This window comes from Nocardioides sp. NPDC101246 (assembly GCF_044767415.1).
Lineage (GTDB): Bacteria > Actinomycetota > Actinomycetes > Propionibacteriales > Nocardioidaceae > Nocardioides.
In genome coordinates this window covers 54,830-110,204 of sequence record NZ_JBIWNX010000012.1, presented here as the reverse complement: position 1 = coordinate 110,204, position 55,375 = coordinate 54,830, and the positions used below count along the sequence as shown (strand labels likewise).

55 protein-coding genes (1 of these 55 only partly in view) are annotated in these 55,375 nt (G+C 69.1%); 22 read left to right on the top strand and 33 right to left on the bottom strand.

All coding sequences use genetic code 11. The features are described from left to right. Window positions 1-36 precede the first annotated feature (36 nt). Complete coding sequence (gene moaA / locus ACIRON_RS21640) at window positions 37-1,056, bottom strand: GTP 3',8-cyclase MoaA (protein WP_402995345.1); 1,020 nt, start codon at window positions 1,054-1,056, stop codon at window positions 37-39. A gap of 66 nt (window positions 1,057-1,122) precedes the next feature. Between moaA and ACIRON_RS21635 the strand changes: the two genes are divergently transcribed. Further along, a complete protein-coding gene (locus ACIRON_RS21635; protein WP_402995343.1) occupies window positions 1,123-2,010 on the top strand; it encodes an SURF1 family protein in 888 nt (295 codons plus the stop codon). Window positions 2,011-2,018: 8 nt separating this feature from the next. Here the strand turns inward: ACIRON_RS21635 and ACIRON_RS21630 are convergent, their stop codons facing one another. Continuing rightward, window positions 2,019-3,902 carry an ABC transporter ATP-binding protein gene (locus ACIRON_RS21630; protein WP_402995341.1) on the bottom strand — a complete coding sequence of 628 codons (1,884 nt, stop codon included), beginning with the start codon at window positions 3,900-3,902 and terminating at the stop codon, window positions 2,019-2,021. A 230-nt stretch (window positions 3,903-4,132) separates the two neighbouring features. Here ACIRON_RS21630 and ACIRON_RS21625 point away from each other — a divergent pair, with 230 nt between their 5' ends. The 5 genes from ACIRON_RS21625 to ACIRON_RS21605 all read left to right on the top strand — a co-directional run bounded on the left by ACIRON_RS21625 (window position 4,133) and on the right by ACIRON_RS21605 (window position 8,297). Beyond that, window positions 4,133-5,689 (top strand): ATP-binding protein, encoded by a 1,557-nt coding sequence (locus tag ACIRON_RS21625; protein WP_402995339.1) that lies wholly within the window; start codon window positions 4,133-4,135, stop codon window positions 5,687-5,689. Further along, window positions 5,679-6,065, top strand: coding sequence for a roadblock/LC7 domain-containing protein (locus tag ACIRON_RS21620; protein ID WP_091041067.1), 387 nt, complete (start codon window positions 5,679-5,681; stop codon window positions 6,063-6,065). Before ACIRON_RS21625 ends, ACIRON_RS21620 begins: the two co-directional genes overlap by 11 nt. Before the next feature lie 14 nt (window positions 6,066-6,079). After that, window positions 6,080-6,439, top strand: a complete 360-nt coding sequence (locus ACIRON_RS21615; RefSeq protein WP_402995337.1) for a DUF742 domain-containing protein — start codon at window positions 6,080-6,082, stop codon at window positions 6,437-6,439. Between the two features lie 73 nt (window positions 6,440-6,512). Next, window positions 6,513-7,034 carry a GTP-binding protein gene (locus ACIRON_RS21610; RefSeq protein ID WP_402995554.1) on the top strand — a complete coding sequence of 174 codons (522 nt, stop codon included), beginning with the start codon at window positions 6,513-6,515 and terminating at the stop codon, window positions 7,032-7,034. A 30-nt stretch (window positions 7,035-7,064) separates the two neighbouring features. Then, entirely contained in the window at window positions 7,065-8,297 is a 1,233-nt protein-coding gene (locus ACIRON_RS21605; protein ID WP_402995335.1) for a hypothetical protein, read from the top strand. A gap of 3 nt (window positions 8,298-8,300) precedes the next feature. Here ACIRON_RS21605 and ACIRON_RS21600 read toward each other — a convergent pair whose 3' ends face one another. Beyond that, the gene (locus tag ACIRON_RS21600; RefSeq protein ID WP_402995333.1) at window positions 8,301-9,899 is read right to left on the bottom strand and encodes an ABC-F family ATP-binding cassette domain-containing protein; all 1,599 of its coding nucleotides are present in this window, start codon (window positions 9,897-9,899) and stop codon (window positions 8,301-8,303) included. Between the two features lie 63 nt (window positions 9,900-9,962). Between ACIRON_RS21600 and ACIRON_RS21595 the strand changes: the two genes are divergently transcribed. After that, complete coding sequence (locus ACIRON_RS21595) at window positions 9,963-10,907, top strand: neutral zinc metallopeptidase (RefSeq protein ID WP_402995331.1); 945 nt, start codon at window positions 9,963-9,965, stop codon at window positions 10,905-10,907. 6 nt (window positions 10,908-10,913) lie between these two features. Here the strand turns inward: ACIRON_RS21595 and ACIRON_RS21590 are convergent, their stop codons facing one another. Next, window positions 10,914-11,831 (bottom strand): phosphotransferase, encoded by a 918-nt coding sequence (locus ACIRON_RS21590; protein WP_402995329.1) that lies wholly within the window; start codon window positions 11,829-11,831, stop codon window positions 10,914-10,916. 114 nt (window positions 11,832-11,945) lie between these two features. Here ACIRON_RS21590 and ACIRON_RS21585 point away from each other — a divergent pair, with 114 nt between their 5' ends. After that, the gene (locus ACIRON_RS21585; protein ID WP_091041060.1) at window positions 11,946-12,386 is read left to right on the top strand and encodes a hypothetical protein; all 441 of its coding nucleotides are present in this window, start codon (window positions 11,946-11,948) and stop codon (window positions 12,384-12,386) included. A gap of 4 nt (window positions 12,387-12,390) precedes the next feature. Here ACIRON_RS21585 and ACIRON_RS21580 read toward each other — a convergent pair whose 3' ends face one another. From ACIRON_RS21580 to ACIRON_RS21560, 5 genes are read right to left on the bottom strand one after another with little or no spacing between them, the layout of a single operon-like run. Then, window positions 12,391-13,005 carry an acVLRF1 family peptidyl-tRNA hydrolase gene (locus ACIRON_RS21580; protein WP_402995326.1) on the bottom strand — a complete coding sequence of 205 codons (615 nt, stop codon included), beginning with the start codon at window positions 13,003-13,005 and terminating at the stop codon, window positions 12,391-12,393. A 9-nt stretch (window positions 13,006-13,014) separates the two neighbouring features. Beyond that, window positions 13,015-13,377 (bottom strand): MmcQ/YjbR family DNA-binding protein, encoded by a 363-nt coding sequence (locus tag ACIRON_RS21575; RefSeq protein WP_402995324.1) that lies wholly within the window; start codon window positions 13,375-13,377, stop codon window positions 13,015-13,017. Window positions 13,378-13,400: 23 nt separating this feature from the next. Next, entirely contained in the window at window positions 13,401-13,949 is a 549-nt protein-coding gene (locus tag ACIRON_RS21570; RefSeq protein ID WP_402995322.1) for an ASCH domain-containing protein, read from the bottom strand. 25 nt (window positions 13,950-13,974) lie between these two features. Next, window positions 13,975-14,820, bottom strand: a complete 846-nt coding sequence (locus tag ACIRON_RS21565; RefSeq protein WP_402995320.1) for a GNAT family N-acetyltransferase — start codon at window positions 14,818-14,820, stop codon at window positions 13,975-13,977. 20 nt (window positions 14,821-14,840) lie between these two features. Further along, window positions 14,841-15,482 carry a maleylpyruvate isomerase family mycothiol-dependent enzyme gene (locus ACIRON_RS21560; RefSeq protein ID WP_402995318.1) on the bottom strand — a complete coding sequence of 214 codons (642 nt, stop codon included), beginning with the start codon at window positions 15,480-15,482 and terminating at the stop codon, window positions 14,841-14,843. Window positions 15,483-15,716: 234 nt separating this feature from the next. On the opposite strand from ACIRON_RS21560, the gene ACIRON_RS21555 reads away from it, so the two are divergent. After that, window positions 15,717-16,058 (top strand): WhiB family transcriptional regulator, encoded by a 342-nt coding sequence (locus tag ACIRON_RS21555; protein WP_402995316.1) that lies wholly within the window; start codon window positions 15,717-15,719, stop codon window positions 16,056-16,058. Window positions 16,059-16,123: 65 nt separating this feature from the next. On the opposite strand, the gene ACIRON_RS21550 is transcribed toward ACIRON_RS21555, so the two are convergent. The 10 genes from ACIRON_RS21550 to ACIRON_RS21505 form a co-directional block, all read right to left on the bottom strand. After that, window positions 16,124-16,855, bottom strand: a complete 732-nt coding sequence (locus ACIRON_RS21550; RefSeq protein WP_402995314.1) for a helix-turn-helix transcriptional regulator — start codon at window positions 16,853-16,855, stop codon at window positions 16,124-16,126. 43 nt (window positions 16,856-16,898) lie between these two features. Next, window positions 16,899-17,303: a nuclear transport factor 2 family protein gene (locus tag ACIRON_RS21545; RefSeq protein ID WP_402995312.1), complete on the bottom strand. Its 405-nt coding sequence runs from the start codon at window positions 17,301-17,303 to the stop codon at window positions 16,899-16,901. Window positions 17,304-17,414: 111 nt separating this feature from the next. Continuing rightward, the gene (locus tag ACIRON_RS21540; protein WP_160028798.1) at window positions 17,415-17,750 is read right to left on the bottom strand and encodes a metal-sulfur cluster assembly factor; all 336 of its coding nucleotides are present in this window, start codon (window positions 17,748-17,750) and stop codon (window positions 17,415-17,417) included. A 125-nt stretch (window positions 17,751-17,875) separates the two neighbouring features. After that, on the bottom strand, window positions 17,876-18,328 hold the full coding sequence (sufU, locus tag ACIRON_RS21535; protein ID WP_402995310.1) for a Fe-S cluster assembly sulfur transfer protein SufU: 453 nt from the start codon (window positions 18,326-18,328) through the stop codon (window positions 17,876-17,878). After that, window positions 18,328-19,581, bottom strand: coding sequence for a cysteine desulfurase (locus ACIRON_RS21530; RefSeq protein WP_402995308.1), 1,254 nt, complete (start codon window positions 19,579-19,581; stop codon window positions 18,328-18,330). The genes sufU and ACIRON_RS21530 overlap by 1 nt, the downstream gene beginning before the upstream one ends. Before the next feature lies 1 nt (window position 19,582). Continuing rightward, entirely contained in the window at window positions 19,583-20,341 is a 759-nt protein-coding gene (sufC, locus tag ACIRON_RS21525; RefSeq protein WP_402995306.1) for a Fe-S cluster assembly ATPase SufC, read from the bottom strand. Further along, window positions 20,338-21,519 (bottom strand): Fe-S cluster assembly protein SufD, encoded by a 1,182-nt coding sequence (gene sufD / locus ACIRON_RS21520; RefSeq protein ID WP_402995304.1) that lies wholly within the window; start codon window positions 21,517-21,519, stop codon window positions 20,338-20,340. The genes sufC and sufD overlap by 4 nt, the downstream gene beginning before the upstream one ends. Further along, window positions 21,519-22,937 carry a Fe-S cluster assembly protein SufB gene (gene sufB, locus ACIRON_RS21515; RefSeq protein WP_091041037.1) on the bottom strand — a complete coding sequence of 473 codons (1,419 nt, stop codon included), beginning with the start codon at window positions 22,935-22,937 and terminating at the stop codon, window positions 21,519-21,521. The genes sufD and sufB overlap by 1 nt, the downstream gene beginning before the upstream one ends. Continuing rightward, window positions 22,934-23,677, bottom strand: a complete 744-nt coding sequence (locus tag ACIRON_RS21510) for a metalloregulator ArsR/SmtB family transcription factor (protein ID WP_091041035.1) — start codon at window positions 23,675-23,677, stop codon at window positions 22,934-22,936. Before ACIRON_RS21510 ends, sufB begins: the two co-directional genes overlap by 4 nt. 119 nt (window positions 23,678-23,796) lie before the next feature. Next, window positions 23,797-24,180: a hypothetical protein gene (locus ACIRON_RS21505; protein WP_402995301.1), complete on the bottom strand. Its 384-nt coding sequence runs from the start codon at window positions 24,178-24,180 to the stop codon at window positions 23,797-23,799. Between the two features lie 109 nt (window positions 24,181-24,289). On the opposite strand from ACIRON_RS21505, the gene ACIRON_RS21500 reads away from it, so the two are divergent. Beyond that, entirely contained in the window at window positions 24,290-24,886 is a 597-nt protein-coding gene (locus tag ACIRON_RS21500) for a methyltransferase domain-containing protein (protein ID WP_402995299.1), read from the top strand. A 58-nt stretch (window positions 24,887-24,944) separates the two neighbouring features. On the opposite strand, the gene ACIRON_RS21495 is transcribed toward ACIRON_RS21500, so the two are convergent. The 3 genes from ACIRON_RS21495 to ACIRON_RS21485 form a co-directional block, all read right to left on the bottom strand. After that, window positions 24,945-26,141, bottom strand: a complete 1,197-nt coding sequence (locus tag ACIRON_RS21495) for an RtcB family protein (protein WP_402995552.1) — start codon at window positions 26,139-26,141, stop codon at window positions 24,945-24,947. A gap of 283 nt (window positions 26,142-26,424) precedes the next feature. After that, window positions 26,425-26,895 (bottom strand): PPOX class F420-dependent oxidoreductase, encoded by a 471-nt coding sequence (locus ACIRON_RS21490; protein WP_402995297.1) that lies wholly within the window; start codon window positions 26,893-26,895, stop codon window positions 26,425-26,427. Continuing rightward, entirely contained in the window at window positions 26,861-27,502 is a 642-nt protein-coding gene (locus tag ACIRON_RS21485) for a glyoxalase (protein WP_402995295.1), read from the bottom strand. The genes ACIRON_RS21490 and ACIRON_RS21485 overlap by 35 nt, the downstream gene beginning before the upstream one ends. Before the next feature lie 247 nt (window positions 27,503-27,749). Here ACIRON_RS21485 and ACIRON_RS21480 point away from each other — a divergent pair, with 247 nt between their 5' ends. Genes ACIRON_RS21480 through ACIRON_RS21470 form a run of 3 tightly spaced genes read left to right on the top strand, consistent with a single transcriptional unit; the run spans window position 27,750 to window position 30,395 of the window. Beyond that, complete coding sequence (locus tag ACIRON_RS21480) at window positions 27,750-28,712, top strand: ABC transporter ATP-binding protein (protein ID WP_402995293.1); 963 nt, start codon at window positions 27,750-27,752, stop codon at window positions 28,710-28,712. Next, entirely contained in the window at window positions 28,705-29,496 is a 792-nt protein-coding gene (locus ACIRON_RS21475) for an ABC transporter permease (RefSeq protein ID WP_402995291.1), read from the top strand. Before ACIRON_RS21480 ends, ACIRON_RS21475 begins: the two co-directional genes overlap by 8 nt. Next, entirely contained in the window at window positions 29,493-30,395 is a 903-nt protein-coding gene (locus tag ACIRON_RS21470; RefSeq protein ID WP_402995289.1) for a heme A synthase, read from the top strand. The genes ACIRON_RS21475 and ACIRON_RS21470 overlap by 4 nt, the downstream gene beginning before the upstream one ends. Window positions 30,396-30,554: 159 nt before the next feature. Here the strand turns inward: ACIRON_RS21470 and ACIRON_RS21465 are convergent, their stop codons facing one another. Next, complete coding sequence (locus ACIRON_RS21465; protein ID WP_402995287.1) at window positions 30,555-31,493, bottom strand: heme o synthase; 939 nt, start codon at window positions 31,491-31,493, stop codon at window positions 30,555-30,557. Window positions 31,494-31,665: 172 nt separating this feature from the next. On the opposite strand from ACIRON_RS21465, the gene tkt reads away from it, so the two are divergent. The 6 genes from tkt (at window position 31,666) to ACIRON_RS21435 (ending at window position 39,753) form a co-directional block, all read left to right on the top strand. Next, window positions 31,666-33,777, top strand: coding sequence for a transketolase (tkt, locus tag ACIRON_RS21460; RefSeq protein ID WP_402995285.1), 2,112 nt, complete (start codon window positions 31,666-31,668; stop codon window positions 33,775-33,777). 3 nt (window positions 33,778-33,780) lie between these two features. Further along, entirely contained in the window at window positions 33,781-34,887 is a 1,107-nt protein-coding gene (tal, locus tag ACIRON_RS21455) for a transaldolase (protein ID WP_402995283.1), read from the top strand. After that, window positions 34,884-36,539, top strand: a complete 1,656-nt coding sequence (gene pgi, locus ACIRON_RS21450) for a glucose-6-phosphate isomerase (protein WP_402995281.1) — start codon at window positions 34,884-34,886, stop codon at window positions 36,537-36,539. Before tal ends, pgi begins: the two co-directional genes overlap by 4 nt. After that, window positions 36,536-37,276 carry a 6-phosphogluconolactonase gene (gene pgl / locus ACIRON_RS21445; protein ID WP_402995279.1) on the top strand — a complete coding sequence of 247 codons (741 nt, stop codon included), beginning with the start codon at window positions 36,536-36,538 and terminating at the stop codon, window positions 37,274-37,276. The genes pgi and pgl overlap by 4 nt, the downstream gene beginning before the upstream one ends. 148 nt (window positions 37,277-37,424) lie before the next feature. Next, entirely contained in the window at window positions 37,425-38,609 is a 1,185-nt protein-coding gene (locus ACIRON_RS21440; protein WP_402995277.1) for an endonuclease, read from the top strand. A 175-nt stretch (window positions 38,610-38,784) separates the two neighbouring features. Then, the gene (locus tag ACIRON_RS21435) at window positions 38,785-39,753 is read left to right on the top strand and encodes a hypothetical protein (protein WP_402995275.1); all 969 of its coding nucleotides are present in this window, start codon (window positions 38,785-38,787) and stop codon (window positions 39,751-39,753) included. Between the two features lie 237 nt (window positions 39,754-39,990). On the opposite strand, the gene ACIRON_RS21430 is transcribed toward ACIRON_RS21435, so the two are convergent. The 6 genes from ACIRON_RS21430 to whiA all read right to left on the bottom strand — a co-directional run bounded on the left by ACIRON_RS21430 (window position 39,991) and on the right by whiA (window position 44,999). Continuing rightward, window positions 39,991-40,350 (bottom strand): RNA polymerase-binding protein RbpA, encoded by a 360-nt coding sequence (locus tag ACIRON_RS21430; RefSeq protein WP_008357153.1) that lies wholly within the window; start codon window positions 40,348-40,350, stop codon window positions 39,991-39,993. A 132-nt stretch (window positions 40,351-40,482) separates the two neighbouring features. After that, window positions 40,483-40,713: a preprotein translocase subunit SecG gene (secG, locus tag ACIRON_RS21425; RefSeq protein WP_008357155.1), complete on the bottom strand. Its 231-nt coding sequence runs from the start codon at window positions 40,711-40,713 to the stop codon at window positions 40,483-40,485. A gap of 43 nt (window positions 40,714-40,756) precedes the next feature. Beyond that, window positions 40,757-41,566: a triose-phosphate isomerase gene (gene tpiA / locus ACIRON_RS21420; protein WP_402995272.1), complete on the bottom strand. Its 810-nt coding sequence runs from the start codon at window positions 41,564-41,566 to the stop codon at window positions 40,757-40,759. Further along, window positions 41,566-42,789 (bottom strand): phosphoglycerate kinase, encoded by a 1,224-nt coding sequence (locus ACIRON_RS21415; RefSeq protein WP_402995270.1) that lies wholly within the window; start codon window positions 42,787-42,789, stop codon window positions 41,566-41,568. The genes tpiA and ACIRON_RS21415 overlap by 1 nt, the downstream gene beginning before the upstream one ends. A 38-nt stretch (window positions 42,790-42,827) precedes the next feature. Continuing rightward, window positions 42,828-43,826, bottom strand: coding sequence for a type I glyceraldehyde-3-phosphate dehydrogenase (gene gap / locus ACIRON_RS21410; RefSeq protein WP_402995268.1), 999 nt, complete (start codon window positions 43,824-43,826; stop codon window positions 42,828-42,830). 186 nt (window positions 43,827-44,012) lie between these two features. Next, window positions 44,013-44,999 (bottom strand): DNA-binding protein WhiA, encoded by a 987-nt coding sequence (whiA, locus tag ACIRON_RS21405; protein ID WP_045547796.1) that lies wholly within the window; start codon window positions 44,997-44,999, stop codon window positions 44,013-44,015. A gap of 104 nt (window positions 45,000-45,103) precedes the next feature. On the opposite strand from whiA, the gene ACIRON_RS21400 reads away from it, so the two are divergent. Then, the gene (locus ACIRON_RS21400; protein ID WP_402995266.1) at window positions 45,104-45,553 is read left to right on the top strand and encodes a hypothetical protein; all 450 of its coding nucleotides are present in this window, start codon (window positions 45,104-45,106) and stop codon (window positions 45,551-45,553) included. Here ACIRON_RS21400 and yvcK read toward each other — a convergent pair. From yvcK to ACIRON_RS21380, 4 genes are all read right to left on the bottom strand, one after another. Next, on the bottom strand, window positions 45,550-46,533 hold the full coding sequence (gene yvcK, locus ACIRON_RS21395; protein WP_402995264.1) for a uridine diphosphate-N-acetylglucosamine-binding protein YvcK: 984 nt from the start codon (window positions 46,531-46,533) through the stop codon (window positions 45,550-45,552). The genes ACIRON_RS21400 and yvcK overlap by 4 nt on opposite strands. A gap of 2 nt (window positions 46,534-46,535) precedes the next feature. Next, a complete protein-coding gene (gene rapZ, locus ACIRON_RS21390) occupies window positions 46,536-47,402 on the bottom strand; it encodes an RNase adapter RapZ (protein WP_091041005.1) in 867 nt (288 codons plus the stop codon). A 3-nt stretch (window positions 47,403-47,405) separates the two neighbouring features. After that, on the bottom strand, window positions 47,406-49,382 hold the full coding sequence (gene uvrC / locus ACIRON_RS21385) for an excinuclease ABC subunit UvrC (protein WP_402995262.1): 1,977 nt from the start codon (window positions 49,380-49,382) through the stop codon (window positions 47,406-47,408). Window positions 49,383-49,486: 104 nt separating this feature from the next. Beyond that, window positions 49,487-53,407 (bottom strand): GH92 family glycosyl hydrolase, encoded by a 3,921-nt coding sequence (locus tag ACIRON_RS21380; RefSeq protein WP_402995260.1) that lies wholly within the window; start codon window positions 53,405-53,407, stop codon window positions 49,487-49,489. A 233-nt stretch (window positions 53,408-53,640) separates the two neighbouring features. Between ACIRON_RS21380 and ACIRON_RS21375 the strand changes: the two genes are divergently transcribed. Both ACIRON_RS21375 and ACIRON_RS21370 read left to right on the top strand, forming a co-directional pair. Continuing rightward, window positions 53,641-54,675: a LacI family DNA-binding transcriptional regulator gene (locus ACIRON_RS21375; protein WP_402995258.1), complete on the top strand. Its 1,035-nt coding sequence runs from the start codon at window positions 53,641-53,643 to the stop codon at window positions 54,673-54,675. A 60-nt stretch (window positions 54,676-54,735) separates the two neighbouring features. Continuing rightward, window positions 54,736-55,375 carry the beginning of a pyridine nucleotide-disulfide oxidoreductase gene (locus ACIRON_RS21370; RefSeq protein WP_402995256.1) on the top strand. The gene runs 644 nt beyond the window's last position, so 640 of the gene's 1,284 nt are visible here — the first part of the coding sequence; the start codon lies at window positions 54,736-54,738; its stop codon lies off the right edge, out of view.

The following is a 55,375-nucleotide window of genomic DNA, read 5'->3' as shown; positions in this document are numbered from 1 at the left end:
CAGCTCGGCCGACGCGGGTGACGTCTCGGCTGGCGGTCAGCCGCCGATGGCGGACATCGGACGGTCGGGCTGGAGGAAGCCGAGGTCGTCGATGCCGTGGCCGGCGCGCTTGCCAGCCATGGCGGTGACCCAGCGGGCGGCGAGATCGGCGTCGGAGGCGCCGGCACGAAGTGGCGTACGCAGGTCCGACTCGGAGCGCGCGAACAGGCAGTCGCGCACCTGCCCGTCGGCGGTGAGGCGCACCCGGTCGCAGTCGCCGCAGAAGGGGCGGGTGACCGAGGCGATGATGCCGACCTTGGCCGGGCCACCGTCGACGTAGAAGAGCTCGGCGGGAGCGCTGCCGCGGGGCTCCTCCGCGGGTGTCAGCTCGAAGGCCGCCGACAGCGCCGCCAGGGTCTCGTCGGCGGTCACCATCTTGTCGCGCGACCAGCCGTGCTGGGCGTCGAGAGGCATCTGCTCGATGAACCGCAGCTCGTAGCCGCGCTCGACCGACCAGCCGAGCAGCTCGGCGGCATGGTCGTCGTTGACTCCTCGCAGCAGCACCGCGTTGATCTTGATCGGACCCAGACCGGCGGCGGCCGCGGCCTCCAGCCCGGCGACCACGTCGGCCAGCCGGTCGCGGCGGGTGATCTGGGCGAAGGTCTCGGGCCGGATCGAGTCCAGCGACACGTTGACCCGGTCGAGTCCGGCTTCGGCGAGCGACCCGGCCATCTTGGCCAGCCCCAGCGCGTTCGTGGTGATCGAGAGCTCCGCGTCGGGAGCGACCTCGCGGGTGCGCGCGACGATCGAGACGAGCCCGCGCCGCACCAGCGGCTCGCCACCGGTGAACCGCACCTCGCGGACACCGAGCTGACCGGTGGCGACGCCGATCAGCCGGACCACCTCGTCGTCGGTGAGCACCTCGTCGCCGGGCAGCCAGTCGAGCCCTTCGGCCGGCATGCAGTAGGTGCACCGCAGGTTGCAGCGGTCAGTCAGAGAGACCCGCAGATCCGTCGCGACCCGGCCGAACCGGTCGACGAGCCTCTGCTGGGTCTGATCTGTCGGGGAGGTCGTCATCACACCAGTCTAGGCAGGCTCGACCCGGATCGTGAGTGAGGACCGCATGCCAGTTAGTCTCATCGGGTGAGTTCGTTCCGTTTCCTGCTCAGCCGACGCTGGGCCGGTTTCACGGTGTTCGTGCTGATCCTGGCCTACGGAACCTGGTGGCTGGGCCAGTGGCAGTTCGACCGTCTCGAGGACCGCAAGACCAGCAACCAGATCGTCCGCGTCAACGAGCACGCCGAGGCGGCGCCCGTCTCCGACGTGCTGGCCCCGGGCCGGCAGGTCTCGGAGAAGGACGAGTGGCGGCGGGTGACCGCGACCGGGACGTACGCCGTCGACGACACGATCATCTGGCGCTACCGCACCCCCGACGACGCGAAGGGTGTCGACATCGTCGTCCCGTTGGTGCTCGCCGACGGCAGCGCGGTGCTCGTCGACCGCGGCTGGCTCCAGACCGAGTCGCAGGACGAGTTCGACGACCTCCCGGCGCCGCCCTCGGGTGAGGTCACGATCGCCGGCTGGGTGCGCGCCGACGGCACCGGCGACTCCACCGACGTCGCCCAGGTCGACGGCTACCACGCCACCCGTGCGCTCTCCTCGAGCCAGGTAGCGAAGGTGGTCGACGAGCCGCTCATGACCGGCTGGCTCCACCTCGACACCGAGTCCCCCGAGCCCGCCACGCAGCTGCGTCAGGCCGACCTGCCCGAGCTCGACAACGGCCCCCACTTCTTCTACGGACTGCAGTGGTGGTTCTTCGGTGTGCTCGCCATCGCCGGCTTCTTCTACCTGATGTACGACGAACGGCGCACGCAGCACCAGGACACCCCTGCACCAGACGATGACACCGCCGACGGCGGCGAGCCGGCCGATGAGCGCGCCCGCAAGAAGGCCGCCAAGCTGGCCCAGAAGCAGGCCGTGAAGGCGGCCTACCAGGCTGCGTACGAGAGGGAGCGCAGCGGGAAGGGCTGAGGCCCCGCCTAGCGGCGGAACTGCGTCTCGTAGAGCTCCGCGTAGAGCCCGCCCGCGGCGAGCAGCGACTCGTGGGAGCCCGACTCCACGACCCGTCCGTCCTCGACCACCAGGATGCGGTCGGCGGCGCGGATGGTGGAGAGCCGGTGGGCGATGACGATGGACGTACGTCCCTCCAGCGCGGCGTCCAGAGCGGTCTGCACCGCGGCCTCGGACTCTGAGTCGAGGTGGGCGGTGGCCTCGTCGAGCACCACGATGTGGGGTGCCTTCAGCAGCAGCCGGGCGATCGCGAGCCGCTGGCGCTCGCCACCGGAGAGGCGGTAGCCGCGGTCGCCGACGACGGTGTCGAGGCCGTCCGGGAGACCCTTGATGACGGCGGCGACCTGGGCGGCCTCGAGGGCGGCCCAGACCTCGTCGTCGGAGGCGCCAGGGCGGGCGTAGAGCAGGTTGCCACGCACCGTGTCGTGGAACATGTGGGCGTCCTGGGTGACGTAGCCGACCGCGGCCTCGAGCGACTCCAGGGTCACCTCGCGCACGTCGAGCCCGCCGACCTCGACGGATCCGGAGCGTACGTCGTAGAGCCGCGCGATCAGGTGGGTGATCGTCGACTTGCCGGCACCTGAGGGGCCGACCAGGGCGACCATCTCCCCCGGTTCGGCCGCGAAGTCGATGTCGGAGAGTACCTCGCGCACCTCCCGGCTCTCCGGGCGCGCGATCGACTCCAGAGAGGCGAGCGAGACCTCCTCGGAGTGCGGGTAGGTGAAGGCCACATGGCGGAACCGCACCGACGCGGCGTCAGCCGGCACCTCGACCGCGTCGGGCTTCTCCTTGATCAGCGAAGGCAGGTCGAGGACCTCGAAGACGCGGTCGAAGCTGACCAGCGCGGTCATCACGTCGATACGTACGTTGGAGAGCGCCTGCAACGGTCCCAGCAGCCTCACCAGCAACAGACCGAGCGCAGTCAGGGTGCCGAGCGTGACGTCGCCCTGGATCACCATCCAGCCGCCGACGCCGTAGACCAGCGCGGTCGCCAGCGCCGGGACCACCTGCATGGTCGCCCCGAACAGGCGGGTCAGCAGCGCGATCCGGATGCCCAGGCGGCGTACGACATCGGCGCGCTGGGCGAAGGCGGCATCCTCCTCCTCGCGGCGGCCGAAGAGCTTGAGCAGCAGGGCGCCGCCCACGTTGAACCGCTCGGTCATCGTGGTGGCGAGGGCCGCGTTGCCGTCCATCTGCTCGCGGGTCAAGCCGGCCAGCCGGCGCCCGACCCAGCGCGAGGTCAGGAACAGGATCGGGAAGAGCGCCAGACACATCAGCGTCACCTGCCACGACAGCACCAGCATCGCCGCGCCGACCACGACGAGGGAGATCAGGTTGGAGACGCTGTTGGACAGGGTCGAGGTGAAGGCCCGCTGCGCGCCCAGCACGTCGGTGTTCAGGCGGCTCACCAGCGCGCCGGTCTGGGCCCGGGTGAAGAAGGCCAGCGACTGGCGTTGCACGTGACCGAAGACCTGGGTGCGCAGGTCGAAGATGAGACCCTCGCCGATGCGGGTCGAGAGCCAGCCCGAGACGATCCCGAATCCCATGTCGACCACGGCCACCAACGCCATCGCAAGGGCCAGCCAGACCACCAGCGAGACGTTCTGCTGGAGCACGCCGTCGTCGATGAGGCGCTGGGTCAGCAGCGGCGTCACCACGACGAGCGCGGCGTCGAAGACCGTGAACACCAGGAATGCGCTGATCAGGGCCCGGTGAGGCCTGGCGTAGGTGACGACGCGCTTCAGCGTGCCCTTCGGCAGCCCGCGCTGGAGAACCGTCCGGTCGGCACGCAGGTTGCGCATGATTCCGCCGCCGCCCATCGCCCCGCCGCTCGCACCGAAGCCTGGACCCATTTGTGACACTCCGTCACCTTAGTCGCCCGGTCGGATTCGGCCGCGTCGAGGATGCACCGTCGAATTATGGTCAAAATCACGTGTGGTGGGTGACCAAGCGCTCTGTTGGTGATATGAAGTGGAGCGCGTGTGTGCGCCGGTCTCCGGGGACTGGATCAGGATTCGTCCAGACCGCCCTGAACCCGCGGGTTCATGCCCTGACTGTTCACCCCCACACCAGGTGCCCTGACATGACCCGACCACTCCCGGCCCGACTCCACCGAGCCGGTCCATGGTTCTGCAGTACGGCGATCCTCCTCTTCGTCGCACTCTCCCCCGTCATCTTCGTCACCACCTCCGGTGATCAGTGGTTCTGGCCCTGGATCATCGCCGGCGTACCCGTCGTCGCCCTCACCCTCTGGCTCACCGCGATGGCCTACGACACCAGCCCCGCCGAGGCGTCAGCCCCGTCGGCCGAGGCGTCAGCCCCGTCGGCCGAAGCGTCGCTTACGTCGGCCGAGGCGGCACCCGATGACACCTCGACCGACGCAAGCGACGTCTCGGCCGACGTACCTGACCTTTCGGCCGACGTACCTGACGTCTCGGCCGACGTACCTGACGTCTCGGCTGGAACGGCTGGACGGGGCGGGGATGCCGGGATGCGGGTGGCGGTGCTGTCGCTGTCTCGCAAGGTGCAGGCGTCGGCGCACCGGATCCAGGAGGAGTCGACGCGAATGGTGGCGAAGTTCCCGGCCGAGCCGGATGTGCTCGAGGCGGGGATGCGGGTCGACCATGCGGCGGCGCAGCAGGCGCGGCTGGCGCAGAGCATCGCCACGCTGTGCGGGGAGCAGCCCGGGCAGCACTGGCGCGACCCGCTCGCGATCGCCGACGTCGTACGCGGCGCGGCGGGCCGGATCACCGCCTACCGCCGGGTCCGGGTGGAGGGCGATCCCCCGGTGGCGGTCCAGGGTGCGTACGTCGAGCCGTTGATCCACCTCCTCGCCGAACTCCTCGCCAATGCGACTCAGTCCTCGCCGCCTGCGACGGAGGTGCTGGTCAGAATCCGTTCCGTACGCCGCGGCGCTGCCCTCGAGATCGACGACGCGGGCGTCGGCATGGACGAGACCAACCTGGCCTGGATGCGCGAGATCGCCTCCGGTGCCCGGCAGGTTCGCCTGCGCGACCTCGGCGAGATCCCGCAGACCGGCCTGGCGGTGGTCGGGACCTACGTACGCCGCCACGGCTTCCGCGTCGACCTGACCGAGTCCGTCCACGGTGGCCTGCGGGTCGCCGTGCTGGTCCCCGAGTCGATGACCACCTCGACGACCACCTCGACGACCACGTCGCAGACCTCGGCCTCGGCCGAGGTGGTCGCGCCGCGCACACCGGTCTCGACCCCGATCCCCTCATCCCTCCTGGCCCAGGCGCCGAAGGCACCGCCCGCCGCGACGACGCCGGCCTGGCCGGTCTACACCAACGCGAAGGCACCCGATCCGGTCCCCGACCATGAGCTGCCCGAACAACGCCAGCCGTCGCTGTTCACCTCCGACGGCCTGCCGCAGCGCCGCTCGAAGCGTGGCCAGCGTTTCGCGACCGGGAACCAGCAAGCCGTGAGCCAGCCGGTCCCCACGCGCCCGGAGCCGACCGCCGAGCAGGCCGGCGCATGGATGAGCAGCTTCCTCAGCTCGCCGCCCACTCCGGCCGGCGGCACCACGATCCCACACCAGGCCGCTGACCCCACGCATGGCCGCACCACCGCGGAGACCGATTCCGCACCCGAGAACCACTGGAGGAACCATGACCGATGAGAACAGCTGGATGCTGGAGCTGGTCGCGGGAGTACGCGGCGTACGTCATGTCGTGGTCCTCTCCGCCGACGGGCTCGTCCGGGTCCGCACGAGCCACACCCCGCGCGAGGAGGCCGACAAGCTGGCCGCGGCGTGCGCCGGACTAACCTCGCTCGGCCACGGGATCAGCCGCCAGTTCGGCGCCGACGCCCACCCCCGTCAGGTGATGGTCGAGTTCAACGGCGGCTTCCTGTTCATCCGTGGCGCCGGCGACGGCTCCCGTCTCGCGGTGGTCACCGAGATGAGCATCGACCCGGCGCTGGTCGCCCAGCAGATGCAGGCGACCGTCCTGATGATCGGGGAGCGCGCGATGAGCACCCCGAGACGTTCGGTCTGAGCAGATCCGAGCCGATGCCCGACGCCGCTGACGACTACGTCGACCACCCGATCCGGTCCTATGTCCGGACCGGCGGCCGCGCCCGCCCGACCCACCGGCTGACGCCTGCGACGCTGCTGCTCGGTTACACCAGCCCGGCTGCGGCCCCCGCGGAGGTCGGCCGCCAGGAGCGCGAGGTCCTCTCCCAGTGTCTCGGCGTCATCTCCATGGCCGAGATGGCCGTCCACCTCGGCCAGCCGGTCAGCGTCTTGGCGGTGATCGCCTCGGACATGATCGATGCCGGCCTGATCGGCGTACGCCCCGACAGCGACACCGCCGCCGGCCCCTCCCGCGAAACCCTCCAGAAGGTGCTGCATGCTCTCAACCACCTCTGACAGCCACGGCCGAAGCGTAGACCCAGGCGATCAGCACTATCTGGCGCCGACCGTCGTCGAGTCGGTCAAGATCTTGGTGGTCGGCTCCTTCGGGGTCGGCAAGACCACCCTGATCGGCTCGGTCAGCGAGATCGAGCCGCTGCGCACCGAGGAGTCGATCACCCAGGCCAGCGAGGGGATCGACGAGGTCGCGGCGACCCCGGAGAAGACGACGACCACGGTCGCGATGGACTTCGGCCGGATCACCCTGACCGACGAGATCGCGCTCTACCTGTTCGGCACCCCCGGGCAGCGCCGCTTCTGGGACCTGTGGTCCGGCCTCGCCGAGGGCGCCGCCGGTGCGCTGGTCCTGGTCGACACGCGCCGCCTCGAGGACTCCTTCGAGGTGCTGGACCAGCTGGAGACGCGTACGTCCCTGCCGTTCGTGGTCGCGATCAACCAGTTCCCCGGCGCACCGAACTACGAGCCCGACCAGATCCGCACGGCGCTCGACCTCGATGACGAGACCCCGATCGTCGTGTGCAACGCCAAGAACCGCAACGCCTGCGTCCGTGCGCTCGCCGCGCTCGTGCGCCACGCGCTGAAGACGCACTGACCCGATCACACGACCCGAACAGGCACCGCGATGGCTCCCACCCGCACCGTACGTCTCGCCGATCTCACCGACCTGATCCAGGCGCCCGACACCGTCGGCCCGCAGGCTCGCGAGGTGCACGAACGGCTCCGCGCCGAGTGGGGTCCGGTGGCTCCGGGCGAGCTCTCCCCCGGCGTACGCGTCTGGTTCGCGATGGGCTACGCCGAGTTCAGCGAGGTCATCCGCAACGAGGAGGTCTTCTCCCGCAACGGCGACAACTGGAGCGCGGTGCAGGAGGGCAAGATCCTGCCGGACATGCCGATCTACCCCTTCGTGACCACCCGGCAGAACTCCTTCCACAACGACGGCGAGCTCCGGCGGCGGCTGCGCTCGCCGGTCGACCGGGCCCTCTCGCGGGTCGACGAGCACGGCTACGCCGCGAAGGTACGCAGCATCTGCAACGACCTCGTCGACGACATGCTCGAGCGCGGCGAGGCCGACCTGGTCCAGGACTACGCCGTGCTGATCCCGTTGCTCTCGGTCGCCGCGATGTTCGGCATGGGTCACGAGGTCGGCGACTCGATGCGCAAGGCGGCCCACAAGGTTCTCGGCGGCGGCCAGCTCGCCCAGGAGGGCGTCATCGAGCTCGCCGTCGAGATCGTCGACCACATCGCCAAGCGCCGCAGGGACCCCCAGGACGACCTGACCTCGCACCTGATCGACGACCCCGGCCTGTGGGACGACAACGAGGTCATGGAGGCGATGATCGTGATGATCATCGCCGGCAACGAGCTGACCATCGCGACCATCACCCAGACCCTGCTGCTGATGCTCTCCGACGAGCGTTTCGCCGGCCGGCTGCGCGGCGGTCGCCTCGACGTCGACCAGGCGATCGAGGAGGTCATGTGGCGCGACCCACCGTGCTACAACATCACCCCGCGGTTCGCGCTGCGCGACGTCGAGCTCGGCGGTCAGCTGATCCGCAAGGGCGACGCGGTGGTGCCATGCATCGCGGCGGCCAACGTCGACCCGATGATGACCGGCGGCGACCCGTGGCTGGAGATCGGCAACCGCGCCCACATGTCGTGGAGCGCCGGCCCCCACTCCTGCCCCGCCCAGCGGCCGGGCACCATCATCGTCCAGGCGGCCGTACGCACCGTGCTGGAGCGTCTCCCCGAGGTCTCCCTCGCGGTGCCCGCCGACCAGGTCGAGCGCAACACCGACTCGCTCTCCTACCGCTACCCGACCTCGATGCCGGTGACGTTCGTCCGCACCCTGACCTGAGCGCTACGCGAGCGAGACCAGGTCGGCGTACTCCTCGTTCCACAGGTCCTCGACACCATCGGGGAGGATGAGCACCTTGTCGGGCTCGAGCGCGTGCACAGCGCCCTCGTCGTGGGTGACCAGCACGATCGCTCCCTCGTAGCGGCGGATCGCGTTGAGCACCTCCTCGCGGGAGGCCGGGTCGAGGTTGTTGGTGGGCTCGTCGAGCAGGAGCACGTTGGCCTTGGAGACGACCAGTGAGGCCAGCGCCAGCCGGGTCTTCTCGCCACCGGAGAGCACCCCGGCGGGCTTGTGCACGTCGTCGCCGGAGAAGAGGAACGCGCCGAGCACGGTGCGGGCCTCGGTGTCGGTCAGCTGCGGCGCCGAGGACTGCATGTTCTCCAGCACCGACCGCTTGGTGTCGAGGGTCTCGTGCTCCTGGGCGTAGTAGCCGATCTTGAGCCCGTGCCCCGGCACGACCTCGCCGGTGTCGGAGGCATCGACGCCGGCCAGGATGCGCAGCATCGTGGTCTTCCCCGCGCCGTTGAGGCCGAGGATGACCACCCGGGTCCCCTTGTCGATGGCCAGGTCGACCGCGGTGAAGACCTCCAGGCCGCCGTACGACTTCGAGAGGTCGTGGGCGGTCAGCGGAGTCTTTCCGGACGGCGCGGGCGAGGGGAACTTGATCGCGGCGACCTTCTCCTGCTGCCGCTCGCCCTCGACCCCCGCCATGATCTTCTCGGCACGCTTGAGCATGCTCTGCGCGGCGGTCGCCTTGGTGGCCTTGGCGCGCATCTTGTTGGCCTGGTCGGTGAGCGTCTTGGCCTTGTTCTGCGCGTTCATCAGCTCGCGCTTGCGCCGGGCCTCGTCGGTCTCGCGCTGGGTCAGGTACTGCTTCCACGGCATGTTGTAGATGTCGATCACCTCACGGTTGCCGTCGAGGTGGAAGACCTTGTTGACCGTCTGGGCGAGCAGGTCGTTGTCGTGGGAGATCACGATGAAGCCGCCCTTGTAGGACTTCATCCAGTCGCGCAGCCAGATGATCGAGTCGGCGTCGAGGTGGTTGGTCGGCTCGTCGAGGATCAGCACCTCGGCGCTCGAGAAGAGGATGCGCGCCAGCTCGACCCGGCGGCGCTGACCGCCGGAAAGCGTCTTGAGCGGCTGGGTCATGATCCGGTCGGGGATGCCGAGCGACTGGGCGATCTGCAGGGCCTCGGTCTCGGCCGCGTAGCCACCGCCGGCGTCGAGCTCGTCGTGGGCGCGCTGGTAGCGCTTCATCGCCTTCTCGCGCACGTTCGGGTCGTCCGACCCCATCTCCTCCTCGGCGATCCGCATGCGGCGTACGGCATCGTCGAGCCCGCGCGCGGACAGGATCCGGTCCTTCGCGATCACCTCCGGGTCGCCGACCCGTGGATCCTGGGGCAGATAGCCGATCTCACCGGTGTTGGACACCGTTCCGGAGGCGGGCAGATGGTCGCCGGCGAGCACCTTCGTCAGGGTCGTCTTCCCAGCGCCGTTGCGGCCTACGAGCCCGACCTTGTCGCCGGGTCCGACTCGGAATGTGACGTTCTCCATCAAAAGTCTGGCGCCGACGCGGACTTCTAGGTCATGGGCAGTGATCATCTCCGTCACTAGTGTATGGGCGGGGCACTCGGTCCCACACATCACCACCTCCAGGGGGACAAGATGCGGTTCAACCCGAAGGCCAGACTCGACACCAGCCGGACCTCCGGTGGGCATGTCGGTGGTGGCGGTGGCGGCCGGATCCCGATCCCTGGAGGCAAGGCGAGCGGTGGCATCGGCACCGTCATCCTGCTCCTGGTCTTCTTTCTCGTCACCCAGTGCATGGGCGTCGGGCCGCAGGTCCTCGGCGACAGCGGGAGCTCGACCTCGGTCGGCACCGGCACCTTCGGCGGCCTGCAGGCGGCCGACGGCGGCGAGACCGGCGACTTCGGGTCGTGCCGGACCGGTGAGGACGCCAACAACGACGAGAACTGCGCCTTCGTCGCCCTCGAGAACTCGATGACCGGCTACTGGGACTCCCAGCCCGACCTCTCCGGCCGGTTCCAGCCCGAGCAGGCGGTCGTGATCTTCTCCGACCAGGTCCAGACCGGCGGCTGCGGCTCGGCGTCGAGCTCCGTCGGCCCGTTCTACTGCCCGGCCGACCAGACGATCTACCTCGACCCGACGTTCTTCGACTCGATCTTCGAGCAGCTAGGCGGGCAGGACACCACCTTCGTACGCGCCTACGTGCTCGCCCACGAGTACGGCCACCACATCCAGAACCTGCTCGGCACCATGGGCCAGGTCCGCACCCAGCAGGGCCCCGAGTCCGACGCGGTACGCCTCGAGCTGCAGGCCGACTGCTACGCCGGCATGTGGACCGCCGCCGCCGAGGACGACGGGTTCGTCGAGGACATCACCGACCAGGACATCGAGGAAGGCATCAGCGCCGCCAAGACCGTCGGCGACGACCACATCCAGTCCCGGACGACCGGCCGCGTCGACACCTCGCAGTACACCCACGGCTCCTCCGAGCAGCGGATCGCCTGGTTCAGGAAGGGCCTGACCACCCCCGACTCGATCGCCGGCTGCGACACGTTCAAGGCGAACGACCTCGACAACCCGTAGCCCCCGCTACATCGCGAGCAGCGCCTCCACCAGCGGCGCCTGACGCTGCAGGTTCCGCAGGTGGGGAGCGACTGCCGGGTGGCGGAACTTGGCGAGCAGCGGGCCCTCCCCCGGCGTGATCCGGCTCAGCGCCCACTCGGCGCGGCTCAGCGCGGTGTAGACCGCACTGATCTGTGCACCGAGCCTCACCTCCTCACGGGTCGCGACGCCAGAGGGCAGCCCCAGGACGTACGCCTCCAGCAGCGGCTCGAACGACTCCCGGGCGTGCAGCAGATAGAGCCCCAGGTCACCACCGACGGGGCCGTGGCCCAGGCTCGACCAGTCGATCGCGACCAGCCGCTCGCCGTCGTCGGTGCGGCCGAGGAGGTTCTGCGGCACCGGGTCGCCGTGCTGGGCGACCTGGGGCAGCTCGTCGAGGAGGTTGGTGAAGCGCCCACGCCGCTCCCAGAGGGTGTGGGCGATGTCCGCGGCGGTCGTGCGCGTCATGGTCGGCCAGCCGCCGTTGTACTCCACCCGCGCGATCCGGTCACGGAACTGGTCGCGCGCCAGCCAGCGCGCCTCGCCCAGGTCCGCGCCGGCGAAGCGGCCCATCGAGAGCGCGGCGAAGAGCCCGGAGTTGGCGGCGTCCTCGACCCAGTCGGTGGTCAGGGTGATGCCCTCGTCGTCCTCGGCGACGCTCGTGTGCGCGCCGATCATGCCCGGGGTGTCGTCGACGAGACCCGAGGTGGCGACGTCGGCCGCACGCCGCCAGTAGGCGAAGTGGCGCCGGCGGCCCAGCTCGGCCGGATCGTACGTCCCCGGCCGCCCGAGCCGTTTGACCACGACCGGCTCCTGATCCTCGCCCACGGCGGTGCGCCAGACCCCCAGCGTGGAGGGTCCGGTGCCGCCGGGGAGGACGAGCCACCCTGGGTCGGGCTGCCACATGCTTGCCAAAGTAGCGCATCCACGCAGGTCGCAACGGCACTCGCCGCCGGGATGCGATGACATATGCGATGACGGGATACGGACTTTGATCCTGGGGCCGATATGGTTGAGCCGATGTCCGAGACTGACTACTGCGAGCTGTGTGACCTGCCGAAGTCACAGTGCATCCATGGGCGGCCCCCGGCCCCGCCCGCCCCGGCTCCGCCCGCGAAGAGGGCAGCGAAGCCGACGACCCGGGTGCGCAAGACCACGACGAGCACCACGGCCGCCGCGCCGAAGGTCGTCACCAAGTCGGCTCCCCGCAAGTGGACCCCGCCGGCCGCCTTCGCGCCGCTCATCCTGGAGATCCTCGAGACCGCCGGCGGCTCGATGTCCGCCGACGACGTCCTCGACGAGCTCGAGAGCCAGCTAGCCGACAGCCTCCTGCCGGGAGACTTCGAGACCACCCCGGAAGGCGAGCTCCGCTGGCGCTACGCGGCGCGACGCGCCCGCCAGACGCTGCTGACCGACGGCCTGATGATCAAGGGCTCACCCGGAGTCTGGCAGCTCCCCTGAGGCGTCAGCCGTCGGCGTTGAGGACCTCGATCCGCACCTTCTGGGCTTCCTCGATGGCCTGATCGAGCACCGCGCGGTTGGGGTCCTGCACGGGCAGCCACAGCCCGGTCACCGTGAGCGCCTGAAGCCGACGGTCCTCGAGCACGTCGTCGACGCCGCCGTGGTCGCCGCCGGTCACCAGCGGGCCTCGCAGCCCGTCGAGGATCCGGGCGGCGTGCTCAGCCGCCGCCTCGTACGCAGCGCTGGCCTGGTTGGCCCGGCGCCGGGCGAAGCGCTGCTGGCTCCAGCCGCCCGCCTTGGTCTTCCCCTGGACGTGTCGGCGCCCGATCTTGTGGTCGGCGATCTCGCCGCCGCTCATCCGGGCGATCGCGAAGCCACCCTTGCGCACCAGCAGCAGGCCCCACTCCCGAGGGGCCGCCGAGGCGGCGATGAACGCCCCGACCTCGGCCGGCCCGGCGTACGTCCTCTCGAACGGCAGCGCCGCGATGAACGAGGAGCCGTCGGCCGCGGCACCGGTCAGGGCACCGGAGTCGACCGCGAGCCGGGTCTGGCCGTGGCGCCCGGCGAAGTTGTCGACCCAGCGCTGGATCCGAGCGACCGGGACGGCGACGTTGGGCATGTCCGTACGCTACCGGTCCAGGCCGCGCAGCAGCCGAGGCGGCGCGATGTGGCGATAGGCGTCCTCGCAGATCTCGGCGACCTCGCCCCAGTCGACGTCACCGTCGAGCCGCATGCCGACCCAGCCGCGGCCACCGACGTAGGGAGGTACGAAAAAGCGCTCGGGATCGTCGCCGACGACCTCGGCCTGCACTCCCGCCGCCGCGGCCGCCCACAGATGCGGCTCGTCCCGCTCGTGATGTCCCTGCGGCCACAGCATCACGAACTGCTTCTTCACGAAGAAGCCGGGCGACCCATGGGTGACCTTCTCGGCACTCTCCGGGAACCCGAGGCAGATCCCCCGCACCCGCTCGGTCAGCTCAGTCGGTGTCATGGCCCAGCATCCGAGCTCTCGGGTCAGTCCGGCTTCGGCCAGACGAGCTCGAAGCGCTCGAGGACGACCGGCATGTCGTCGGCAAAACCCCGGTCGTGGCCGGCCTCTTCGGTGAAGAACCGCTCGTGGACCTCGCGCCAGTGCTCCAGGGAGCCGTCGCCCTCGCCCTCGGCCCGGGCGTGCTCGGCGGAGACCTCGTCGAACGCGACCACGTCGACCGCGGTGGTCACGACCAGCGCGCGCGGGTGGCCGGCGCCGTCGAGAACGATGCCGAGCGTGCCGACGGTCGGGATCGGCTCCTCTGCGGCCTCGTAGTCCCACATCGCCGAGGCGGTCGCGGTCTTCGCGCCCTCGAGCACGAGCTCGAGGAGCTCGTTGGACTGTTCCGGCGTACCTCCGAAGGCCCAGGCCGGCGGCTGCAGCGCCTCCAGCGGCGACGCCCCGAAGTAGCCCGGCGCGGCGCTGAGGTGAGCGTGGTGCTTCACGTCCTCCCAGAACGCGGCGACGTCAACTTCCTGCTGGGTGTCGGAGGCAGGGGCATCAGGCGCGGGGACCGCAGCGTCGTCGCTCATAGGCGACACTCAATCACAGTTCGCGCTAGCCGTGCTGGGACTCGACGGAGGTGTGCGGCGCGGGTGATCGCGCGGTCACCAGGCGGGCCTCGGCGCGCCAGCCGAGGCCGGCGTAGAGCGACTCACCCATCTCGCTGGCGACCAGGAGGCCGTGGCTCGCGCCGGCCTCGCGAGCGGCCGCGACGAGCACACTCATCACCGCGCCGCCGAGCCCGCGGCGACGATGGTCGGGGTCGGTCCGGATGCGGTCGGCGACAGCGTCGGTGCCGATGACGGCGATCGTTCCGTCCGCGGCCGCAGCCTCACCCGAGCGCACCGTCACCGTGATGACACCGCCGGCGCGCTCCACCTCGGCGCGGTAGCCCTCCGGGAGCTCGCGGGACGCCTGGTCAGCGAGGTCGATCGACATCAGCGCCTCCTCGCCGTCGTCGGTGACCAGACCGGCCTCGACGAACCAGGGACGTACGCCCGCGGGCGACTCGGTCACGACCGACAGCCATGCCTCGGGTGTGGCCCGGGCGGTGTCCACGAGCCCGGCGAGCGTGTCCGCGTCGTCGGTCGCCACCCACTCGACCTGGCGGCCGGGCTGTCCCACCTCGACACGTACGCCTCCGGGCACCGTCGCGGGGCGCGGGAAGCCACGCGCGTAGGCCCAGCCCCGGGCCCATCGGGAGACCAGCTCGGGAAGGTCGGCGTCCTGCGCGGCGGCAGCGAGCGCGATCTGCCGACCGCGGTACCACTCCCCCAGCACCGTCGCGACCAGCACGGCGACGGCCAGGCCGAACGCAAGCGGGTCGAGGGTGATCAGCCCGATCACCGCGATCCCCACCGCGGCGATGTACCCGAACCAGATCCGACCAGGAGCCTCCACGTCCGCGGAGCCTACCCGGGTCAACCGATCCGCTTCCGCAACGTCGCCACCCCGGGTCCGTCGAGATCCACCAGCGCGACCGACCGGCCGGAGAGCGCCATCGCCAGGGCCTCGCTGGGACCGGCGATCTCCTTGCCCGAGCCATCGGCCGCAGTCCAGGACCAGTCCTGGTCGGTCGCGCGCAGCGCGAGCCCGTCGAGTCGTCCGGCCGGGACCACCCCGAGCGAGGCCTGCTTGGTCGGCAGCCAGTCGAGCACCGCGCGCCAGTCCTCGAGCGCGACGTCGGTCTCGAGGCCGAGCGGCCGGGCGCAGTCACGCAGATGTATGCAGTGGTCGGTGAACTGCCCCATCGGACCGACCCCGGGGGCCGGCGCCCGCTTGGAGGCGTACGTCCTCAGCAGCCCGGTCAGCTCCGCGACCGGCCGTCGCGCCTGCTCCTCGGCGATCGCGGCGGAGGCCCGGTCGATGGAGCCGCGGGCCAGCATCGTGCGCCACAGCAGCCGGCCGACCCCGACCGAGAACGGCATCGCGCTGTGACCGAGCACTTCCCTCACCGTCCAGGCCGAGCAGAGGCTCCGCATCTCCAGCTGGGACTCGTCGAGGCCGTCGAAGAAGTCGGCGAGCAGGCGGCGGTTGGCTGCGGTGCGGGCGGCTACGTCCATGCCGACACCTTGCCAAACAAACCAGTGGCCGCGCAGGTACCCGGTCAGTAGCGTTCAGGACATGCGCGAATGCATCACCACCTACGACATCCTGGGCCGGCCGGTCCCGGACGTGAATTTTGCGCGCACGGAGCCGCATCAGGAGTAGGTGCTCACCGCACCCACCAGGGCCGCTCCGATCGACGGGAGCGGCCCTTTTCTCATGTCCAGCAGCATCACCAGGAGGTGAACGAGATGGAGATCATCACACTCTTCGGAGAGGGATTCAGCACCAAGACCTACGAGCTGACGCTGAAGCACCCGACTCCCCGGACCGACGAGTGGGCCTGCGTGGGCGAGGACCCGGAGCTCTTTCACCCCGAGGACCTCACCCAGCTCGCCGAGGCACAGCAGGTCTGCGCAGAGTGCCCGATGCGGCAGACCTGCCTCGAGCTCGGCACCGCCCGGCGGGAGTGGGGAGTCTGGGGCGGTGTGCTCATGGAGAGCGGAAAGCCTCGGGAGGCCCCCAGGACTCCTGGGCGGAAGCCCTACAAGCGCAGCCAGGAGGCGATCGCAAGGGCCGGAAGAGTTGCTTGAAATGACGTGGGAGTCCTGAGGGCACTGGGTGACCTCGAGACTCCCACGTCAAGGCGCGTCAGGGACTACTCCGGTCCGGACAGGAGAGGCCGCGTCGTCGGCCACTGTGCGAGATCCGCCTCGAGCAGGGCCGGGTCGCGCCGCGACGGGACCTCGTCGAGGATCTCCAGTCGCATGATCCGCTCGATCCGGAACCCACGGATCGCGTCCCGGAGTCGGCACCATCCGGTGAGCAGCCAGGTGTCAGCGGCGCGGAGCAGACCCATGGTCTCGACCTCACGGACGGTCGTGCTGGAGAGGTCCGGGTCTCCGTCGGCGCCTTCGCCCATGTAGGTGAGTCGCACCACGCGGCGCGCGGCGATCGCGTCGGAGAGTATCCCGAGCGGCACGGAGCCGTCGGTTGGAGGGACGGCGTCGATGACGTGCATCGTTCCGAGCAGATCCCGCACGGGCGCGCGATGCGCCTCGTCCATGACCGCAGCGATCTTGGCGCGAGCGCGGCGCGCAGCCCCTTGGTACGGCGAAGACTCGAGCAGTGCGAGACCGGCGAGCACTGCCACCGACTCCGCAGAGGAGAGGTTCAGCGGCGGCAGCGAGTACTCACGGAGGATCGAGTAGCCGCCCGCGGCCCCGTGATCAGCGTAGATGGGGACCCCGGCCTGCTGGAGCGCACCGATATCGCGTTCGATCGTCCGCGACGATACGCCGAACTCGTCGGCGAGCCGCGCGGCGGACCAGGGACGCCGCGCTCCGCGAAGCAGGTCGACCAGGGCATATTGGCGCTCGGCTCGCTTCATGCTTCCCATCCTCCCGGGAGCCGGCAGAGTCGGGTGGGGAGTATCAACTCCGCATGCTCCTCTGCCCACCCACGGACCAGACCCGACGGACCCGACCGTCGCCATCGAAGTCGAAGACGTCCACGCCACCTGCCTGCTGACCGTTCGCATCGACATCCCAGAGCAACCGGCCGTGGTCGCCGTCGATGGCATCGGCGATGTTCGTGAAGACGACACCCGGGTTCTGCTCGTGCCACCAGTCGAGATATCGCGCGAAGTCTTCGGAGGTGCGGATGTCGTCCGCTGGGGTCGAGCCGTCGGGCTCGGTCACGGCGAAGTGGATCCGGAAGTCGTCCGCGCAGATCTGTCGCGCGATGCCACCGTCGGTGTTCCACATCGTCAGCCAGAGGTCGAGCGCGTGGCGGGCGGCGGAGCTGGGCGTGATCGTGGGGCTCGTGTTGTCGGTCATGCGTCTACCTTCGACCGACCACGCGACAACGGTATGTCGGTGTTCCCCGAAATGAGGTGGGAGTCCTGAGGCCACCCAGTGGCCTCAGGACTCCCAGCGTCGGGCGAACCCTCAGACGTTGAACCCGAGGGCGCGCAGCATCTCGCGGCCGTCGGGGGTGATCTTGTCCGGGCCCCACGGCGGCATCCAGACCCAGTTGATGTGTACGTCGTTGACCATGCCCTCCAAGGCCTGCGAGGTCTGGTCCTGGATCACGTCGGTCAGCGGACAGGCCGCCGAGGTCAGCGTCATGTCGATGACCACGTTGGAGTGGTCCTCGATGTGCAGGCCGTAGATCAGACCCAGGTCGACGACGTTGATGCCGAGCTCGGGGTCGACGACGTCCTTCATCGCCTCCTCGACGTCCTCGATCTTCAGGCTCGCGCCCTCGACCGTGGACGTACGCATCCCCTGCCACTCCGGGGCCTCGTGACCGTGCCCGTGACCGTGGCCCGAGTGGTCGTGGCCGGAGTGGTCATGGCCGGAGTGGTCGTGACCCGCGTGGTCGTGGGTGCTGTGGTCGGTCTCAGTCATCAGTTCTCCTCGGCGAGCGTCTTGGCGGTGGCGTCTTTCCAGGCCATCCACGACAGCAGCGCGCACTTGATCCGGGCGGGGAACTTGGCGACGCCGGCGAAGGCGATGCCGTCCTCCAGAATGTCCTCGTCGGGCTCCACCTGGCCCTTGCCCTGCATCAGCCGCAGGAACTCCTCGTGGATGACCATCGCCTCGTCGACCGACTTGCCGACGACCAGGTCGTTGAGCACGGAGGCCGATGCCTGCGAGATGGAGCAGCCGAGGGCGTCGTAGGAGATGTCCTCGATCTTGCCGCCCTCGACGTGCACCCGCAGGGTGATCTCGTCGCCGCAGGTCGGGTTGACGTGGTGAACCTCCGCCTCGAAGGGGTCGCGAAGACCCTTCCCGTGCGGGTTCTTGTAGTGGTCCAGGATGATCTCCTGGTACATCGCTTCGAGCTGTGCGGCAGTCATCACTGATCCAACTTGAAGAACGTGCGTACGTATTCCAACCCCTCGACCAGCGCGTCGATCTCGGCGGGCGTGGTGTAGAGGTAGGACGACATCCGGTTGGAGGCCTGTACGCCGAACCGCTGGTGGGCAGGCTTGGCGCAGTGGTGCCCGGCGCGGATGGCGACGCCCTTGGAGTCGAGGACCTGGGCCACGTCGTGCGGGTGCACGCCGTCGAGCTCGAAGGAGATCGCTCCCCCGCGCTTGGCCGCGTCGGCCGGGCCGAGCACGGTCACACCCGGCACCGTCGCGAGACGCTCCAGCGCGTAGGCGGTGATCGCCTGCTCGTGGGCGTGGACGTTCTCCATGCCGACGTGCATGAGGTATTCCAGCGCCGCCCCGAGACCCACGGCCTCGGCGATCGGCGGCGTGCCGGCCTCGAACTTGTGCGGGATCGGCGCGTAGGTCGACTTCTCCATCGTCACCGTCGCGATCATCTCGCCGCCACCGAGGAACGGCGGCAGCGCCTCGAGCGCGGCACGCCGGCCCCACAGGACGCCGATGCCGGTCGGGCCGACGACCTTGTGGCCGGTGAAGACGAGGAAGTCGGGACGCTCCTCCTCGGGCATCGAGGCCAGGTCGATCGGCAGCACCGGGGCGGCCTGTGCGGCGTCGACGACGACCAGCGCACCGACCTCGTGGGCCTTGCGTGCGATCTCGGCGACCGGGTTGATCGTGCCGAGCATGTTGGAGACCCAGGTCAGCGCGACGACCTTGGTCGCCGGCGTGATCAGCTCGTCGATGTTCGACAGGTCGAGGTCACCGGAGTCGGTGAGCCCGAACCACTTCAACGTCGCACCCGCACGCTGCGTGGCCAGCTGCCACGGAACGATGTTGGAGTGGTGCTCCATCTCGGTGGTCACGACCACGTCGCCCTCGGCCAGCGGCACGGTGTTGGCGACCAGGTTGAGCCCCTCGGAGGCGTTCTTGGTGAAGATCACCTCGTCGCGCTCGGGCGCGCCGAGGAAGCGCGCGACGGTGTCGCGCGCCCCCTCGAACGCCTCGGTGGCCTCAGCACCCAGGTGGTGCATCGCCCGGGCGATGTTGGCGTTGTGCCGCTCCAGGTGGTCGACCATGGTGTCGATCACGATCTGCGGCTTCTGCGAGGTGTTGGCGCTGTCGAGGTAGACCAGCGGGGTCTCGCCGCCGTCGAAGGTGCGCTCCAGGATCGGGAAGTCCTTGCGGACCAGATCCAGGTCGGGCAGCAGACCCTTCATGTCAGACCCCTGCCGCGACGTACTTCTCGTAGCCGTTGGCCTCCAGCTCCTCGGCCAGGTCCGGGCCACCCGACTCCGCGATCCGGCCGGCCACGAAGACGTGCACGTGGTCGGGCTTGATGTAGCGCAGGATGCGGGTGTAGTGGGTGATCAGCAGGACCGACTTGCCATCGCGGGCGCGGAAGTCGTTGATCCCCTCGGAGACGACCTTGAGCGCGTCGATGTCGAGGCCGGAGTCGATCTCGTCGAGCAGCGCGAAGGCCGGGTCGAGGATGTCGAGCTGGGCGATCTCGTGGCGCTTCTTCTCGCCACCGGAGAAGCCCTCGTTGACCGAGCGCTGCGAGAAGGTCGGGTCCATGTGCATCTTGTTCATCGCACCGTTGACGTCCTTGACCCACGTACGCAGCTTGGGGGCCTCGCCGTCCAGCGCCGTCTTCGCGGTGCGCAGGAAGTTGGCCACGCTCACGCCGGGGACCTCGACGGGGTACTGCATCGCCAGGAACAGACCGGCCTTGGCGCGCTCGTCGACCGACATCTCCAGGACGTCCTCACCGTCGAGGGTGACGGTGCCGCCGGTGATGGTGTACTTCGGGTGGCCGGCGATCGAGTAGGCAAGCGTCGACTTGCCCGAGCCGTTGGGGCCCATGATCGCGTGGGTCTCGCCGGAGTTGATCGTCAGGGTCACGCCCTTGAGGATCTCCTTGGCACCGTCCTCGGTGTCGACCGAGACCGTGAGGTCCTTGATCTCAAGCGTGCTCATGCGGTTGCGTCCTTCTCGATAAGGGTGTTGATGTTCTTGGCGAGCTCGGCCTCGACCGTGCCGGTCAGCTTCTCCTCGAGCTCGGGGACACCGATCTGACGGATCAGGTCGTTGAAGAAGCCGTGCACGACCAGGCGCTTGGCCTCGGTCTCGGAGATGCCGCGGCTGCGCAGGTAGAAGAGCTGCTCGTCGTCGAAGCGGCCGATCGCGGAGGCGTGACCCGCGCCCTCGATCTCGCCGGTCTCGATCTCCAGGTTGGGCACGGAGTCGGCCCAGGCACCGTCGGTGAGGATGAGGTTGCGGTTCTCCTCATACGTCTCGATGCCCTCGGCCTCCTTGCGGATCAGCACGTTGCCGATCCAGACCGCGTGGGCCTTCTCGCCCTGCAGCGCGCCCTTGTAGACCACGTTGGACTTGGTCTTCGGGGCGGTGTGGTCGACGAAGAGTCGGTGCTCGATGTGCTGACCGGCATCGGCGAAGTAGAGGCCGAGCGACTCCACAGAGCCGCCGGGGCCGGCGTACTCAGCCGAGAAGTCGTGGCGCACCACGTCGCCGCCGAAGCTCACCGAGACGTGCTTGAGGTTGGCGTCGCGGCCGACCTTGGCGTGCTGGGTGGAGAGGTGGACGGCGTCGTCGGCCCAGTCCTGGACGGAGACGACGGTGAGGTCGGCGCCGTCCTCGACGACGATCTCGATGTTGTCGGCCACGACGGCAGAGCCCTCGAAGACCAGCACGACGGTCGCCTTGGCGAACTTCTCCGCCACGATCACCGCGTGACCGGCGCCGGCGGTCTCCGAGCCGGTGCCGTGGTGGCGGATCACGGTCGCGCCCTCGATCACGGTGTCGGTCGGGATCCGCACGAGGGTCGCGCCGGTGCTGGCCGCCCAGGCCCGCGCCGAGACGCGGTCGGTCGGCACGAGCCCGGAGGTGCCGCGTACGTCATCGTCGGCCGCCACGGTCTCGACGGTCACACCTGCGGCCGCCTCGACCTCCACCTTGGTCGCACCGTCGGCGAACGGGGCGTCGTCGTGGATGCCCTTGAGGCGCTTGAGCGGGGTGAACCGCCAGACCTCCTCGCGACCCTTCGGCACCTCGTGGGCGTCGACGTCGAAACTTCCCTCCGGGTGGAGGTGGCTCTCGACCTTGTTCATCTCGAGAGCGTCAGCTACTGCCGTCATCAGCCGACGGCTCCTTCCATCTGCAGTTCGATCAGGCGGTTGAGCTCGAGGGCGTACTCCATCGGGAGCTCCTTGGCGATCGGCTCGACGAAGCCGCGCACGATCATCGCCATCGCCTCGTCCTCGGCCATGCCGCGGGACATCAGGTAGAACAGCTGGTCGTCGGAGACCTTCGAGACCGAGGCCTCGTGACCCATCGAGACGTCGTCCTCGCGGATGTCGACGTAGGGGTAGGTGTCCGAGCGGGAGATCTGGTCGACCAGGAGCGCGTCGCAGAGCACGTTGGACTTCGAGCCGTGGGCGCCCTCGTTGATCTGGATCAGACCGCGGTAGGAGGTCCGGCCGCCACCGCGGGCCACCGACTTGGAGAGGATGGAGGAGGAGGTGTTCGGGGCGGCGTGCACCATCTTGGCGCCCGCGTCCTGGTGCTGACCCTCGCCGGCGAAGGCGATGGAGAGCGTCTCGCCCTTGGCGTGCTCACCCATCAGGTAGACCGCCGGGTACTTCATGGTCACCTTCGAGCCGATGTTGCCGTCGACCCACTCCATGGTCGCGCCCTCTTCGCAGACGGCGCGCTTGGTGACCAGGTTGTAGACGTTGTTCGACCAGTTCTGGATGGTCGTGTAGCGAACCCGGGCGTTCTTCTTCACGATGATCTCGACGACCGCGGAGTGCAGCGAGTCGGACTGGTAGATCGGCGCGGTGCAGCCCTCGACGTAGTGAACGTAGGAGCCCTCGTCGGCGATGATCAGCGTGCGCTCGAACTGGCCCATGTTCTCGGTGTTGATCCGGAAGTAGGCCTGCAGCGGGATGTCGACGTGGACACCCTTGGGCACGTAGATGAAGGAGCCGCCCGACCACACCGCGGTGTTCAGCGCGGCGAACTTGTTGTCGCCGACCGGGATCACCGTGCCGAAGTACTCCTGGAAGATCTCCGGGTGCTCCTTGAGCGCGGTGTCGGTGTCGAGGAAGAGCACGCCCTGGGCCTCGAGGTCCTCGCGGATCGAGTGGTAGACGACCTCCGACTCGTACTGCGCGGCGACACCGGCGACCAGGCGCTGCTTCTCCGCCTCCGGGATGCCGAGCCGGTCGTAGGTGTTCTTGATGTCCTCGGGCAGGTCCTCCCACGAGGTGGCCTGCTTCTCCGACGAGCGCACGAAGTACTTGATGTTGTCGAAGTCGATGTCCGAGAGGTCGGAGCCCCAGGTGGGCATCGGCTTGCGGCCGAAGAGCTTGAGGCCCTTCAGGCGCAGGTCGAGCATCCACTGCGGCTCGGACTTCTTGCCGGAGATGTCGCGGACGATGGCGTCGTTGAGACCGCGCTGTGCCGCAGCACCGGCGACGTCCGAGTCGGACCAGCCGAACTCGTACTTGCCGATGCCCTTCAGCTCGGGGTTGAGCTCCTCGATGGAGGTCATGTCGTGACCTGCTCCTTCTTCTTCGAAACTTCGCCGGGACCGGAGGATCCAGGAGGGATGTGCGTCGTGCAGACCCCGTCGCCGTGGGCGATGGTGGCCAAGCGTTGTACGTGGGTGCCGAGCAGCTTCGCGATCGCCTCTGTCTCCGCCTCGCAGAGCTCGGGGAACTCCTGGGCGACGTGGGCGACCGGGCAGTGCTGCTGGCACAGCTGCTCACCCGCGTCATGACCGTTGATCAGCGGCAACTCCCTGACGGAGGCCGCATAGCCGTTGGCCGTGAACACGTTCGCGAGCACCTGCGCGGGGCTGAGGTCGGTCTCGCTGGCGGCGATCCGGTCCAGTCCCTGCTTGATGAACGCCGCGCGGCGCTCCGCGAATTCCCGCACGGCCTCCTCGCCGGCCACCTCGGAGAGGAACCGCAGCGCCTCGACGGCCAGGTCGTCGTACTTCTTCTCGAAGCCGTCCCGACCCTGGTCGGTGAGCGCGAAGAGCTTGGCCGGGCGGCCCCGCCCACGGGTGGACGCGGTGCGCGGCTCGCGCTGCTCCACCGCCTCCTCCTCGGCCAGGGCGTCCAGGTGGCGCCTGACCGCGGCCGGGGTGAGATCGAGCCGCTTGGCCAGCGTCGCAGCGGTCTGTGGACCGTCGACGAGCAGCGACCGAGCGACCCGCTGGCGGGTGCTCTCCTCGCTGGTCTCCGCGCTGTGCCCATTCTTGGGCAGAGTGCTCTCGTCGAATTTCACAACACCATTGTGACGTTATTCCCCCGAGGGATTCAACGAAGGCAACCCTTACTAGCCTGCGGGACGGCGACGACGTGTCGTACATCACCCCCGCACCCCGCTCAGCAGCGAGCCACCGATCAGCCCGTCGGCATCCCGTCAAGGGTCGGGGAGGCGAGAGCGGCGACGCCGACGAAGACGGTGTCGGGCGGCAGCCAGCGGGTGCCGCGGTCGGAGCGGAGGACCGCGCGACCACGTTCGAGGTCGAAGATGCCGACCCGGGTGCGGCCGCCGGAGCGCACGACCGCCACCTCACCGCGCCTGGGTCGGCGCGGGTTGATCACCAGGTCGGACCCGGGCGGCAGGCCCCGGGAGGTGAGGTGTGCGCCGACGAGACGGTGGACCTGCTTCCCGTCCTCCGGCGCTGGCGCGGGCGAGCGTCTGGCGGGCACGGGCACCGCGTCGAGAGCGACATCGAACGGCAGCGGTACGTCGCTCCTGGACACACCCCCAGTCGATCTCATGTTCGAAAGCGTACCGGTCGGCGACGGCACACGGAACCGTCCTGGGACCGCGGACTCGCCCGGGCCTCCTGCTCGCCACCCCTCACGCCGGTCCGGAAGACTGTGACCCATGACCGTCAACGACCCCACGGACTGGGAGACCGCCTACGTCCGCGGCACGACCGGCTGGGACCTCGGCGCTCCCCTGATCTACATCCAGGAGGACCCGGCACTGCTCGGCGAGCCCGGCAGCGCCTTCGCGCCCGGCGCCGGCCGGGGACACGATGCGGCGGGGTTGGCGGCTGCCGGATGGCGTACGACGGTTGTCGACGTCTCGCCGACGGCGGCCGCCCACGCAGCAGAGCACTACCCCGATCTCACCTACGTGGTCGGCGACGCACTCGACGTCGACACCGTCCTGGACGCGACCGGCGGGCCGGTCGACCTGATGTGGGACCACACCTTCTTCTGCGCGCTGCCGCCCGCCTGGCGAGGCCGCGTCGGCGACCTGGCCCGCGCGGTGGTGCGCCCCGGCGGGCGGGTCGCGTCAGGGGTCTTCCCGGTCGACCGCCCGCGCGAGGAAGCGGGCCCACCGTGGACGTACGTCCCCGAGGACATGACCCGCGCCCTCGGCTCGGACTTCGACCTCGTCCACCTCTCCGAGCCACGCCGGCTGAACCCGCGGCTGCCGTGGAGCCACCGCCTCGGGATCTGGCAGCGCCGCTGACCCGCCCGAGGGTTGTGAAGCCGAGAGTGACCTATGGACCACGCTCAGCTTCACAACCTCAACCCTTCACGCACAGCAGCGTGCGCAGCCGGGCCTCCACCGAGACCAGGTCGGCCTGGGCCTCGATGACGCTCTCCAGCGACTTGTACGCTCCCGGGATCTCGTCGACGACACCGGCATCCTTGCGGCACTCGACGCCCTCGGTCTGCGCTGCGAGGTCGGCGACGGTGAAGGTCTTCTTCGCCTTCGTACGTGACATCCTCCGGCCCGCACCGTGGGAGGCGGAACAGTAGGAGGCCTCGTTGCCGAGGCCGCGCACGACGTACGAGCCGGTGCCCATCGACCCCGGGATCAGCCCGAACTCGTCGGACTTGGCCGAGATCGCACCCTTGCGGGTGACCACCAGGTCGACGCCGTCGTAGGTCTCCCGGGCGACGTAGTTGTGGTGGGCGTTGACCTCCTGGCCCCACACGACCTCGGGGAAGAAGCGCGCGAAGACGCCCTTGACGGTGGCCATCATGATCCGCCGGTTCAGCTTGGCGTAGTCCTGAGCCCAGTAGAGGTCGTGCAGGTAGGCGTCCATCTCCGTGGTCCCGGCCAGGAAGACCGCGAGGTCACGATCGGGCAGGCCGAGGTTGTGCTCGAGCCCCTTGGCCGCGTAGATGTGCCGCTCGGCGATCTCCTTGCCGATGTTGCGGGACCCGCTGTGCAGCATCAGCCACACGACACCGTCGTCGTCCGACGTCACCTCGATGAAGTGATTACCGGAGCCGAGCGATCCGCACTGCGCGACCGCCCGCTTGTGCCGGTCGTCCAGCTTCGGGGCTCGCAGCTCCTCGAAGCCGCCGAAGAGCTTGTCGAAGGCGACCTTGAGCCGCAGGTCCTTGCGGACGACACCGGCCTGACCGTCGTTGGCCTGGAAGCCGACCGGGATCGCCTCCTCGATCGCCGACCGCAGCGCGCCGAGGTCGTCGGGCAGGTCGCTGGTCGTGACGGAGGTCTTGACCGCCATCATCCCGCAGCCGATGTCGACACCGACCGCGCTCGGCGAGACTGCGTCCTTCATGGCTACGACGGAGCCGACCGTGGCGCCCTTGCCGAGGTGGACGTCGGGCATGACACGTACGCCGTGCACCCACGGCAGCTTGGAGATGTTGCGCAGCTGGTCCTGGGCAGCGTGCTCGATCTCGTGCGGCCGGGCCCACATCAGAGTCTCGGCCTTGGCGCCGGCCAGGGCGATCGGGAACTCGTTCATCATCTTTCTCTCCTTCGTCAAGGCCGGGGCATGCGGAAGGGCCGCTCCGGCCGGGTTGGTTCGGCGGGAGCGGCCCTTCAACGGGATGCGCTGAGGCTCAGCGCGTCGGCGGCTCCTGGCCGAGGCGGTCCGAGCGGAGGTCGGACGGCAGGCAGGATTCACTCGCCAGACCGGGGTTCCCGGCGGCGTAGCGGTTCTCGAGCGACCTGCGCATGCTCATCTCCTCGTGGTGTGTCTGTGTGCCGGAAACGGTAGCCAGCGGCGTACGTCCGGTGCCACTGGTTTACGCGAGGCGGGCGGGGAAGCCGCCGGTGGCGACCGGGCCCCAGCGCTTCGGGGTGATCCGGAGGAGGGACTTGTTCTGATCGACCATGGCCTGGCGGTACTCGTCCCAGTCGGAGTGCTCGCCGGAGATGTTGCGGAAGTAGGTGACGAAGGCGTCCAGCGCCGCGCCACCGGCGGAAGCGTCGAGGACCTCGGCGTCGCCGTCGACCTGGACCCAGGCGCCGTTCCACTCCTCGGAGAGCACCATGACGCTGACCTGCGGACGGCTGCGGGCATTGCGGGTCTTGGCCCGCTCGGGGTAGGTCGAGATCACGATCCGGCCGTCGTCATCGACGCCGCCGGTGACCGGCGAGAGCTGTGGGGTCCCGTCAGCTCGGCCGGTCACCAGGATCATCTGGTGCCGGGGGCGTACGAACTCCAGGAGCCCCTCGAGATCAACGGTCGTGTTCGTCGCGATCGTGCGTGCCATGGTCCCCAGCCTGCCAGGTGAACCCGTCCGGGTCGGTGAAGGCCTCGCCGGCTCCACCCAGGGCGATCCCGTACGCAGCAGACGGGTCGATCGCGACGCCGGTCTCCTTCTCCAGGGCGTGCCGGGGGTAGATCGCGAGCTGAACGGCGCCGGGAGCGGCCTCGAACTCGGCGTACTTGCCACCGAAGCTCCGCTTCACCCCGAGCCCGCGCTCTGCGTAGAACCGCTTGCTCGCCTTGACGTCGGCGACGCCGAGGAGCAGGACGATGTCGTCGATCTCCCGGGTGGCGGGACCGCGGTCCTTCTTGGCGGAGGTCGCGAGCTTCCAGATGGAGCCGTCGGGTGCCTGGACGATGCCGCCGTAGCCCCAGAACGACTTCTCGACCGGCTTGAGCGAGGTGGCCCCGGCCGCGAGGGCCGAGTCGACGAGGCTGTCGACCGTCGAGGGCTGGCTCACGACCAGTGAGATCGTGAACGGCCGGCCGGTGGCGGTGCCCGGGCCCTGGCGTACGGAGATCTGGTCGGTGAGGCCGAAGGCCTTCTCGTAGAACGCGCGAGCGTCCGTGGTGTCGGTTGCGTCGAGGGTGATGGTCTGAAGTGTGAACATGTCTCGACCTTAGGAATCGCGGGGCCGTGGGGGCTTCTCGATTCCTGACCGCCTTTCTTGTTGATCTCCTGAGCAGAAATTGTTCCTGAGACACCGCGTCATGGCCCTGGGGGCATCACGTCTCATCCCCGCGTTGGCCGTCCTTCGGTGGGAGTTGGGCGGCCAACGTCCTTATAGACACCTAAGAATCCACAGGATCACAGCTACGCGATTGGGCCCCTGGCGTGCGCCTTCTTAGACTGCCGCCGTGGAATCTTCCGTCGCCAGGCCTGCTGTCGAGGTACGCGACCTGCGCATGACCTACGGCGACAAGACGGCCGTCGACGGCCTCACACTGAGCGTCGCCGAGGGCTCGATCACGGCCGTGCTCGGGCCGAACGGCGCCGGGAAGACGACCACCCTGGAGACGTGCGAGGGCTATCGCAAGCCCCACCAGGGCACGGTGCGGGTACTCGGGCTCGACCCGATCGCCGACCGCAAGCAGCTGCTCCCCCGGATCGGGGTGATGCTGCAGGGGCAGGGCGCCTGGAGCGGCGTACGTGCCATGGAGATGCTCAAGCACATCGCCCGGCTGCACGCACACCCCCTCGACGTCGACCAGCTGGCCGAGCGGCTCGGGCTGGGCGAGTGCGGTCGCACCCCCTACCGACGCCTCTCCGGCGGGCAGCAGCAGCGGCTCGGCCTGGCGATGGCGCTGGTCGGCCGCCCGGAGCTGGTCTTCGTGGACGAGCCGACGGCGGGGATGGACCCGCAGGGGCGGCGTACGACCTGGGAGCTGCTCCGCGAGCTCCGCGCCGACGGCGTGACCGTCGTGCTGACCACTCACTACCTGGAGGAGGCCGAGGAACTGGCCGACCAGGTGCACATCATCGACCGCGGCCGGATGATCGCCTCCGGCACGCCGCTGGAGCTCACCCGCGGCGGCGCGACCGCCACCGTGCGGCTGGTCGTGACCAAGCCGTTCCCGCCCGGGGCGCGCGAGTCGCTACGCAAGGCGCTCGGCGAGGACACCGAGGTCACCCTGCTCGACGAGCGCTCGATGCGGGTCACCGGCAAGGCCGACCCGACCACCCTCGCCAAGGTGAGCCGCTGGTGCGAGGAGAACGACGTCCTCCCGGAGTCGCTGACCCTGGGCCGCAGGAGCCTCGAGGACGTCTTCCTCGATCTCACCGGGGGGCTCCAACTCAGCGAGGGGATCGAGCATGTCTGAGGTGGCCACGGGGACCTTCACCCCGAAGCCCGGTGGCGCCCCGATCACCCAACAGGTGGTCGCCCAGGCGCTGATGGAGGCGAAGCTGATGCTTCGCAACGGCGAGCAGCTCCTGCTGGCCGTCGTGATCCCGGTGATGGTGCTGATCGGCGGCGTCACCGCCGGCAACGCGATCGACCTCGACCTCGGCACCGACCGGCCGCTGGTCGACATCCTCACCCCCGGTGTCCTCGCCCTGGCCATCATGTCGACGAGCTTCACCAGCCTCGCGATCGCGACCGGGTTCGAGCGGCGCTACGGCGTGATCAAGCGGCTCGGCGCCTCTCCGCTCCCCCGGACCGGGCTGCTCGCCGGCAAGGTGCTCGCGCTCGGCTGCGTACAGCTCGTGCAGCTCTTCATCATCGGCGCCGTCGGCCAGATCCTCGGCTGGACCCCCGCCGCGGGGTTCGGCACCGTCCTCGCCTTCTTCCTCGCCATCGCGATGGGCACGCTGGCCTTCGCCTCGCTCGGGCTCTTCGTCGCCGGCGTGCTGCGCGCCGAGGCGACCCTGGCCGCGGCCAACCTCATCTACCTGCTTCTCCTGGCCGGCGGTGCCGTGGTGCTTCCGCTGACCGCCTACGGCGCCTACGGCGACGTCGCGCGCTGGCTCCCCTCGGGCGCGCTCGGAGAAGCGGTACGCACCGCCTTCCTCGACGGCGTCCCCGCCTGGCGAGACCTCGGCGTGCTCCTGATCTGGGCCGTCCTCGGCTCGACCCTCACCGCTAGGACCTTCAAGTGGGAATGACGACGACCGAACCCTCCACCGACCCGGGTCCCTCGGCCACGGGCAAGGTCCTCGCCTGGCTCCGCGCCCACGCGTTCGGCCTCGCCATCGCCAACCTCGTCGCCAACATCGGGATCGTGGTGACCGGCGCGGTGGTCCGGCTGACCGGCTCCGGCCTCGGCTGCCCCACCTGGCCCAAGTGCACCGAGGAGTCCTACGTGGCTCACGAGGCGCTCGGGATCAACGGCGTCATCGAGTTCGGCAACCGGCTGCTGACCTACGTCCTGGCCGCGATCGCCATCACCGTCGTCATCGCCGTCTGGAACCGCCGCGGCACCATCCGCACCCTGGCGGTCGTCATCGCCCTCGGTGTCCCGCTGCAGGGTGTCATCGGCGGCATCACCGTCCTCTCCGAGCTCAACCCCTACGTCGTCGCGCTGCACCTGCTCGCCTCGATGGCCATGGTCGGCCTGTGCGTGTGGCTGCTCGACGACCTCCGTTCACCCGAGCGCGAGGCGGCGGCCCGCAGCGTCCGCATCGCCGCGCTCGTCACCTTCGTCGTCGGCTGGCTCTCGCTCTGGCTCGGTACGGTCGTGACCGGCTCCGGCCCCCACTCCGGCGACCTCGAATCACGCCGCACCGGCCTCGACCCGGCCCTGATGTCCCACATCCACGCCTACGCCGTCTACGCGCTCATCGCCGCGACGCTGGTCACCCTGTGGCTGGGCCGGAAGAACGCGTACGTCCGCCGGGTCACGATCGTCCTGCTGGTCATCGAGCTGGCTCAGGGCCTGATCGGCTGGGTCCAGTACCTCACCGACCTGCCCGTCCTCCTGGTCGGCTTCCACATGCTCGGCGCCGCCCTCATCTCCGCCGGCCTCGCCCGCGTCCTGGTCTCCACCCGCGCCCACTCCGCCTGACTCGCCCCAGCCGAAGCGTCACGCGCGTCGGTCGAAGCGTCACGCGCGTCGGTCGAGTGGGCAGTGCGCTGCCCACTCGACCAGCGGGAGTGACGCCTCGGCCAACCGGGTGACCTCTCGGCCGACGCGGGCGACGCCTCGCCGGGAGGGGTCAGCGGATCAGCGGATCAGCGGGTCGACCGCGAGGGCGACGAAGAGCAGGCTCAGGTAGAGGTTGCTCGAGTGGAAGAGCTGCATGGGGCGGATCTTGGTGAGGTCCTCGGTGCCCTTGGTGCGCGCGTGCAGCTGGTGCGCCTGGACGAGGAAGACGGCGCCGAGAGCGACGGCGGCGACCGGGTAGAGCCAGCCGGTGGAGGCGACGGGCCACAGCAGGAGCGAGGTGGCGACCATGATCCAGGAGTACGCCACGATCTGGCCGCCGACGTGGCGCGCGGAACGGACCACCGGCAGCATCGGCACGTCGACCTGCGCGTAGTCCTCGCGGTAGCGCAGCGCCAGGGCCCAGGTGTGCGGCGGGGTCCAGAAGAAGACGACCATGAACAGGATCAGCGGCTCCCAGGAAACCTGGTTGGTGACCGCGGTCCAGCCGATCAGGGTCGGGAAGCAGCCCGCGATGCCGCCCCAGACGATGTTCTGCGTGGTGCGCCGCTTGAGCAGCATGGTGTAGACGAAGACGTAGAAGGCGTTGGCAGCCAGCGACAGACCGGCGGAGAGCCAGTTCACGAAGAAGCCGAGCACGAGCACCGACAGCACGGCCAGCACGGACCCGAAGATCAACGCCGCGCGCGGGGTGACCACGTGCCGCGGCAGGGCCCGGCGCCGCGTACGCCTCATCTGCTCGTCGATGTCGCGGTCGTAGACGCAGTTGAAGACCGAGGCCGAACCGGCCGAGAAGATCCCGCCGACGACGGTGGCCGCGACCAGGCCGACGCCCGGGACGCCCTGGGCGGCGAAGAACATCACCGGAACGGTCGTCAGCAGCAGCAGCTCGATCACACGGGGCTTCGTCAAGGAGACGTACGCCGAGATGACATCGCGCATTGACGCGCGGTCGCTACGCTGGTCGAGGTCGGGGACCGGCTGTTCGACGTGCGTCACTGAGAAGATCCTTCTCGTTCGGGTTGAGGCGTCACATGCGGGACATACAAGCAGTTCACAGCATGCGGCTCGCAGTCTAACCCGGGGCGTGAGTAGGCTCGGATTCGGCAGCCCCCACGGCCAGCCCAAGAACTCTCCCAATGTGGACTCGACGACTTTGAAAAGGCACCTCGTGAGCACCAAACCTGTACTCGAGTGGACCGATCTGGACAGCAAGGCCGTGGACACCGTCCGCGTACTCGCCATGGACTCCGTGCAGAAGGTCGGCAACGGCCACCCTGGCACCGCGATGAGTCTGGCCCCGGCGGCGTACCTGCTCTTCCAGAAGGTGATGAAGCACAACCCCGCCGACACCGACTGGCTCGGTCGCGACCGGTTCGTGCTCTCCGTCGGCCACTCGAGCGTCACCCTCTACATCCAGCTCTACCTCGGCGGCTTCGGTCTCGAGCTCGGCGACCTGGAGGCCCTGCGCACCTGGGGCTCGCTGACCCCGGGTCACCCCGAGCGCGGCCACACCCGCGGCGTGGAGGTGACCACCGGCCCGCTCGGCCAGGGTGTCGCCAACGCCGTCGGCATCGCCATGGCCCAGCGCCGGCTGCGCGGCCTGCTCGACCCGGACACGCCGGTCGACCAGCCGAGCCCGTTCGACCACAAGACGTACGTGCTGGCCGGCGACGGCGACCTGCAGGAGGGCGTCAGCGGTGAGGCGAGCTCGATCGCCGGCACCCAGAAGCTCGGCAACCTCACGATGATCTACGACGCCAACCGGATCTCGATCGAGGGCGACACCAACGTCGCCTTCACCGAGGACGTCGCCGCCCGCTACCGGGCCTACGGCTGGCACGTCCAGGAGGTCGACTGGACCCACGACGGCACCGGCTACACCGAGGACGTCCCGGCGCTGTTCGAGGCGATCAACGCCGCCGGCGAGGTCAGCGACCAGCCGTCGCTGATCGTGCTGCGCACGATCATCGCCTGGCCCGCCCCCAACGCGCAGAACACCGAGGCCGCCCACGGTTCGGCGCTCGGCGCCGAGGAGGTCGCCGCGACCAAGGAGATCCTGGGCTTCGACCCGGCCAAGTCCTTCGACGTCGACCCCGAGGTGCTCGCGCACACCCGTCAGCTCATCGAGCGCGGCGAGAAGGCCGAGGAGGCCTGGCGCGCCGAGGAGGCCGCCTGGGCCGAGGCCAACCCGGAGGGCGCCAAGCTGCTCGAGCGGCTGCAGGCCGGGGAGCTCCCCGCCGACATCGCCGACGCGCTGCCGGTCTTCGAGGCCGACGCCAAGGGCATCGCCACCCGTGCCGCCTCCGGCAAGGTGATCAACGCGCTGGCGCCGGTGCTGCCCGAGCTGTGGGGCGGTTCGGCCGACCTCGCCGGCTCCAACAACACCACCATCGCCGGTGCGCCCAGCTTCGTCCCCGAGGATCGCTCCACCCACGAGTGGAAGGGCGACCCCTACGCCGGCCGCGTGCTCCACTTCGGCATCCGCGAGCACGCCATGGGCGCGATCCTCAACGGCATCGTGGCCCACTCGCCGACCAAGGCGTTCGGCGGCACGTTCTTCCAGTTCTCCGACTACATGCGCGGCGCCGTACGCGTCGGGGCGCTGTCCAAGCTGCCGGTGATCCACGTCTGGACCCACGACTCCGTCGGTCTGGGCGAGGACGGCCCGACCCACCAGCCGGTCGAGCACCTCGCCGCGGTCCGGGCCATCCCGGGCCTCGACGTGGTCCGCCCCGCCGACGCCAACGAGACCGCCGCCGCGTGGCTCGAGGTGCTCAAGCACCACGACCGCCCCTCGGCGCTCATCCTGACCCGTCAGGCGCTGCCGACCTTCCCGCGCGGTGTGGACGGCTACGCGACCACGGAGGGTGTGGCGAAGGGTGGCTACGTACTCCTCGACTCCCCCACCGGGACCGTCGACGTCGTGCTGCTCGGCACCGGCTCCGAGGTGCAGTACGCCGTCGCCGCCCGCGAGGAGCTGGCCAAGGAGGGCATCGGCGCCCGCGTCGTCTCGCTGCCGTGCCTGGAGTGGTTCGAGGCCCAGCAGCAGGACTACCGGGACTCGGTGATCCCGCCCAGCGTCAAGGCGCGAGTCAGCGTCGAGGCCGGCGTGAAGCAGGGCTGGCGCGAGTACGTCGGCGACGCCGGCCGGATCGTCTCGCTCGAGCACTTCGGCGCCTCAGCGTCCGGAGCGCTGCTGTTCAAGGAGTACGGCTTCACCCCCGAGGCGGTCGTCACGGCCGCCAAGGAGAGCCTCGCCGCCATCAACAAGGGAGCATGAAATATGTCTGACCGACTCAAGGCGCTGGCCGAGGCCGGCGTATCCATCTGGCTCGACGACCTCTCCCGCGAGCGCATCGAGACCGGCAACCTGGCCGAGCTCGTCAAGGAGAAGTCCGTCGTCGGGGTGACCACCAACCCGACCATCTTCGCCGCCGCGATCGCCAACGGTGAGCGCTACGACGAGCAGCTGCGCTCGCTGGTGGCCGACGGCAAGACCGTCGACGAGGTCATCTTCGGCCTCACCACCCAGGACGTACGCAACGCCTGCGACATCCTCGCGCCGGTCGCCGAGTCCACCAAGGACGACGGCCGGGTCTCGATCGAGGTCGAGCCGACCCTGGCCAACGACACCGACGCGACCATCGCCTCCGCCAAGGCGCTGTGGGCCGCGGTCGACCGCCCCAACGTGCTGATCAAGATCCCGGCGACCCTCGAGGGGCTCCCCGCGATCACCGCCGCGATCGCCGAGGGCATCTCGGTCAACGTGACCCTGATCTTCTCGGTCGAGCGCTACCAGGCCGTGATGGACGCCTACCTGACCGGCCTGGAGCAGGCCAAGGCGGCCGGGATCGATCTCTCCACGATCCGCTCGGTGGCCTCTTTCTTCGTCTCTCGCGTCGACACCGAGATCGACAAGCGGCTCGAGGCGATCGGCACGCCCGAGGCGAGCGCGCTGCTCGGCAAGGCCGCGGTGGCCAACGCGATCGCCGCCTACGCCGCCTTCGAGGAGGTCCACTCCAGCGAGCGCTGGACCGCGCTGGCCGGTGCGGGCGCCAACGCCCAGCGGCCGCTGTGGGCCTCGACCGGGGTCAAGAACCCGGCCTACCCCGACACCCTCTACGTCACCGACCTGGTCGTCGCCGACACGGTCAACACCATGCCGGAGAAGACGATGGAGGCCTTCGCCGACCACGGCGAGGTGCGTGGTGACGTGGTGACCGGCAAGGGTGCCGACGCGGCCACCGTCTTCGAGTCGCTCCGATCGGTCGGCGTCGACCTCGACGACGTCTTCGAGGTGCTGGAGACCGAGGGCGTCGACAAGTTCAAGGTCTCCTGGACCGAGCTCGTCGACACCGTCGTCGCCCAGATCGAGGCGGTCAAGCAGTGAGCGAAGGCCCGGTCGACGCGACCACGACGGACGCTTGGAAGGCACTCACCGAGCTGCGGGCCGGCTTCGCGCCCGACCTGCGCTCGTGGTTCGCCGATGATCCCGGCCGGGCCTCACGCTTCACCTTCGAGGCGGCCGACCTCCACGTCGACCTCTCCAAGGACCTCATCACCGACGACCTCCTGGCCACCCTGCTCGCTCTCGCCGAGCAGGTCGGTCTGGAGGCACGGCGGGACGCGATGCTCGCCGGCGAGCACATCAACGTCACCGAGGACCGCGCGGTGCTCCACACCGCCCTGCGTCTTCCCGCCGACGCCTCCCTCGAGGTCGACGGCACCGACGTCGTACCCGCCGTCCACGAGACCCTGGCGAAGATGTACGCCTTCGCCGACCGGGTCCGCTCGGGCGAGTGGAAGGGCGTCACCGGCGAGCGGATCCACACCGTCGTCAACATCGGCATCGGCGGCTCCGACCTGGGGCCGGTGATGGCCTACGAAGCGCTCGAGCCGTTCCGTCACCCTGAGATCGAGTGCCGGTTCATCTCCAACATCGATCCCACCGACGCCGCCGTGACGCTCAAGGGGCTCGACCCGGCCACGACCCTGTTCGTGGTCTCCTCGAAGACCTTCTCCACCCTTGAGACGTTGACCAACGCCCGGCTGGCGCGTTCCTGGCTGCTCGACGCGCTGGGCGACGGCGTGGACTCCGCCGAGGCCGTCGCGAAGCACTTCGTGGCCGTCTCCACGGCGCTGGACAAGGTCGAGGCGTTCGGGATCGACCCGCAGAACGCGTTCGGCTTCTGGGACTGGGTGGGCGGCCGCTACTCGGTCGACTCCGCGATCGGCACCACCTTGGCGATCGCCATCGGGCCGGAGGGCTTCGCCGAGTTCCTCGGCGGCTTCCACGCGCTCGACGAGCACTTCCGCACCACCCCGCTCGAGCGGAACGTGCCGGCGCTGATGGGCCTTCTGAACGTCTGGTACGTCAACTTCCTCGACGCCCAGACCCACGCCGTACTGCCCTACTCCCAGCTGCTGCACCGGTTCCCGGCCTACCTTCAGCAGCTGACCATGGAGTCCAACGGCAAGTCGGTGCGCTGGGACGGCACCGCGGTGACGACCGACACCGGAGAGGTGTTCTGGGGCGAGCCCGGCACCAACGGGCAGCACGCGTTCTACCAGCTGATCCACCAGGGCACCCGGGTCATCCCGGCAGACTTCATCGCGTTCGCCAACCCGGCCTATCCGCTCGCGGACGGCGACACCGACGTCCACGAGCTGTTCCTGGCCAACTTCTTCGCCCAGACCCAGGCGCTCGCCTTCGGCAAGACGGCCGAGCAGGTGCGCGCCGAGGGCACCGCGGAGAACATCGTCAACGCGCGGGTCTTCTCCGGCAACCGGCCGACCACCTCGATCATGGCGCCGTCGCTGACCCCCGGAGTCCTGGGCCAGCTGATCGCCCTCTACGAGCACATCACCTTCACCCAGGGTGTGGTGTGGGGCATCGACTCCTTCGACCAGTGGGGCGTCGAGCTCGGCAAGCAGCTCGCCCTGCAGGTCAGCCCGGCCGTCTCCGGCGACACGGAGGTCGCCGGGCAGCAGGACGCCTCCACCCAATCCCTCATCGCCTACTACAGAGAGAAGCGCACGTGACCAGTGACGGTCATCCCGAGTCACTCATCGAGGTCCACGACACCGCCGAGGTCCTGGCCTCCGCGGTAGCCGGGGAGTTCCTCAGCCGCCTCGCCGACCTTCAGGCGGCCGGCGACGTACCCACCATCGGTCTCACCGGTGGCACGATCGCCGAGGCGATCCACCGCGAGATCGCCCGCCTCGCCCCTGAGTCGGGTGTCGACTGGGGCGCAGTGGAGTTCTTCTTCGGCGACGAGCGCTACGTCGCCGCCGACTCCCCCGACCGCAACGCCGGCCAGGCCCGCGCGGCCTTCCTGACCGAGGTCGGCGTACCCGACCACCGCATCCACGAGATGCCTGCCACCGACTCCGGCTTGAGCGTCGACGAGGCGGCGGCACGGTTCTCCGATGACGTACGCAGCCACGGCTCCGGCGGCTTCGACATCTTGATGCTCGGCGTCGGCCCCGACGGCCACATCGCCTCCCTCTTCCCCGGCTTCCCGCAGCTCGAGGCGAAGGACGCGATCGCCGTCGGCGTCACCGGCTCCCCCAAGCCCCCGCCCGAGCGCATCACCTTCACCTTCGAGGCGCTGCGCCGGTCCACGACCGTCTGGTTCCTGGTCAGCGGCGAGGGCAAGGCCGAAGCGGTGGCCAAGGCCCACGCCGGCGCTCCGATCAGCGAGATCCCCGCCGCCGGCGTCACCGGCACGACCGAGACGACCTGGTTCCTGGACCGGGCCGCCGCCTCGAAGCTCTGACCCCCTCCCGACTCGGCGCGACTGTCCCACCCAGAAGCGCCGAGTCGGCGCAAATGTCTCGGGAACTCCGTTACCCAGGTTGCTAACGGCAGGTAAATCTTTCCCGCAGCGGGTTCCGTGGACACCTGTCGACTGCCACCATCCGAGCATGTCCTTCAGCGTCTCTCGGCGGCTCGGCCTCACCCTGGCCAGCCTCGTTGCCCTCGCCTTGGCGAGCCTCATGGCGGTCGTGATCACGACCGCCCCGGCCCAGGCGGCCACGATCAACGTCACCACGGCGATCGCCACCCAGAACGGCTCCACGGCGACCGTACGCGGCTACGTCGTCGGCCAGCCCACAGCGACCAACACGGTCGTGACCAGCAACTACCCCAACGACTACGCTCTCGCGATCGCTGACTCGGCCGTGGAGACCAGCACGTCCAAGATGCTCTACGTGCAGATCCCCGATGCGTTCCGCAGCGCGTGGGGCCTTCGGTCCAACCCCGGCCTGAAGGGGCGTCAGATCGATGTGACCGGCACCCTGACGGCGTACTTCTCCCATCCCGGCCACAAGAACGCCACCGCCTTCGCGTTCGCCGGTTCCACGCCGAACCCGACTCCGATCCCGACAGCCACCCCGACCGCGGACCCCGGTATCCCGGCGGGCTACTACGACTCGGCCGCCGGCCTGTCCGGCCCGTCGCTGAAGTCGGCGCTGCACAACATCATCGACGGCCACACCACGCTGTCCTACAGCGCGGTCTGGGAGGCGCTCAAGGTCCTCGACCAGGACCCGAACAACTCCTCGAACGTGATCGAGTTCTACTCCGGCGTCTCCACACCGAAGACCAACAACGGCGGCGACTCCAACAACTGGAACCGCGAGCACACCTGGCCGCAGAGCCATGGCAACTTCGGCACGAGCAACGGCCCCGGCACCGACGTGCACCATCTGCGCCCCGAGGACGTCACCGTCAACTCCACCCGCGGCAACAAGGACTTCGACCTCGGCGGGTCGGCGGTCTCGGAGTGCAGCGACTGCTGGACCGACTCCGACTCCTTCGAGCCTCGTGACAGCGTCAAGGGCGACCTCGCCCGCGGCATCCTCTACATGGCCGTGCGCTACAACGGCGACGACGGCTTCGCCGACCTCGAGGTCAACAACTCCATCAACGGCTCGACCAACTACCTCGGCAAGGTCTGCGTACTGCTCGGCTGGCACAACGCCGACCCGGTCACCGCAGCCGAACGCACCCGCAACAACACCGTCTACGAGAGTTTCCAGCACAACCGGAACCCCTTCGTCGACCACCCGGAGTACGCCGAGTCCATCTTCGGCCCAACCTGCTAACCCCCCGCCGAGTCGGCTCATCCTGACCAGATCCAGCACCGAGTCGGCTCATCCTGACCAGATCCAGCACCGAGTCGGCTCATCCTGACCAGATCGAGCGCCGAGTCGGCTCGTCATAACGAGCCGACTCGGCGCTCGAGGTCAAATGTCGGTGGTCCCGCTCATGCTGGGACGCATGGATATCGAACAGATGCAGTTCACCCGTACGCTCGGCCCCGACTTTCCACTGACAGCAACGCTGCCGTTCACCGCCAGAATGGCGCTCGAATCGGGCGTGACCTACCGGCAGCTACGCGAACTCGTACACCTGGGCCTCATCCGCCGCTTGATCAAGGGCGTCTATGTCGCGACGGAGATGGGCGACTCGCTCGAACTGCGGGTCGCCGGGCTCAAGCTTGTCGTACCCAAGGACGCGGTGGTGGTCGATCGGCACGCCGGGTGGCTTCTCGGCGCCGACATGATGCTCGCTCCCGGTGAACACCTCGACCTGCAGCCGCTCTCCGTCTTCCTCCCCGCCGGCCGCGGACGTCTGCGCAACGACCTCGCTGCCAGCGGCGAACGCACATTCCGCGACGACGACATCATCGAGATCGGGGGCCTGCTGGTCACCAGCGCGCTCCGCACCGCCTGGGATGTCGGTCGGGTGCGTTGGCCTGAGCGGGCTGTCGCCGCGATCGACCAGATGCACCGGCTCGGTCTCTACGACTGCGACGAGTTCCTCGCCGGAATCAACAGGTTCCGTGGACAGCGGTACGTCACCACGCTGAGGGCGGTCGGACCGCTCGCCGATGGCCGCGCCGAGTCACCTCCGGAGTCGGTGCTGCGGATCTGGTCGAAGGAGGTGAGGGGTCTCGATCTCGTACCCCAGCTCGAGGTCCGTCGAGGAAGCCGATTCCTCGGACGCCTCGACCTCGGTAACGAAGATCTGAGGATAGGCGTCGAGTACGACGGGGCCGAATGGCACAGCGCCCCCGACCAGTTGGAGCACGACCGGACACGACGAGCAGCGATGATCGACGACGGCTGGCTCATCGAGGTCTTCAGCAAGGACGACACGTTTCGCAGACTCGCTGACCCCGGCGTACGGCTGCGGCGGCTGCGTGACCGCGCCTATCAACGCCTCAACGACGTCGCGGCCGCCTGACTGACCAAGGCCGAGTCGTCCCGTCCTGACCACATTCAAGGCCGAGTCGGCGCGTCATAACGAGCCGACTCGGCGCGGATCTTGGTCAGAACGAGCCGACTCGGCGCGGATCTTGGTCAGAACGAGCCGACTCGGCGCGGATCTTGGTCAGAACGCGCCGACTCGGCTTCCTGACGTGGGACAAATGCGCCGAGTCGGCGCCTCTGTGCGGGACAGATGCGCCGACTCGGCGGTGCTTCAGAAGATGATCTCGCCGGACTTGCGGCGGGAGCGGAGGAGGGCGATTGCCTCCTCCAGGATGTCCTCGGCCTCGGCGTCGGAGCGGCGCTCCTTCACGTAGGCGAGGTGGGTCTTGTAAGGCTCGATCTTCGGCGCCGGGGGCGCGTTCTCCTCGTCCAGACCAGCCGGGAGCCCACACTTGGGGCAGTCCCAGGAGTCCGGTGGCGTCGCCTCGACGGCGAAGGTGATGACCGAGCGATGTGCGTTGGCGCAAAAGTAGGTGACGGCCTTCCGCGGCGCAGCCTCGCCGCGCTCCGCCTCACCCATCGGCCCAGCACCGACTCGGGAGCCCCGAATCGCGTTCCCTCCACCTGCCATGGTGCTGCGGTGTCCTCTCTCAACTTAAAGTTCGCAGCCCCGAGAGGCCACTTTGGGGGAATCGGACGGCAAAATCTCCGTCCAGCGTCGATGAGTTTAGACGCTATCGCGCGTGCGCTGAAGGGGAATGTTTCAGTAGGCCATCAGCAGGCCGAGCGCGATCACACAGGCGAACCAGATGACTCCGATGCCGATGGTGAGTCGGTCGAGGTTGCGCTCGACGACCGAAGATCCACCCAGCGAGCTCGAGACACCGCCACCGAACATGTCGGAGAGTCCGCCACCGCGGCCCTTGTGAAGCAGCACGAGCAGGATCATCAGCGCGCTCGCGATGACCAGGATGATGGTGAAGAGAAGTTCCACGTCTGAAATCCTATCTGGAGAGCCCGAAACCTACAGCACTGGCCTAGAGAACTGGCAGGTCGTAGTAGCGGGAGATCGCCGCGAAGTCCTCGACCGAGAGGCTCGCCCCGCCGACCAGCGCCCCGTCCACGTCGGCCTCCTGCATCAGCGCGGCCACGTTGTTGGGCTTCACGGAGCCGCCGTAGAGGATGCGTACGCCCCCGGCGATCTCCGCACCGTAGCTCTTCTCGAGCTGGTCGCGGATGCCGGCGCAGACCTCCTGGGCGTCCTGCGCGGTGGCGGTCTCCCCCGTGCCGATCGCCCAGACCGGCTCGTAGGCGATCACGACCTGGCCGACCTCGGCGTCGGTGAGCCCGGCCAGCGAGCCCTCGACCTGGGCGGTGCAATGGTCGAGGTGGTTGCCGGCCTGGCGTACGTCGAGACCCTCGCCGACGCAGACGATCGGGATCATCTTGTGCTTGAGCGCGATCTTGGCCTTGAGCGCGACGATCTCGTCGGTCTCGCCGTAGTGCTCGCGACGCTCGGAGTGACCCACGATCACGTAGGAGCAGCCGAGCTTGGCCAGCATCGCGGCCGAGACCTCGCCGGTGAAGGCGCCGGACTCCTGGGTCGAGACGTTCTGGGCGCCGTAGGTGATGCGCATCTTGTCGCCGTCGACCAGCGTCTGCACCGAACGGATATCGGTGAACGGCGGGAAGACCGCCACCTCCACGGCCGCGAAGTCGTGGCGCTTGTCGGAGAGCGTCCAGGCGAGCTTCTGGACCAGGACCACCGCTTCTTGGTGGTTGAGGTTCATCTTCCAGTTGCCGGCGATGAGCGGGGTGCGCCCCGAGGCCGGCTTCTTGGCCGCCATCAGCCCAGTCCTCCGACCACGGTCGACTCATCCAGCACGGCGACGCCCGGAAGGGTCTTGCCCTCCAGGTATTCGAGCGACGCGCCGCCGCCGGTAGAGATGTGACCGAACTGGTCATCGGCGAACCCGAGCTGGCGGATCGCCGCGGCCGAGTCGCCGCCGCCGACCACCGAGAGCCCGTCGATCGTGGTCAGTGCCTGGGCGACCGTGCGGGTGCCCTCGGCGAAGGCGGCCTGCTCGAAGACGCCCATCGGACCGTTCCAGAAGACCGTCTTCGCGCCCTCGAGCGCGGCCGCGTAGGTCTGCGCGGACTCCGGGCCGATGTCGAGCCCGAGCGACTCGGACGGGATCGCGTTGGCCGCGACCACTCGCGCGGACGCCTCGTCGCCGAAGGAGTCGGCGACCACGACATCGGTCGGCAGCAGGATCTCGACGCCGATCTCCTCGGCGCGCTCGAGGTAGCCGAGCACGGTGAGGATCTGGTCCTCCTCGAGCAGCGACTGACCGACCTCGTAGCCCTGGGCCTTGAGGAAGGTGAAGACCATGCCGCCCCCGATGAGCAGCTTGTCCGCCTTGCCGAGAAGGTTGTCGATCACGCCGAGCTTGTCGGAGACCTTCGAGCCACCGAGGACGACCACGTAGGGACGCTCGGGGGTCTCGGTGAGCCGCTTCAGCACGTCGATCTCGGCGGCCACCAGGTCGCCCTGCGCGCTCGGGAGCAGCTTGGCGACGTCGTAGACCGAGGCCTGCTTGCGGTGGACCACGCCGAAGCCGTCGGAGACGAAGGCATCGGCCAGCGCGGCGAGCTCGGCAGCGAAGGTCGCCCGCTCGTGGTCGTCCTTGCTGGTCTCACCGGCGTTGAAGCGTACGTTCTCCAGCAGAGCGACCTGGCCGTCGGCGAGGCCACCGACGACCGAGGCGGCGGAGTCGCCGACGGTGTCGGTCGCGAAGGCGACCTCGGCACCGAGCAGCTCGCCGAGACGGGTGGCCACAGGGGCCAGCGAGTAGGCCGGGTCCGGCTCCCCCTTCGGCCGACCGAGGTGGGCGACCACCACGACCCTGGCGCCGGCGTCGGCCAGCGTCTTGATCGTGGGCACCGAGGCACGGATACGACCGTCGTCGGTGATCGTGGTGCCTTCCAGCGGGACGTTGAGGTCGGAGCGCACGAGAACTCGCTTGCCGGCGACACCCTGCTCGATGAGCTGCGTGAGATTCAGAGACATAACGGGCTAGACACTAACCTGTGAGGACCCTCGCTGGGTCACAGGCTCGCACCAACGTACGCCACCAGGTCACCGAGCCGGTTGGAGTAGCCCCACTCGTTGTCGTACCAGGCCGCGACCTTGACCTGGTTGCCGATCACCTTGGTCAGCGGAGCGTCGAAGATCGAGGACGCCGGGTTGGTCACGATGTCGGAGGAGACGATCGGGTCGGTCGAGTAGACGAGGTACTTCCCGTCGGCGGCCTTCTCCATGATCGCGTTGATCTCCTCGACCGAGGTCTCGCGCGAGGCCTCGAAGGAGAGGTCGACGATCGAGCCGGTCGGGGTCGGCACGCGCAGCGCGTAGCCGTCGAGCTTGCCCTTCAGCTCCGGCAGCACCAGGCCGATCGCCTTGGCGGCACCGGTCGAGGTGGGCACCACGTTGATCGCGGCGGCACGGGCGCGACGCAGGTCCTTGTGGATGTTGTCCTGCAGGTTCTGGTCGGCGGTGTAGGCGTGGACGGTCGTCATCAGACCGCGGTTGATGCCGACGCCGTTGTGCAGCGCGTTGGCCAGCGGCGCCAGGCAGTTGGTGGTGCAGGAGGCGTTGGAGATGACGGTGTGGGCCGCGGCGTCGTAGATCGACTCGTTGACGCCCATCACGATGGTGGCGTCCTCGTTCTTGGCGGGGGCGGAGATGATGACCTTCTTCGCGCCGCCGTGGTCGACGTGGGCGCGGGCCTTGGTCGCGTCGGTGAAGAAGCCGGTGGACTCGATCACGACGTCGACACCGAGGTCGGACCACTTGAGGTTGGCCGGGTCGCGCTCTGCGTACGCCTTGATCTCCTTGCCGTCGACGACGATCGCGTCCTCGGTGGCGGACACCTCGGCGTCGAGCGGGCCGAGGATCGAGTCGTACTTCAGCAGCGTCGCGAGGGTTGCGTTGTCGCTGAGGTCGTTGACCCCGACGATCTCGATGTCGAGGTCGGAGGCGCGCACCGCGCGGAAGAAGTTGCGGCCGATCCGGCCGAACCCGTTGATGCCTACTCGAACTGTCACGTGGACTCCTGGTTCGCGTCGAAAAGATTGTGCGCGGGATCACCCGCTGACGCCGACACTACCCAGGCCCTCTGAACAGCGGGAGACTGGGTTGGATCGTTCCAAAAGACGGACGAGTAGCAAACGGCCCGAGCCCCTCGATCAGTCGAGGGGCTCGGGCCGGTTTCTGGAATCTGGGGGCGCTTCCTAGGCGTCCTCGGCCAGCATCTCCGCAGTCAGGGACGCCTCGGTGTCAGGGATGCCGAGCTCCTCGGCCCGCTTGTCGGCCATCGCCAGCAGACGGCGGATGCGGCCGGCGATGGCGTCCTTGGTCAGCACCGGGTCGTGGAGCTGTCCGAGTTCCTCGAGGGAGGCCTGCTTGTGCTCCAGACGGAGCTTGCCGGCCTGGCGCAGGTGGTCGGGGATGTCCTCGCCGAGGATCTCCAGGGCACGCTCGACGCGGGCCCCGGCGGCGACGGCGGCACGGGCCGAACGGCGCAGGTTGGCGTCGTCGAAGTTGGCCAGCCGGTTGGCGGTGGCGCGGACCTCACGGCGCATCCGGCGCTCCTCCCAGGCCATCAGCGACTCGTGGGCGCCCAGGCGGGTCAGCAGCTGCCCGATCGCGTCACCGTCGCGGATGACGACGCGGTCCACGCCGCGTACCTCACGGGGCTTGGCGGAGATGCCGATCCTCCTGGCCACGCCGACCAGCGCCAGCGCCGACTCCGAACCCGGGCAGGTCACCTCCATCGAGGAGGAGCGACCCGGCTCGGTGAGCGAGCCGTGGGCCAGGAAGGCACCGCGCCAGGCGGCCACCGCGTCGCAGGCCCCGCCTGAGACGACAGCAGGCGGAAGACCCCGCACCGGCCGTCCGCGCTGGTCGAGAAGGCCGGTCTGGCGCGCCAGCGCCTCACCGTCCTTGACCACGCGCACGATGTAGCGGCTGCCCTTACGAAGCCCGCTCGCCTGGATGAGAGCCACCTCTGCCTCGTGACCGAAGACGTCGGCGATGTCTCGCTTCAGTCTCCTGGCGGCCAGACCGGTGTCGAGCTCAGCCTCGACCACGATCCTGCCGGCCACGATGTGGATCCCCCCAGCGAACCTCAACGTCGAGGCAACCTCTGCCTTGCGGCAGCATGTCTTGGTGATCTGAGTGGAGGCCAGCTCGGCCTTCACCTGTCCCGTCATCGCCATGCGGGAGAGTCTTTCATTGATGTCAACGACCCTCGAATCGGTTCCATATCGATCTACCCCGAAATGGCTGTACGGCGAGGCGTGATGACCTAGCCTACGCAGCTGTGCCGTTACCCCCACCCGTACCCAGCACGACCAGCCGGGACCTGGGCTGGGCCTGGTTCCTCGTGCTCTGCTGCGGCCCGACCCCGTTCGGCACGCTGACCTCGAGGGAGTATCGAGACGGCGGGTTCCTGGGGCTGTCGTTGTTCGTCGGGATCGAGCTACTGCTGCTGGCCGGACTCGTCTGGAGCGTGGTCGGGCTCGTCCGGCAGCCGCCCGCGTTCACCGACGTGTGGAGCGCGATCCCGCCGGTCGGTCTCGGCCTGCTCCTGCTGGTCGGCGGCATCGGCTCGCTCGTCGCGGGGGCGCCCTATCTCGAGGAGCGTGCCGGGACCCCGGACTGGGGTTTCCAGCTCGACGGAGCCATCCTGACCACCCTCGGGGCCGTGATGCTGAGCCTGTGGCCGCGCGAGCTCCTTCGCCGCCGGGCGGTGCCCGCGGAGATTCCCTAGTAGCTCTCCCCCATCACCTCGGCGAAGGCCGAGGCGAGGCGGGTGGGATCGTGGCGAGGTGTGCCGTCCCCGAGGGCGACGTCGGCGATCACGACCCGAGCCCCGACCTTCTCCACCAGCGTCGAGAGCTCGTCGAGCCGGTCCATCGACGCGTCGACGAGGACGGTGTGGATGCGGAGGTCGGGGGCGTGATCGAGGAGGACCGAGAGATGTTCGGCGGGTCCGAAGCCGGTGGTCTCCCCCGGCTGCTCACCGAGGTTGAGCACGACGACGATCTTGGCGGAGGTCGCGACCAGGGCCTCGCGCAGCGCCCGGACCATCAGGTGCGGCAGGACCGAGGTGAACCAGGAGCCGGGGCCCAGGAACACCCACTCCGCCTCGCGGATCGCCGCCACCGCGTCTGGTGCGGCAGGCGGGTTGTCCGGGATCAGCCGGATCGACTCGATGATCCCGTCGGTGCTGGCGACCTCGACCTGGCCCTGCACCGACGTGAGGGCCGCAGGAGACCCGGGCACCAGGCCGCGTACGTCGGCGACGATGTCCATCGGCACCAGCGCCATCGGCAGGACCCTGCCCTTGGCGCCCAGCAGGCGGCCGACCCAGTCGAGGGCCTCGACGTGGTCGCCGAGCTGCTCCCACAGGCCGACGATCAGCAGGTTGCCGAGGTTGTGGCCACGCATCTCGCCCTCGCCGGCGAAGCGGTGCTGCAGCACCTGCGCCCAGGTGTCGTCCCAGCGGTCCGCGCCGCACAGCGCGGCGAGCGCCATCCGCAGGTCTCCCGGCGGGAGCACGCCGAACTCTCGCCTCAACCGGCCGCTCGAGCCGCCGTTGTCGGCGACCGTGACGATCGCGGTGAGCTGGTCGACGGTCAGGTCGTCGACCAGCAGCCGCAGTGCGCTCAGCGACGCATGCAGTCCGTGCCCTCCCCCCAGGGCGACGACGGCCTGGGCATCTGCCCCGGGTCGGTCGGCCCCGGCCACTCTCACTCCCGCCCGAGGTCTCGGTGGATCGCCTTCGCGTCCAGGCCCGCATCTCGCAGCCGCCTGGAGATCTCCTCCGCCATCGCCACGCTGCGGTGCTTGCCGCCCGTGCACCCGATCGCCACGCGCATGAACCTCTTTCCTTCGTGGAGGTAGCCCTTGGTCACTCCGATGAGCACCGGAACATACCCGCTCAGGAACTCCTCCGCACCAGGGCGCGAGTAGACGTACGCGGCGACGTCGGGGTTGTCGCGTCCGTTGCCGTCCTTGAGCTCGGGCACCCAGTGCGGGTTGGGCAGGAAACGCATGTCGGCCATGAAGTCGGCGTCGACCGGGATGCCGTACTTGAACCCGAAGCTCACCACCGACACCTTCAGCGTCGTCCGCTCCGGGGTGCCGAACGCCTCCGCGATCCGCGCGGTGAGCTGGTGCACGTTGAGCTGGGTCGTGTCGATGACCAGGTCGGCGGCGCCACGCAGGTTGGCCAGCACCACCCGCTCCCGCTCGAGCGCGTCCAGCAGACGCTCGTTGCCCCGCTGCATCGGGTGCGGACGCCGAGCGGCCTCCTGGCGGCGGACCAGCGTGTCGTCGGCGGCGTCGAGGAAGACCAGGGTCGTACGCCGCCCGGTGGCTCCCTTCGCCACGATCTCCTCGAGCTCGGCGAAGAAGGACCCCGAACGTACGTCGGTCACGACCGCCACCGGCTGCTCCGGGCCGCGGGCCGCGTCGACCCGCTCGACCACCTGCGGGAGCAGGCTCGGCGGCAGGTTGTCGACGACGTAGTAGCCGAGATCCTCCAGCTCCTTGGCGGCGGTGCTCCGCCCGGCACCGGTCATGCCGGTGATGACGACGACCTCCCCCTTGTGCATGACCTACTCCTCGATGATCTCGCCGGTGGTGACGTTGATGGCGCTAACCTTGCCATTCTTCGCCGTCTGCTCCACAGCGGTCTTGATCGCTGTCGCGGTCGAGGGGCCGATGCCCGGCACCAGGGCGATCTCCTCGACGGTCGCCGCCCGGAGCTTCTTGAGCGAGCCGAAGTGCTTCATCAGCGTCTTGCGGCGCACCTCGCCGAGACCGGGTACGTCGTCGAGCAGGCTCTCCACCATCGACTTGCTGCGTCGTCCGCGGTGGTGGGTGATCGCGAACCGGTGCGCCTCGTCACGGACCCGCTGCAGCAGGTAGAGCCCCTCGCTCGACCTCGGGAGGATCACCGGGTCCTCCTCGTCAGGGACCCAGACTTCCTCCAGCCGCTTCGCCAGCCCGACCACCGGGATGTCGTTGATCCCGAGCTCGGTCAGGGCCCGCTGGGCGGCCGCCACCTGAGGCGCGCCGCCGTCGACGACCACCAGGCCGGGCGCGTAGGCGAACTTACGAGGCCGACCGGTCTCGGGGTCGACCAGCATCGGGCCGTTTGCCCCCTCCACCTCTGTCGACACGATCGATGTGGACTGCTCGTCGAGCAGCCGCTTGAACCGCCGGGTGATCACCTCGTGCATCGCCTTGACGTCGTCGGAGCCGTCCTGGCCCTTGATGATGAACCGGCGGTACTCCGACTTGCGGGCCAGCCCGTCCTCGAAGACCACCATGCTGGCCACGATCTCGGTGCCCTGCAGGTGGGAGATGTCGTAGCACTCGATCCGCAGCGGCACCTCGTCGAGCTCGAGCGCCTCCTGGATCTCCTCCAGCGCCCGGTTGCGGGTGGTCAGGTCGCTGGCGCGCTTGGTCTTGTGGAGCGCGAGCGCCTGCTTGGCGTTGTTCTCCACGGTCTCCTGGAGCGTCTTCTTGTCACCGCGCTGCGGGACCCGGATCCGGACCTTCGCCCCGCGCACGTCGGAGAGGAGCTCCTCGAAGGTCTCGTGCTCCGGCGGCAGCGCGGGGACCAGGATCTCGCGCGGGATCGCCTCGGCGTCCTCCCCGGCGTAGAGCTGGAGCAGGAAGTGCTCGACCAGACCGGCGGTGTCGGCCTCGTCCATCCGGTCGGCGACCCAGCCGCGCTGGCCCTTGATCCGGCCGCCGCGTACGTAGAAGATCTGCACGCCGACCTCGAGCGGGTCCTCGGCCAAGGCGATCACGTCGGCGTCGGCACCGTCGCCGAGCACGACGGCCTGCTTCTCCAGGGCACGCTGCATCGCGGCGAGGTCGTCACGCAGCCGCGCGGCCTTCTCGAAGTCGAGGGCCTCGGAGGCGGCGTACATCTCCTTCTCGATCCGCTTGGTGAAGGTCGAGGTGTGACCGGCCATGAAGTCGCAGAAGTCGTCGACGATCTCGCGGTGCTCCTCGGCGGAGATGTTGCCGACGCAGGGCGCGGTGCACTTGTCGATGTAGCCGAGCAGACAGGGGCGGCCGATCTGCTGGGAGCGCTTGAAGACGCCGTTGGAGCAGCTGCGCATGGGGAAGACGCGCAGCAGGATGTCGACGGTCTCGCGGATCGCCCAGGCGTGGCCGTAGGGGCCAAAGTAGCGGGTGCCCTTGCGCTTCGCGCCGCGGCCGACCATGACCCGCGGGAAATCCTCGGAGACGGTGACCGCGAGCCACGGGTAGGACTTGTCGTCGCGGTACTTGACGTTGAACCGCGGGTCGAACTCCTTGATCCAGGTGTATTCGAGCTGGAGCGCCTCGATGTCGTTGTTGACCGTCGTCCACTCGACGCTGGCCGCGGTCGTCACCATCGTGGCGGTGCGTGGGTGCAGCGACGGGATCGGCTGGAAGTAGTTCGCGAGCCGCTGACGCAGGTTGATCGCCTTGCCGACATAGATCACCCGCCCCTTGGGATCGCGGAACCGGTAGACCCCGGGCTGGGTGGGGATGTCTCCAGCTTTGGGGCGATAGCTCTGCGGATCGGGCACGTTCCCAACCCTAGTAGCGGGCACCGACAGTCTCGTCGCAGGCAGGACGGCGATGCCCGGCCGAATGGATCCGGCCGGGCATCGTCGTATGTGCCAGGAAGGCGTCAGCCCAGCAGCTCCACCTCCGAGAGCGTGATCTGCTCGTCGGCCGAGCCGGTGAACTCGATCCGGATCCGGCTGAACTTCGACGCCGACTCGAGCTTGAACGGCCGGGTGGCCTGCTGCCAGTCGAACGTCTCGCCCGAGCGCCGGTCGAGGACCTTCCAGTCGGTGCCGTCGTTGGAGCCCTTGACGACCCAGCCGCTCGGCGAGCCACCTTCGGCGCCGTTGGTGAGGGTGTAGAAGGACACCGGCACCTTGGTCCCGGAGAACTGGTACTCCACCCAGCCGTCCCCGGCCACGGTCGTCTGCGTCCCGGAGTCGTTGTCGACCAACGTCTCGCCGTCGTTGCCGCTGGCCGTCACCGTGCCCTTGCCCGCGCCGGACTTGTCGGCGAGAGGAGTTGCCGGCTGGGAGCCGGTGGTCAGCGAGGGCGGGACGGCGCTGGGCGAGGTGCCCCAGCGCGACGGCTTCGAGCCCATGTCGAACTCGATGGTGCCGCCGTCGGCGAGCTCCCGGTGGGAGACGTACGTCTTGTCCCACCTCTTGCCGTCGATCTTGACGCCCTGGACGTAGATGTTCCGGTTGCTGTTCTTCGGTGCCTTGATCACCAGGTCCTTGCCGCCCTCGAGACGGAGGGTGGCCTTGGTGAACTGCGGCGAGCCGAGCACGAGGTTCTCGCTGCCCATCTGGAGCGGGTAGAGGCCCAGGGAGGCGAAGAGGTACCACGCCGAGGTCTCGCCGTTGTCCTCGTCACCGGCGTAGCCCTGCCCGATCTCGGAGCCGGTGTACATGCGGCGCAGCGTCTCGCGGACGATCTCCTGCGTCTTCCAGGGCTGGCCGGTGTAGCTGTACATCCACGGGATGTGGTGGCTGACCTGGTTGGAGAAGCCCCACTGCCCCATGCGTACGTCACGGGCCTCACGGATCTCGTGGATGATGCCGCCGTAGGAGCCCGGGTACTCCCCCGTCTCCGGCGTGGAGAAGAAGGTGTCCAACTTCTGCGCGAGCTCGCCGCGACCGCCGTAGAGGTTGGCCAGGCCCTGGCCGTCCTGCGGAGTGTGGAAGGCGAAGTTCCACCCGTTGGTCTCGGTGTAGTCGTGGTCGCTGCCCCACACCAGCGGGTTGTAGTCCGCCGGCGACTTCTTGAAGGTGCCGTCGGCGTTGCGGCCCTGGAAGAAGCCCACCTCGGTGTCGAAGGTGTTGACGTAGTTGCGGGCCCGGCTGAGGAAGTACTCCGACTCCTCCTTCAGCCGCTTCTTCTCGGCGCGGGAGATCCCGTCGCGCTGGGCGAGCTTCGCGGCCATGTTTCCGATGCCGTAGTCGTTGATGTAGCCCTCGAGCCCCCAGGAGACGCCCTCGCTCACGGCCGCGGGCGTGTAACCGAGGAAGACCGAGGTCTGCATGCCCTTGCGGCCGACGTTCGAGTTGGTCGCGGAGCCCGGAGGCCGGACGGTGGCGTTCTTCACGGCTGCGTCGTAGGCCGCCTCGGCGTCGATGCCCTTGACCCCCTTGACGTACGCGTCGGCGAAGGAGACGTCCGAGCTGGTCCCGGTCATCAGGTTGGCGTAGCCCGGTGAGGACCAGCGCGAGATCCAGCCGTTGTCCTTGTACTGCTGCACGAAGCCGTTGACCATCTCGGCCGCCTGGCTCGGCTCGAACAGGGAGTAGGCCGCCCAGGTGGTGCGGTAGGTGTCCCAGAAGCCGTTGTTCACGTAGACCTTGCCGTCCACGATGTCGGCGCCGGTGTGGGTGGGCGTGGTGCCCGGCGGGTTGGTGTCACCGGAGGTCGACTGGACGGCGTGCTTCCAGACCGGCTCGTCGGCGGTGCCGGTGTTCTCGTGACCCGAGTTGGGGTAGAGGAAGAGCCGGGCGAGGTTGGAGTAGACGGTCGTCTTCTGGTCCTTGGTCGCGCCCTGGATGTCGAGGACGTCGAGCTTGTCCTGCCACAGCGCCTTGGCGTCGTCCTTGACCGTCTCGAAGTCGTCCTCGGCGATCTCGAGCTCGAGGTTCTTCCGAGCCTGGTCGACGCCGATCAGGCTCGTGGCGATCCGCATCGTCACCGTCCTGTCCGCGCCGGCGTCGAACTCGAGATGACCCTGTACGTTCGGCCGCTCGCCGGTGGCGTACTTGCCGCCGCCGGTGACCGGCTGGTCGAAGGTCGCGTAGACGTACATCCGGGTGGCGCCGTTCGACAGGCCGCTGCGCGTGTCGGTGAAGCCCTGCAGGGTCCCGGCGGCCGGGTCGAGGATCAGCCCGCCGTCGTTGTTGACGTTGTCGAAGATCAGGCTGGCATCCTCGCCGGGATAGGTGAACCGGAACATCGCCGCATGGTCGGTCGGCGCGATCTCGGCCCGCTGGCCGTTGTCGAAGTCGACCTTGTAGTAGTAGGGCCGCGCGGTCTCGTTGGCGTGCTCGAAGGTGAGCCTGCGCGCGTCGCGGCCCGGGTCAGGGGTGCCCGCGGCGGCCGACGGCATCACCTGGAACGTCTGCCGGTCGCCCATCCACGGACTGGTCTCGTGGCTCAGCGTCAGCGCCTGCAGGCTGGTCCGGTTCTGGGCGTCGTTGTCCTGGTGGTAGCGGTAGAACCACGACAATGAGCCCGCGTTGGTCATCGGCGCCCAGAAGTTGAAGCCGTGCGGGACCGCGGTGGCCGGGATGTTGTTGCCTCGCGAGAAGCTGCCGCTCGACTGGGTGCCGCGGGTGGTGACGGCGTAGTCGACGCGGCTGGTGACCTGCGGTTCATCCGGGGATGCGGCAATCGCGATGTCGTCGTACCAGCCGCGGAACTTCGTCGGCCCGCTCGGCGCGTCGACGGCGACCAGGATCCGGTCGATCGTCTTGCCCGCGGCGACCTCGCCGATGACGGAGGTCTTCTTGTTCCACTGGTTGGTGTAGAGCGACTTCGACTCGCCCTGACCCTCCGGGGACAGTACGTAGCCCTGCGCGTCGAGCGCGCCCAGCTCGGAGAGCAGGGTGCCGTCGGTGAAGGCCAGGTCGACGGCCGTGTAGGTGCTCGGGTAGCTCAGGTCACCCTCGATGAACTCGGGGAAGACCAGGTAGGACAGCTCGGTCTCCGCACCGACCGGGATGTCGACGTCGAAGACGCGGTTGTAGGAGTGGCCCTTGTCGGCGGTGATCTTGCCTGCGTACTCGAAGGCGTGCACGCCGGTGAAGCCGACCTTCGACTTCGCGGCGTAGGCCGATGCGGGGCCGTCGTCGGGATGGCTGGTCATGTTCTTCAGCGGCGGCGGGGGCTCGGAACCGTCGGAGAGCTGCCACTCGGCGAGCTGGATGAGGCCGCCGCTCTGGTTGGCGGAGATGTCGATGCGGTAGTGCGAGTACGCCTGCGGAGAGGCGATCTCGAACTCACGTGTCTGGAAGCGCTCGCCCCAGGACTGGCCGGTGCGGGTGTCGACGGTCGTCCAGCTCTGGCCGTCGGTGGAGCCCTGGATCACCCAGTCCTTGGGATCACGCTCGGCGGCGTCGTTGGCCGAGGTGAGGGCGTACTTCACGACGCTGGCGGGCTGGTCGAGCTCGATCTGCACCCACCCGGTGGTCGCGAAGGTGAGCCACTTGGTGTTGATGTCGCCGTCGACGAGCTCCGCGGCCCCCTCGCCCGAGCCGGTGTTCTCTCCGCTGGCGCTGACGCCGGTGATGTGCTCGGAGATGTCCCCGGGGATCCCGAACGGGTCGGGGCCGGTGACGCCCGCGGTGCGAGGACTGCCGTCGTCATCGGTATCGACGAGGTCGGCCCAGGTGGGCTGCGGGTCGTCCTCCTCGAAGGAGGTCGCCCAGTCCCCGCCGTCCGTGGCCCGCTGGGGGTCGGCGGTGTCGCTCTTCGGAGCCGTGGGCTCATCAGGGGTGGCGAGTGCGGGTGCGGTGCCGCTCATCGCGACCATCAGCGTCGCTGTCGCGGCGATCATCGCGGCCAGGCGGGCCCGGCCTCTCGTTCTGCGTGGTACGTCCCAACGATGCATCGGTGTGATCTCCTTCACATGGGGGCCACCCCAGATGGAACCGTGGCGTGACAACGTTGTCAACGTGATTCGCCAAGGATTTACGCTGGGCTTCTTCGCGATCGGCGGCATCCGCGCCGAAAGAGGGAAAGAAGTGAGACATCGTTGTCCTGCTCGGATCGGCGTCTTACGCTGAGCACGTGGCATCAGCTCCGTCCGACCAGACCCGTCAGCAGCGCCGCCCGACCATGAAGGACGTCGCGGCGTCGGCCGGGGTGAGCCTGAAGACCGTGTCACGGGTGGTCAACGGCGAGTCGAACGTCAACGACGACCTGCGCGCAGCCGTGCTCGAGTCGATCGACCAGCTCGGGTTCCGGCGCAACGCCAGTGCTCGCGACCTCCGGCAAGGACGGTCAGGCACCGTCGGGCTGCTGCTCGAGGATGTCGCCGACCCGTTCTACTCGATCCTGTCCCGCGCGGTCGAGGAGGTGGCCCGCGAGCACGGAACGATGGTCTTCGCCGGCTCCTCGGCCGAGGACGCCGACCGGGAGCGCGAGCTCGCTCTCGCCTTCTGCGAGCGGCGCGTCGACGGACTGATCGTCGTGCCGGCCGGCACCAGCCACTCCTACCTCCTGCCCGAGATGCGGGCCGGCATCCCGGTCGTGTTCGTCGACCGCCCACCCGGTGACATCGAGGCCGACATGATCCTCACCGACAACTGCGGCGGCAGCCGGCGCGGCGTGGAACATCTGCTCTCCCACGGACACCGCCGCATCGGCTTCATCGGCGACGCACCCGAGATCTACACCGCCGGCGAGCGCCTGCGCGGCTATCGCGAGGCGCTCGAGGCCGCCGGGATCCCCTTCTCCGACGATCTCGTCACGCAGGCACCCCCTTCCCCCGCGTCGACCGCCGACGCGCTGGACCGGCTGCTCGACGGGCCGTCGCCGGCGACGGCACTGCTCTGCGGCAACAGCCGCACCACCGTCAGCGTGCTTCGCGAGCTCGCCCGGCGCTCGACCCGACTGGCCTTGGTCGGGTTCGACGACGTCGAGCTCGGCGATCTCCTCCAGCCGGGCCTCACCGTCGTCGCACAGGACCCCGGCGCCATGGGCGCGGCCGCCGCGCGACTCCTCTTCCAGCGCATCGCCGGCGACACCGCGGGACCGCCCCAGACGGTCACCATCGGCGCTCGGCTGATCCCCCGGGGCTCCGGCGAGCTCCCGGCTCCCTGACTCTGGGGAAATCCGCCGCGGCAGCCTGGGTTTTAAAGTCTAGTGGTCTAGTATGATTATGTGCCTTGTCGTGACCGCTACGGATACTCGCTGACCACCAGTGACGAAGCAGCCCTGGCCTACTCCCAGGGGCTGCTCGACGTGCTCCGACTACGGGACGGCGCCCTCGCCTCCTTCGCGGCCTCGATCGTCCTCGACCCGACGTTCGCGCTCGGACACGCCGCGCTGGCACTGCTCGGCCACGAGATGTGCGCGCCCGTCGACGTCGACGCTCGACTGAAGCAGGCTCGGCTGCACGCCCGACGGGCGACCGAGCGCGAACGCAGTCACGTCCACGCGGTCGAGGCCCACATCGGGGGCAACCCGCGGCCGCTGATCGACCACCTTGCGGCCTTCCCGCGAGACGCTCTGCTGCTCTCGACCGCGGTGCCGACCATCGCCTTCGCCGGCGCCACCGAAGTGCCCGAGGAGGCGTGGGCGATCGTCGAACGCGCCAGGCCCGCCTACGGCGACGACTGGTGGTTCGCCGGCCTGCTCGCTTTCGTACGCCAGGAGCAGCGCCGCTTCGACGACGCGATGTCGCTCTCCTGTGCGTCGCTGGCGGTGGAGCCCGGCGCCGGCCACTCCGCCCACGCCCGTGCGCACGCCCACTACGAGACCGGCGATCACGAGGCCGGACTCACCTGGATGTCCTCCTGGG

What these genes read in the sequence shown, in the direction of transcription:
- ACIRON_RS21435 (WP_402995275.1), top strand. Translation starts at nt 38,785, where the DNA reads ATGGATATCGAACAGATGCAGTTCACCCGTACGCTCGGCCCCGACTTT.
- ACIRON_RS21475 (WP_402995291.1), top strand. Translation starts at nt 28,705, where the DNA reads ATGTCTGAGGTGGCCACGGGGACCTTCACCCCGAAGCCCGGTGGCGCC.
- ACIRON_RS21625 (WP_402995339.1), top strand. Translation starts at nt 4,133, where the DNA reads ATGACCCGACCACTCCCGGCCCGACTCCACCGAGCCGGTCCATGGTTC.
- ACIRON_RS21585 (WP_091041060.1), top strand. Translation starts at nt 11,946, where the DNA reads ATGTCCGAGACTGACTACTGCGAGCTGTGTGACCTGCCGAAGTCACAG.
- sufC (WP_402995306.1), bottom strand. Translation starts at nt 20,341, where the DNA reads ATGAGCACGCTTGAGATCAAGGACCTCACGGTCTCGGTCGACACCGAG.
- whiA (WP_045547796.1), bottom strand. Translation starts at nt 44,999, where the DNA reads ATGGCGATGACGGGACAGGTGAAGGCCGAGCTGGCCTCCACTCAGATC.
- ACIRON_RS21560 (WP_402995318.1), bottom strand. Translation starts at nt 15,482, where the DNA reads ATGGACGTAGCCGCCCGCACCGCAGCCAACCGCCGCCTGCTCGCCGAC.
- moaA (WP_402995345.1), bottom strand. Translation starts at nt 1,056, where the DNA reads ATGACGACCTCCCCGACAGATCAGACCCAGCAGAGGCTCGTCGACCGG.
- ACIRON_RS21540 (WP_160028798.1), bottom strand. Translation starts at nt 17,750, where the DNA reads ATGCGTACGTCCACGGTCGAGGGCGCGAGCCTGAAGATCGAGGACGTC.
- ACIRON_RS21545 (WP_402995312.1), bottom strand. Translation starts at nt 17,303, where the DNA reads ATGACCGACAACACGAGCCCCACGATCACGCCCAGCTCCGCCGCCCGC.
- ACIRON_RS21505 (WP_402995301.1), bottom strand. Translation starts at nt 24,180, where the DNA reads ATGAGATCGACTGGGGGTGTGTCCAGGAGCGACGTACCGCTGCCGTTC.
- ACIRON_RS21600 (WP_402995333.1), bottom strand. Translation starts at nt 9,899, where the DNA reads ATGATCACTGCCCATGACCTAGAAGTCCGCGTCGGCGCCAGACTTTTG.
- tpiA (WP_402995272.1), bottom strand. Translation starts at nt 41,566, where the DNA reads ATGGCGGCCAAGAAGCCGGCCTCGGGGCGCACCCCGCTCATCGCCGGC.
- ACIRON_RS21500 (WP_402995299.1), top strand. Translation starts at nt 24,290, where the DNA reads ATGACCGTCAACGACCCCACGGACTGGGAGACCGCCTACGTCCGCGGC.
- ACIRON_RS21580 (WP_402995326.1), bottom strand. Translation starts at nt 13,005, where the DNA reads ATGCCCAACGTCGCCGTCCCGGTCGCTCGGATCCAGCGCTGGGTCGAC.
- ACIRON_RS21620 (WP_091041067.1), top strand. Translation starts at nt 5,679, where the DNA reads ATGACCGATGAGAACAGCTGGATGCTGGAGCTGGTCGCGGGAGTACGC.
- tal (WP_402995283.1), top strand. Translation starts at nt 33,781, where the DNA reads ATGTCTGACCGACTCAAGGCGCTGGCCGAGGCCGGCGTATCCATCTGG.
- ACIRON_RS21495 (WP_402995552.1), bottom strand. Translation starts at nt 26,141, where the DNA reads ATGAACGAGTTCCCGATCGCCCTGGCCGGCGCCAAGGCCGAGACTCTG.
- ACIRON_RS21615 (WP_402995337.1), top strand. Translation starts at nt 6,080, where the DNA reads ATGCCCGACGCCGCTGACGACTACGTCGACCACCCGATCCGGTCCTAT.
- ACIRON_RS21605 (WP_402995335.1), top strand. Translation starts at nt 7,065, where the DNA reads ATGGCTCCCACCCGCACCGTACGTCTCGCCGATCTCACCGACCTGATC.
- ACIRON_RS21570 (WP_402995322.1), bottom strand. Translation starts at nt 13,949, where the DNA reads ATGAGCGACGACGCTGCGGTCCCCGCGCCTGATGCCCCTGCCTCCGAC.
- ACIRON_RS21415 (WP_402995270.1), bottom strand. Translation starts at nt 42,789, where the DNA reads ATGTCTCTGAATCTCACGCAGCTCATCGAGCAGGGTGTCGCCGGCAAG.
- ACIRON_RS21485 (WP_402995295.1), bottom strand. Translation starts at nt 27,502, where the DNA reads ATGTTCACACTTCAGACCATCACCCTCGACGCAACCGACACCACGGAC.
- ACIRON_RS21440 (WP_402995277.1), top strand. Translation starts at nt 37,425, where the DNA reads ATGTCCTTCAGCGTCTCTCGGCGGCTCGGCCTCACCCTGGCCAGCCTC.
- ACIRON_RS21550 (WP_402995314.1), bottom strand. Translation starts at nt 16,855, where the DNA reads ATGAAGCGAGCCGAGCGCCAATATGCCCTGGTCGACCTGCTTCGCGGA.
- rapZ (WP_091041005.1), bottom strand. Translation starts at nt 47,402, where the DNA reads ATGCACAAGGGGGAGGTCGTCGTCATCACCGGCATGACCGGTGCCGGG.
- ACIRON_RS21555 (WP_402995316.1), top strand. Translation starts at nt 15,717, where the DNA reads ATGGAGATCATCACACTCTTCGGAGAGGGATTCAGCACCAAGACCTAC.
- ACIRON_RS21470 (WP_402995289.1), top strand. Translation starts at nt 29,493, where the DNA reads ATGACGACGACCGAACCCTCCACCGACCCGGGTCCCTCGGCCACGGGC.
- ACIRON_RS21490 (WP_402995297.1), bottom strand. Translation starts at nt 26,895, where the DNA reads ATGGCACGCACGATCGCGACGAACACGACCGTTGATCTCGAGGGGCTC.
- ACIRON_RS21630 (WP_402995341.1), bottom strand. Translation starts at nt 3,902, where the DNA reads ATGGGTCCAGGCTTCGGTGCGAGCGGCGGGGCGATGGGCGGCGGCGGA.
- ACIRON_RS21595 (WP_402995331.1), top strand. Translation starts at nt 9,963, where the DNA reads ATGCGGTTCAACCCGAAGGCCAGACTCGACACCAGCCGGACCTCCGGT.
- sufD (WP_402995304.1), bottom strand. Translation starts at nt 21,519, where the DNA reads ATGACGGCAGTAGCTGACGCTCTCGAGATGAACAAGGTCGAGAGCCAC.
- ACIRON_RS21430 (WP_008357153.1), bottom strand. Translation starts at nt 40,350, where the DNA reads ATGGCAGGTGGAGGGAACGCGATTCGGGGCTCCCGAGTCGGTGCTGGG.
- ACIRON_RS21380 (WP_402995260.1), bottom strand. Translation starts at nt 53,407, where the DNA reads ATGATCGCCGCGACAGCGACGCTGATGGTCGCGATGAGCGGCACCGCA.
- sufU (WP_402995310.1), bottom strand. Translation starts at nt 18,328, where the DNA reads ATGACTGCCGCACAGCTCGAAGCGATGTACCAGGAGATCATCCTGGAC.
- ACIRON_RS21530 (WP_402995308.1), bottom strand. Translation starts at nt 19,581, where the DNA reads ATGAAGGGTCTGCTGCCCGACCTGGATCTGGTCCGCAAGGACTTCCCG.
- sufB (WP_091041037.1), bottom strand. Translation starts at nt 22,937, where the DNA reads ATGACCTCCATCGAGGAGCTCAACCCCGAGCTGAAGGGCATCGGCAAG.
- ACIRON_RS21575 (WP_402995324.1), bottom strand. Translation starts at nt 13,377, where the DNA reads ATGACACCGACTGAGCTGACCGAGCGGGTGCGGGGGATCTGCCTCGGG.
- ACIRON_RS21590 (WP_402995329.1), bottom strand. Translation starts at nt 11,831, where the DNA reads ATGTGGCAGCCCGACCCAGGGTGGCTCGTCCTCCCCGGCGGCACCGGA.